Here is a 57,671-nt window from a genome sequence, read left to right as displayed (position 1 = left end):
AGAAAAAAAATAGGCTATTTTGATTTTTTTATTCGATAAGTGTCTGTGTCAAGTCGTTTTTTAGCAAATTTGTAATAATCAGGAACAATTTCAAACCCCAGAAATTTTCTATCAAAAGATTTACTCACTACTGCAACTTGCCCAGAACCTATGAATGGATCTAGTACAAGATCTTTTTTTTCACTTGAATATTTCAATAATTTTTCAATTAATTCAGATGGAAGTTTGGTTGGTGTTTTTTCATCCCCCGTCCAATATTCTCTTTTGATATCCCAGACATCTTCCTTGTCTCGGTAATGGAGACTTCTACCATCTTTAGTTTTTTCATCTTTTTTGAACCTAGAAAATGGAAAGAATTTTCGTTTCTTATCATCTTTACAAACATAAATACAGTGATAGTGAGAAGTAACAAATTTTCTTTTAGTAACCACTCCAAACTGGTATTTCCAAATAATGTGATTAACAGTTACAAATCCAACATCATCAAGTGCTTGCAAGATATCTTTAAGATTATTCCACCCAGAGAAAACATACATACTTCCAGAATCTTTTAGAATTCTGAAAGATTCGCTCATCCAGGCAAATGTGAAATCATAATAGTCCTCTGATTTGATTTCATTATATCCTGGCATTACCCTTGATGCAGTTCTATTATAATTTGCTTTTTTTGCCTTGAAATTAATGGCAAATGGTGGATCAGTAATAACTAGATCAATTATATTTTTAGGAATCTGACTCATTCCTTCAATACAGTTTTGATTGTAAATGTTGTTGATTTTGATTTTTTTCATTTTTAATTCAAGACTATTTCCTAGCTTAATAATGTCATGGATTAACAGTTAAGATTAAACAATAAATCACCAAGTATCTCTCATCAAGTAATCTTGAAACTCTCATGCCCTAAATGCAAATCAAGAATAGATATTCAAAGAACATTCAATAAAAAAATGCATGTCTCTTGCAGTAAATGTGGAATTGAAGATATTTTAGAATTTTCAAAAAATGTTGATGAAGTGTTCCTTGAATTTCTCTCAAGATATGATCAAGGACTAATTAATGAAAAAGGACTATCAGACGGTCTAAAAGACGAAGGGGTAATCAGAAGAGAAAACGAAATCATAGAAATGATTGGAAATAACAACCCAGACAAAATTACTAAAGAGATTCTATTTTCAAAGAAAGACTATATTGCACAATACAAGATTTTAAAGAATCCTGACCCTAAAATGGGCTGTAAAGTTAAAGATTTGGGGTTAGATGAATCAATTTCTGAACATCTTGAGGAATTAGAGATTGGACAGTTTTACAAATTTCAAGAAGAATCAATTCAAGAGATCATGTTTGGTGAAAATGTTGTCATTGAAGCCCCTACCGCATCTGGAAAAACAGAAGCATTTTTGATTCCAGTGATTCAAAGAATAAAAAAAGAAGCAAGCGAAGGAAATGTGTTTGCAATTTTTATATATCCCACAAAGGCATTATCACGAGATCAATATCCAAAAATACAAAAGTTTGCTGTAAAAAGTGGAATTAGTGTTAGAGTCTTCGACGGGGACACAAAACAAGGAGAGCGAAGTGAGGTAATTGAAAAACCCCCTCACATCATAATAACAAATTTTGATATATTGCATTATCACATGTGGCATCAAACGAAATTCTCATCACTATTATCATCTATAAGAATGGTCATAGTAGATGAAGCTCATGTATATTCAGGTATTTTTGGATCAAATGTACACTATATCATTAAAAGATTAAAGAGGATATGTAAAAACAGATTACAGTTTATTGCAGCATCAGCAACTTTAGAGAATGCAAAAGAATTCTGTCAGGAATTATTTAGTGAAAGGATGCAAAAAATTCAGGGTTCAGGAAAAAAAGGTCAGACAGACTTTGTAATGCTATTTCCATCACTTAGAACTCAGAGAAAGTTGATGGTAGAACTAACAAAGAAAATGACTGAGAAAAACCATAAAACAATGATTTTTAACAACTCACATCTTAACTCTGAATTATTAGCAATTCAAGCAAAAAAGCAAAAAATCAACATTAAGGTTCACAGAGCAGGATTAATGGCAAACTACAGAACTTTTGTAGAAAAACAGTTCAAAGATGACAAGTTATTAGCAATTTCATGCACCCCCACACTAGAATTAGGCATAGATGTAGGAAATCTGGATTGTGTTATTTCATCTACAATTCCAGTTAATAGACTGATTCAAAGAATAGGTAGAGCAGCAAGAAAAGGACAAAGAGGATATGCGTTTTTGACATTAGGAAATGATCCTATTTCTCAATATTACAAAAATCATCCTGACGATTATTTTGAGGATATAGAAAAAACATACATTGATCCAAAAAACCCATTTGTAGAAGAATTTCAGGTGTTATCTATGGCATGTGATAAACCAATTTCCAAACATGAGTTAAAGGAACATCAAGAAGTAATAGAACATCATATCATCAAAGAAAATCTTATTGTTTTCAACAATCGAATAATTCCAAATATGAATAAAATTAATTCGATCTTAAATGAATACAGCATAAGAGGTATTGGTAAGTCAATTGATATTTTCTTATCAAATGCAAAGGTAGGAGACAGAATACTACCAATTGCATTAGAGGAATTACACAAAGATGCAATCTATTTTTTGGCAGGTGTCCGATATAGAGTTAAAGAGTTTGATTATCCAAAGAAAAACTATGCTAAATTAGAAAGAATTCCTAGAGATTATCCATATTACACAAAATCTTTAACAGAAGAATGGCCAACAATTAAAACTGTTTTTGAAAAACGAAATGCAAGAGGTATTGAACTTGCTTTTTGCAAACTACACATACAAAAGAAAGTTTACGGTTATGTCAACATTGAGTTAGGACAGGAGATTACTCAAGGGGAAAAAGTGATGCTTGACACCCCATTAGTATATGATTTTGTTACAAAGGGAATTGTTTTTCATGCACCAAAACCTATCAAAATAATTGAGAGTTCTGAGGATGAAGATTATACTGAAGCAAGTGGATATCATGCAACAGAACATGTAGTAATTGAAGGCAGTAATATGATCACAGGAGGCGTCTCTCAAGACTTGGGAGGCATATCACTAGGTACATCAGGCTTGATTTTCATATATGATGGTGCAATAGGAGGAAGTGGTGCAAGTAAAGCACTCTATGAGAGGTTTGAAAAATCTCTTGAGAGGAGTATGTACATTGTCAAAGAGTGTCCATGCCAAAACGAAGCTGGATGTCCTCGATGTACGTTTTCATACAGATGTGGAAACAACAATGAATATCTACACAAGTATTCAGCATTAGAAATTCTAGAGAGAATCAATAATGGTGAGAAAACAGAATTAATTGATCCAACTGAGGGAGATAAACCTCTAGTATGATAAATCAAAATGGGATAAATATAACAAAAATACAGAGTAATTATGAATAAGGTTGCACTAGTTACAGGTAGTTCATCAGGGATAGGATTAGAAACTGCATTGGCTCTTGCAAGAGAGGGGTATGAAACATTTGCAAGTATGAGAGACATTAAAAGAGCAGGGGAATTAGAATATGCAGCAAAAAAAGAAAATATCAAAATCAACATAATCGAATTAGATGTAGACAAAGAAGAATCAATAATTTCAGCTATAAAAAACATAGTGACTGATAAAAAAAGAATAGACGTTTTAGTGAATAATGCAGGATATGGACAATTTGGATGTGTTGAAGATGTACCTATAAAAGAATTTAGAAAACAATTTGAAACTAATTTTTTCAGTATCGTTAGAATTATTCAAGAAATTACACCAATTATGAGAAATCAAAAATCAGGGATCATAGTAAATATTAGCTCAGTTGTAGGGAGATTTGGATTACCAGGATCTTCAGCATATATCAGTACAAAGTTTGCATTAGAAGGGTTAAGTGAATGTCTCAGATATGAATTGGGTCAGTTTGGAATTAAGACCACCTTAATTGAACCAGGTGTTATTAAGACAAATTTTTTTAATTCATTGAAAATTCCAGAATCAAAGACAGATCCTAAATACAAAGAATTAACAGATAACATTCTAGCAGGTCTAAAAATGATGGTAGAGATGGGAACGCCTCCAGTAGAAGTAGCCAAAGTAATTTTAAGAGTAATTCATGATGATGAAATTTTACCTCGATATATTATAGGAACTGATGCAGCTATGTTTATGGAGGCAAAAAAGATGAAAACAGACCTAGAATTTGAAAAATACATGAGCAAGGAACTGTTTACTAGATAACATTACACTTGTACGTTAAATTGATATACACATAGAATAGAGTTTTTGTCAAAGTCCGCAATTTTAATGTGAAAAAAATGAAATGGAAAACACTACAACACAATGGAATCTTATTTCCTCCAGCATATGAGGCTCGAGGAATCAAGATAAAGATCAGAGACGTAAGTATAGATCTTGATCTAAATCAAGAAGAAATGGTGTATCAGTGGGCAAAAAAGAAAGACACTCCATATGTACAAGACAAGGTTTTTCAGAAAAATTTTACGGGAGATTTTGCAAAAACGTTAGATCCTAAATTTAAAAAAATTTCATACGAAGACATTGATTTTTCAAATGCATACAAAATAATTGACAAAGAAAAAGATCTTAAGGAAATGATGACAAAAGAGGAAAAGAAAGATCTAGCTGCAAAAAGAAAAGAAGTACAAGCTAAATTAAAATCAAAATATGGAGTTGCAATTATGGATGGATGCAAAGTTGAAGTTGGAAATTATATGGCCGAACCTCCAGGAATATTCATTGGACGTGGCGAACATCCACTTAGAGGAAAATGGAAACCACGTATTACTGCAAAGGATGTTACATTAAACCTTGGAAAAGAAGCAAAAGTTCCAGAAGGTAATTGGGGCAAGATCATTCATGACAAAGATTCAATGTGGTTAGCCAGTTGGATGGATCTCCTTACACAAAAGAGAAAGTATGTTTGGCTTGCAGACACTGCTGGATTAAAACAAGAGAGAGACAAGGAAAAATATGAAAAAGCAGTAAAGTTAGCAAAAGAAATTAACAAAATAAAAGACGGAATCGTAAAAGATATGAAAAGCAGTGATCCAAAGATTAGCAGGATTGCAACGGCATGTTATTTGATTTATAGAACTGCTATGAGAGTAGGGGACGAAAAGGATCCAGACGAAGCAGACACTGTAGGTGCAACAACACTCAGAAAAGAACATATCAAAATCACATCAAATGCAATTGAGTTTGATTTTCTAGGCAAAGACAGTGTAAGATGGCAAGAAAAAGTAATAGCTGAAGGCCATGATAAACAATTCCAAGAGAACCTAAAGAAATTAGTTGAAAACAAGAAACCAAAAGACGAAATTTTTGACGGTATTACTTCAAGACATGTCAATGCGTATTATTCTAGTATTGTCAAAGGATTAACGGCCAAAGTATTCAGAACATATCTTGCAACTACAGTAGTTAAAGAATATCTTGTAAAACATGACAAGATCAAAAATAAGACCGCAAGCGAGAAATTATATCATGCAAAATTGGCAAACCTCGAAGCTGCTATGATGTGTAACCACAAGAGAACCATTCCAAAAACATTTGAGCAGGCATTGGAAAAGAAAAGAAATACTCTTAAAAAAATAGAGAAAGAAGAATCATGGAAAAAAACCCAAGAAACTCTGAAAAAGGCTGAAGCAATTCAAGCAAAGACCGATACTCAAAATAAGGCCAAAGCAAAAAAAATTAAAACATTAACTGACAAGATCAAAAAGCAAAAGCAAAAGCACAAGGAACGAGTTGAAAAATTAGAATTACAAATTGATCTATCAGAAAAAACTAAGGATTATAACATTGGAACATCATTAAGAAATTACATAGATCCTCGTGTTTTTAAGGCATGGACAGATGAAGTTGGTGCTGATTGGGAAAAATTGTACACATCTGCATTACAAAAGAAATTCCTTTGGGTCAAAAATGAAAGTGTGAATTGGAGTGATTTGAAATAAAATTAGAATCATTTAATTTCTCAAATTTTTATGTATTAACTATGCCGGGGTAGCTCAGCCTGGTTAGAGTGCCAGTTCAAGTGGTAAACTCTAACGGTTCTCCAACTAAGGCAATACTCATAATCTGGAGGTCGCGAGTTCGAAACTCGCCCCCGGCATACATAATTTAGTTTGAAGTACACTTCTCATTTCAGAGGCAAGAAAGTTTACTTGATTAATCATTAGTAAATGAATTTTTTATGCATCATTCTAGCATCATTAGTAAATTCTATCAATTCAAAATTATCAATATTGGCAGATATCTAATTTTAAAACATGATACGAAGATTAGAATTACACGTAAAGAAAAAATGACTTTAGATATAACTTTTTTATGAATCAAAAAAATAAAATTATTTTATTAATTGAAAAATTTCTTCAATGACGATGTTATGTTCAACTGTTGATTACATTCCAACTACAAATATTGTATAATTTTTTAGAGGAAGGTAATTCTTTTGACAGTTTCATATTTAGTAAGAGAATATTTGCTGGAGCCTAAAAATTGATATTAATAGTTCACGTGTTTTTTAACGCAATAAAGTATTGTGAATGGATTTTGTTTGCTCATCAGGATGCAAAAGGAGATTTCACTACATCACGCATTCCACCTGCAAATAATTTATCATTATTGTGATAAACAGAGACAGATCTTATCTGCAACTCTAATTCTAAAATTTGTGAATATAATTATGATACTTCATAGTTTGTTTTTATGGGAAATTTGCCCTACCTATACGCCATTTTTCTAACCGTTTCCAATCTTCATCATCAATAGATTTATCTGATGATTTATTTTCTTGTTCTTTTCTTTTCATTAATTAATAATACAAATCTAAAACAAAAATTAGACGGAATAAAATCTAAAAAAATATTTATTTTTCCTTAATTTTTAAAACAGAAAATGAATATTTGTTTAACTCATTTTAAAAACAGCACTAATGCAGCAAGGGCAGCTATTATCCCTACAAAAATCAGAGTGTTTCTAATACCATGATATCCTATTATTAACTCACTCATAATCACATATCATTACAATTGAATTTAAACCACAGTTAGTTTATTCTTTAAATTTGTTCAGTAAAAATATAAAAAACAAAAATAAGTTAAGTGACAAATTTTTGTTATTACAATTTATAAAATTTATTCATCAACAGTTCAATGAAAAATAACCAGACCACCAACCTAAAAATTATCAAATCATATGATCAATTAAAACAAAAAAACCACAAAAAGAAAAAAATACCAAGTTAGGTCAGAAACATAGCAATGTATAGAATAAAGGGATTTGATACCCATCCGGCCTTGTCATAATTTATTCTAAAACAAATGATGTCATGTATCTAGTTAATTTTCTTTAATTAATATTCAGCTTATAAAATATCGATCATTTAGATGAAAATATTGTTATCAAACTAGAATTGAATATAGACTTGCAATAATTCATATTTTAATTTATTCTAATCTCTGAATTTTGTGGAGAATTTATCTCTAAGAGAGATCAAAATTATACAAGAATCATGACATTTAGATTCCATTGTTTCATCACATTCTGTACAACCTCTCAAAAACACCTTTTTACAAACTATGCAAGTTGAAATTGGTATTAATGCCCCATTACAGCTTACACAAGCAAAAAAAACATGCTTTGAAAGTTCATTTCCATCAATAGAATTAACAAAGTCTATTTTGGAATCGCATGTGTAGGTAGGAGAGAGTAATTCCTTCAAGGAGTGAATGATAACAGAACTATGTTCTTCCAAATTACTCAACAACAATACTGAAATTTAGTATTTCATAATATCTTCTGGTTTGTGGCATGCCTATTTTACTATACAGCAACACTGATTTCAATATGGTTTTGTAATGATCGTAGTAGAATAATATTCTCTGATGATATGACAAGTGATATACAATCCATCACGATAAAATTTTCTTAGGATTAGTATTAGTATCAGGGCATAACGAGATAGAACTGCTAAAAAACACAACATGTATGATTGAGTGTAAATTGACATATCTACAGATAAGAGTTAGTCTCCAAATACAACATATCTCACTCAAATTCAATAATTTTGGATGCAGGGTATGCCTAAAATAGAAGGGTTTTTTTATTTTTCAAGATAAACTGATTTGGTTATAAGGTAATAGTTATCTCTCATTACGGGTTTGTCACAGATTAGAAGAAGTATTTTAAAGCAAAAGTTATAATCATTATCCAACAAAAGCAAACCATATTTTTTAAGCAGTTAGAAATGATTGTCACAGAATGTGTCTAAAATACTTTTCAAAGGCATACCACAAACGTTACGCTATTAACAAATAATTTTTTCACATTACAAGGATATGCAATTATTATTAAACAAAAGTGCAAGTCACTCTAAGGCAACAGAAAATCTGGTTAAAGGATTACCAGTAAAAGAAAGAGAAACTCCTTTACAAACTCAACCAATAACATCTAAAAAAATACAACTAATCAAACATGTTTTAGATAGTACTAGATTAGATCTGGAAATAGGGATGTATTGGGCATTAAGCAAGTATCAACAAACCATACACAAAAAGTATCAACATTAAACGAATGTAAAAAATAATATGTTTACGGCTATCATAAATATTTAGAATCATTCATTCATCATAGCATACCACATATCAATATCTTTAGTTAAATAGTATTTTTTTTTGCTGGTTTTTGGATATGATGGTTTGAAGCAACAAGGAGTGATTTTAGCAATATTATTAATTTCATCACTACTAGCACCAAATCTTTTTTCTGAAACATACGGAGATAAACTAAGTATAACTAAAATAATATGCAAAGCACATATTTCTAACTACATCAAGCTTGGTGAGTTATCGTATAAAGAAAGATACAAACACAATAGGGTTGTTGATAACTGTATTAAATTATTCAAAGATAAAACATCTGAACTTTACATAAATACTTCAAAATCAATTATTAGTGAAAATAAAAATACAACATTTAAAATAATATCCGATAAATCGATTGGGAAAAAATATCATTTGGTAAAATATCAAGTATGTAACAATGAAAAACAGTCACAGAAAACAATACTTTTCCAATCCATTTCCGAGAAATCCCTAATACATCTTCCCAAACCTCTTATGTCAAATCTATGCACCATGTTTTGGACTAAAATTGTATCGGAAAATGTAGATTCTGCGACAGTTTCGTGGGCTACAAATGATTTAAAACCACTGAAAATTAGAAAGATATTCTAGAAATCTACTCATAAAAGACATGCCACAACTCAATGAGTATCTTTAATATTTAATTACACATAATACGTACAGTGCGACATAAGCATAGCATGTCATAGTGATCCCCTCGAATCCAGACGGCATGGCTTTATGACGCACAAACTTTCTAATAATCATACATTATGTGAATTATAATTCTATGTATAAAATATCAAAAAATCAGGGTATTGTTACTGACGACTTTGACGCAATGTTTAATCCTTTGAATGGATTTAATGAAAATGGAAAAATCAGGCTTGGAAAATACAAAACTTGGATTGTTTTTAGCTGGAGTTTTATTGATAGCACTATTTTCTGTAACTGCATCAGGTGATGACCAAAAAAATCTATCTATAATTATGGATTATGAGCCTCCAAAACTTTTTACTCCCAAAAATATCTACATCGTATCCAAAGAACCTGTTCAAGTCGAGTTCAAAGTGAATGCAATAGATAATACCAATGGAAAAGTTCACGTTCAATGTGATAAAATCTCAGGTAGTATTTTCAAACTAGGGAAGACAACTGTTAGATGTGAAACAGAAGATTCTACGGGCAATAAAAGTAGGTCATCTTTTGTTGTAACTGTTGGATATAATATAGTCCAAATACCTTCATGGGTAAAACAGCCAACTAAATTCTGGATTGAAAACTCGATAGATGATAAAACATATGCAAAAACAATGAGTTTCCTAATCAAAGAACAACTAGTCGATATTCCTTTTGCAAAAAACCCAAATAATTCTGAATCTGAAATTCCAGTATGGATTAAGATCAATGCTAAAGCGTGGATCGATAATAAAATTAATGATGATGAATACTCTATTATATTACAATGGCTAATTAACCGAAACATTATTCAATTTTAAAAATAATGCTACTTGCTCAATTCCAAGAAGACACATATCTTTCCTTAATCCTTAAGTAGTATTTCCACATAATATGATGGATGGATTTTGAGAATCTTTTAAAAAGAATAATGGATTCAGATGTTAACATTAGACACAGTGTAATCACAGATATTGAAGGAAATATACTCACTACAAGTCATCGTGATGGAATAACAAATTATCTATCTCCTGAAGAGACTACAGATTCTCTAAAAAGAGCTGCAACTGCGTGGAAAGGAAGAAAAGCACTTAGTCCAAAAATAGGAAGAGGGTTGTATGCAGTGGCAGCATTTGAGAAAATTACTCGAATCACTTTCCCATTAGGGGACAACAATCTAATCTTTGTAAGCATGGGTTCAGACACTACAAGAATGGATTTTCATGAAGGGGGTCAAAAACAAATTGTACAAAATGTGTTGAATATATTAAGCCGTGATCCAACAAAAGCATAATGCAAACAACACAGTTCTAAATAGAATTAGATGTTCAATTATTGTCAGTGCATTTTTTATCAAAGTATTACAATCAGTTTAGGGTTTAGTAATAAGATAAACCAATACCACATCTTTTAAGATGATAGCAGTTCTTTTTAGTTTTTCATATTCATCTATTGCATACTTTTATTTTCCAATAAATCATAATACTTGTCACAAAGGTTCTATGCATACATGTAATTATGATGATTGTGAATTTATCTTGTTTAATGGAGTTACAGGAAGATAAATTTTTTTAATAAAAAATAATTTTCAAAAAATATTTTAACAAATTATCTATATACACTTTAAAGGAATTTTTATTACTTCATTAACCTTTTTCTTCCATATGCAATACTATTTCAAATTCTTTTCCTAACATATTGAATTTTATGTGCTTTTATTTCTCATCCATCTGGAGAATCTAATTAATTTTATTTCTTCTACAACAGTAATAATCTTATCATTAGTTTCAAATATTGTTTCAACAGTTTTTTTTAATTCTGAATGCATACTCTCACAAAACATTGTAGATTTGTTATTACTGCCTCAAGAAATTTTATGTTAAAATTTCTAAAACATATCCTTTTTTCCAACCTGATTTTTCAATACATTCATAGATCGTATATTTTAATTTCATTATTAAGAGATTGGTAAAAAAAATTAAGTTAATCCATTGTTCGTAACTGTCTTTCAGTATCTCTGATAAAATCCTCATATTTCATAATCTGAGTAGTTATACGAAATGCAATCATTTGATCTTCATTTTTTTTAGAACCTAATAGAGGCTTTCTTTGCTCCATCAATCTCTGTTGCAATTCTGTCACTGTAAGAATATCGTTTTTAAGATCTTCTCTTGTAGCCACATAATACATATGCAGATTTCAGATTTAAGATTTTTTAATTAAACTAAAATTTCTCTAACAACAATAATGATTATTTAAAAATGGCCTTGTAGAAACCATCAAATTTTGACTGTATTGTAGATCAGATGACATCATCTAGATCCATTTGACATGATTCATTTCTCATCTCATGAAACATTCCAGAATGATTCGTATTCTGCTTGATATAATTAGAAAGGCCAGAATACAACCATACCTACACAAATATTCCAACCACATGTACACGGTATGGCAGCACCTAGTCTTGCTTGTTCTGCGTCAATATGAGAACAAGAGTTACTGTAGGTTCCTAGATTTTCTACATGAATGTACTGGTATACAACGATACCTTGGACTGTCTAGATTACCTCACTACACAACACTGCAGAAAGCATCAGAAAGACTAGAATCTACAATACTGCACAAAATACTCTCAGAATTTGTACTATACATCAAGGTCAGACTGATACTAGTCGGAATTGACGCAACAGGATTTGGTTATAACCAGTCATCATACTATTACACCAAACGTGCCAGATTGAGAAGAAAGTTTGTCAAGATGTCAATTGCAGCAGACATGAAATACCAGGTAGTGTGTTGTATAAAGATACGACACCGTCAGAGACACGACAGTGTTGATTTTGTATCATTGCTGGAGAAGACAAATCAAATCATTCCTGTCAATACTGTTCTTGCAGACAAGGGATATGATTCTGAAAAGAACCATGTTGCAGCAGAGAAACTGGGAATTGTCAGCATCATTCCACCAATATATGCAGGTGTTCCAGTGTACAAGACTAAAGGACATCATAGAAAGATGCTCAAAAGATATGGATATGATAGAACAACATACCATCAGAGAAACAAGTGTGAAACAATATTCTCAGTAATTAAGAGAATGTTTGGTGACTGTGTCACATCAAGAAAGATAGTGACACAAAACAGGGAACTGACATACAGAATAATTGCATACAATTATCACAGAATCATACAGAATAACTTGTTGGTTGTGGTATGGTTTCTACACGGCCTTTAAAAATCAATTGGATAATATAGAAAAATTTCAAAAGTTAGAAGAACGTTAAATCATTTAATGTATGAATATCATTAAAAAGCAATGCAAAAAGATAGGTTGTCTGAATGGTTTGTACCAAAATTTGGTTCTAGGAATTTTCGATTATCCATAGGAATTTTGTTTCTACCTTACACGGGAATGGTGATATCGTTTACGATATGGGGTTCTCTTTCAGTAGATTTTGGTGTTGATAGGTTAGTAGCAGTTTGTTTACTATATTTTTTTGGAATAGGTATATCAGCACATTGTCTTGATGCATTAGGTAGCAAGAGAAAACCATGGGGAGACATATCACCATCAAAGCTTTGGCTTGCCTCAATAATTTCTTTAATCATATCTTTTTCTATTGGATTATACTATGTATTTTTAGATTCTTGGTTACTATTTCCAATAGGAATTATCGAAATATTTTTTCTTTTGTCATATAATCTAGAATTATTTCACAAAAAATTTCACAACAATGTGTCATTTGTTATATCGTGGGGTATTTTACCCGTTTTTGCAGGAGCTGTGATTCAATCAAATTCAATATCGGTTGAAACTATAATATTTTCTGCAATTGCAGGACTTGTAAGTTACATTTTCATAATCACATCTAGAAAATATAAAGAATTAAAATATCAAAATGTAAATTACAAACTATATTACAAAAAAGAAATAATTCTTAAGATAACAAGTGTTGTGGTAATATTTAGCACGGTTTGTTTTTTTATCCTAAGATATCTTTAATTTATTTAATCTAGAAAAGATTGTATGAATTCATATTCTGAAATGATGTTAAATAAAATATTAGATGCTCCTGTAGGTCAAGTAATTACTGTTCTTGGAGAGATTCTTAACTGTGATATTCAGTTACAAGTAGTAGAGCAAAACATGATTACGCCTAATCAATTTGTAAGAAAGGTTGTAATTACAGCACAAGAATTACCAGTCATAACAGCCATCGTGAAATTTGATGCTACTATATTGCCTAAATTTATTATCGATGAAATTTTATTGAAAAAACGAGGTATTGGAACTATTCTTAACATGAATAGTATTAATGTGACTAGAAAAATCCTATCTTTGAATAGACATTCAAATGAAAGTATAGCTTCAAGAGAGTATGAGCTCATTCATGATGGAGTAACATGGTTTACCATATTAGAAGAAATAAGACTAAGTGATTTTGATTCCAACAAGTATGGTTGAAGATCCCCATGTCAAATTTTGCTTGTAGGTTTTTAGTCCATACTTTTTCATAGTTTCTTCATATTCCTGTACCCAATTTGAAGTTCTTATTAAATGAGGCAAATCAAGAAAAACTTGTTTCCAGTTGGGGATAAAAAAGACGGTAAGATTTAGCAGTTTGAAATAAAAATCCCACATTTTACGCACTATTCTAATTTTTGGATATGTAAAATCATGTAAAATTATTTTTCCACATACATCAAGATGATCAAGACAATTTTTAATTAGAACATCAGGAGTGCAATATTTTGGCAAGTATGATGCAGTAATACAAGCGAACTTTTTTTCTAACTTAAGTTTTTCAGCATCCTGATGTATAAAAGAAATTTTTTCATGTGAAATTAATTTTTCCTTAGCTTTTTCAAGATATCCTTGAGTAATATCTACACCCAAAATTTCTGCATGTGGAAGCTTTTCTGCAATTTGTTTTGTGAGAATACCTGTACCACAAGCAAGATCTAATACAGTTTTTTCAGCTGATATATGCTCTAAAATTTTATGTTTCCAAAAACTATCTTTGCCAAAAGTAGTCCAATTAACGATTTGATCATATGAATTGGCAGTATTATTAAAAAATTTTGGGACTAGATTCTTTGGGCTTCCTTTAATCATATTAATTACTAAATTTTTTATTTAAAGTAGTTTGTGAGTTAATAATTTATTTTATGGATTCAACTCCTTAACTCTTTTTGGATAATGTTTGATATAGCATTAAATAATTTTTAGCAGTAGCATTAATTAATTTTAGAGATATTAGATCCCTTCTGCACTTCCATCTCGTCTGATCTCTGCAATCCCCTGAAATCCTTGACCTGTTTGACATTTCAATACAGCATGAATTGCTCCAAGAAAAAATGAATAGCGTTTTCTAATATCAATTTTATAACCAAGGTTTTCTAAGTATGGTGCAATTTTGTCATCAGCAAAACCTTCTTCAATACTAATAATACCATCCATTGAGCAATGAATTCTAGGTTTTAGCATAGCTTGATCAATTGAATTTTGTCCATCAATAATTCTTGAAAGAAACAGACTAACAGTCGAAAAAATTCTTGAGCTGCCAGGGCTTCCAAGTATCATTAAAGGTTTATCTTTATAATTAACTATAGTTGGACACACAGAGGTCCATGGTGAAGCATTGGGTCTAAGATAAAATGGATGGTTTGGATTGTTAAATTCATAACATTACATGTAATTATTATACAGAAATCCTAACCCATCGGCGGCAGCTTTAGAACCGTATGATAGTTCTATGGATTGAGTAATTCCAATGGCATTTCCTTCATCATCCATAACTGAAAGATGTGTTGTTTCATCAGGATCTTCAGAATATTCTTGTAGAGGAAGTTTAGGATCAACAATATTTCTAATGGAGCCCGCAAGTGTTTTTGCAAATTTTGTACTAAGATGTGTTGTATCTCGGGTTTGATGATATGTGTTTGGATCATAGGGTCTTTGGGATCTATGAGCTAGTGCTTTTCTAAAAGTCTCAGCAACAAAATGATACGATCTTGGATCTTTACTTCGAATAAATTCTGATGAAACATTATTTAGCATCATTAAAACCAAAAGTAGGGTTCTGCCCGCAGTAGGTGGAGGCATAGTGACAATTTGAATTCCACGGTATGATCTTTTAATTGGTTTTCTTTCTATGGGTTCAGGAATTAATGCAAGATCATCTGAATGTAAAAATCCTTCATTAATTCGCATATCATCATTAATTTTTTTAGCAATCATACCATGATAGAAGGTTTGATAACCATGTTCACTTATGTATTTTAGAAGTTCTGCTAAATCTTCTTGTACAAATAAATCTCCTACATCATATGGTACAAGACCATTTTTGAGAAAATATCTAGCTCCAGATTTAGATTTTACGCGGAAAAATTTTTGTAGGTTTTTAGTTTGAATATCATGCTGTAATTGCGTTATTCTATAACCCCTTTTTGCAATTCTAATTGCAGGTTCAATTATGGTTGCCCAATCTAGTTTCCCATAGTGTTTATTGAGATAGCCTATAATAGCTGGAGTACTTGGAACAGTAGTAGCTTTGTAACCTACGAATCTTGTAGAACGTTTTTCAAAAAAGGATGCATGTGCAAGAGATAGTGCACGACTTGAGCCATCCAAAGCAATTGTTTTTCCATTAATGTGTAACATTGCTAGTGATTGTCATCCTAGTCCAGATGATTGAGGTTCACATACACCAAGTGTAATGGCTGCTGCACAGGCAGCATCAATAGCATTACCCCCTCTTTTTAACATTTCAACTCCAGCTTTTGTAGCATCAGGAAATGCAGTTGAAACCATCCCATGTTTAGCTGCCGAGCATTTTTGATCATTAGTTACAGTAAACGATGATTCAATTCTTTCTAGATCCAAATAAAATCACTCCAGTTTTTGTTGATTGAGTAGAATATCACTGCATAGTGATATTCTTCTTGTTTGCATATCTTACATGTTGGGATTGTGATGTAGTTAGGATGTATCAATCCTGAAGAAACTTGTGGTAGTATAGGAGTATAAAGAAAATAGATATCTAGATTTACCAGACCAATATTGATATTAGAATCATTTTTGAATTTATCTTGAATTAATTTCAATATGTTGATTTCACCTCCCAGTAAGAATTTTTTTAATTTGTGACATCTATGTTGCATTAAAAATCAAAATTATTTCTCAGAGCATTTATACAGAACTGATGCCAATAATGCAGCCCGATCTAAAATACTATCATGAAGAATATACTCTTTAGTAGAACGATAGCGGTGTCCTAATGGTCCAAACCCATCCAAAGCTGGAAGGTTGGTTGGAACGTTACTAATATCTGATGATACAATTTGACAATGTTTTTTGATTTTCATATCGTGTTTTTTGGCAAGATCTTCTACCATGTTATAGAATTCAGTATCAGATGACTCTTCTAATACAGGAGGTCTTGATTGAATTTTATTTATTGCAACATCTAGTTTTTTTGAATCTTCTTCTCTTTTTTTCATAATAGTTTGAATTTTTGAATCAAGAGTTTGACCAAGATCTTCTGTTTGATAGCTACATGTCAAAGATAATGTAGCATAGTTTGGAGTGTTACCATGAGAACCTTTTGCTATAACAGAAGTGGTTCTCAATCTAAAATTTTCTTCATTTTTTGAAAGCCTATCAAGTACATGTAGTTTCTTTGCCAAAACTGGGATTATTCCATGGATATCAGAGTCTAAATCAGATTGACTATTGGTTGTAGTAAATCGAATTTGATAGTCACTTCTGCCATAACAAGTTGTAATAATTCCACCATCTTTACTTCCAGATTTTAATCCAATAATATACTTTGATTTTTTTGAATATTCATTAACTAATCTCCTACTATAGCGGCCTCCTAAACTATCATCCGTTGTCAACAGTACGGCGCATTTAATTTTTTTAAGTTTTTTTGCAAATCGTAGTGCATGTAATGCACCTAACATAACTACTAATCCCCCTTTACTTTCAGCTATACCTGAACCTAAAATTTGATCATCAACTTCATGATAAGTTATCAAATCATCTGGGCCATAATGTGTATCAAGGTGAGAAACTATCAATACATCATTTTGTGATTCTGTATGATTTTTAAAATAATGAAAATCACCCACATCAATTTCTCGATGAACCTGTTCATCAAATCCAAGATATTTTAATCGTTTAGAAAGTATAATTCCAAGCTGATTTACATGTTCTAAGTTATACACATGGGTATTAAGATTCACAAAATCTCTTAATGTTTCCTTTAGGTTTTGCAAGTGTCCTCTAAGATAAGATCTAGTAACAACACGCAATGGTTGAGTCAAATTAACATCTTGTTCAGGTTGCTGTATTGAAGAACCAAAGTATCTAATTGCAGCCACGTCCAGGATTTTATTAATCAAAGATTCGTAGGTGTATCCTGCAGTTTGTGCTGCATAAAACAAAGAACCACCAGCACCCAAACTTGCCATGGAGTTTAATTCAAGAATGTAAAGATGTTCATCTTTGTCCATTCTAAAGTCAACCCTAGTGTAATCGTTTAGTCCTAAAGAATTGAATGCCTTTATGCACATTTGACGCATTTCTTCTTTTTTTTCTTTTGATAATTTAGCAGGACATGTTTTATCAACTCCACCTTTTTTCTTTTTATCATCTATTGTTTGTATTTGATCTGGATCACCTAGATTAATTTCAACAATTGGAAGAACTTCGATGTTGGGATTATTACCTAATAGACCTACAGCAAATTCTCGCCCCGATATGAACTGTTCCACCAATATTTCTTGTTGGAACTTTTCAATCTGCACCCTTACTGCATTTCTCAGATCATCCCAGTTATTTACTACCTCCATTCCCATGGATGTGGATTCCAGTTTTGGCTTGACAATTACTGGGAAAATTAGATCATCATGAATATCCTCAGGCGTTCGAAATACCCAAAATCCAGGAGTTGGGATTTTATTTTTTTGTAAGACAATTTTTGTCATAACCTTATCTTGAACTATTGCGTGTCCTGCAGGTCCTGATCCAATGTATGGAATACCTAACATTTCCATCATTGCAGGAACATGGGTGTAACGATTCTGCCCCTGTATACCATACGCCATATTGAATACCATTCCAGGGGATTCTCCTGCAACCACTTTAGGCATAAATTCTTTTAGTTCATCTGCCAGATGAATATCACCCTCCACTATCTTGACTGTATGTCCCCCCTTTTCTAACGATTGAGCAACTTTTTCAACAGCCTTTTTACTATAATGCTCTTTTGTAGTCATTCCAAATATATTGATTACATCATTAGGATCGATCTTATTTTCATTGTAAATTAAAGCAACCTTCAAGATATTACGCTATATTGTTGTATGTTATATAGTTTAATGAATTAATTTTTCAATAAAATCAAATGGTTATAGAAATAATTTTAAAAAATTTATACAATTAGACAATAATTAAGTGGTATTAGTTTAGGATAAAAAACGGAGTGTATACATTCAAAAATATAACAAAAGCATAATTAAGAATTTTTAAAAAAGTTATTACCTCAAAAATTTTTCAATAACATAGAATTTCAAGCAGTTGAAAAAAATTTGACATTACTTGAGGCGTGTAAAAATGTAATTGCTGAATATAAAAGTTAAAAGAATTATTTTTCTTGCTGGAAAAAATCACATTTTGATGCAACGATAACTACTTTATTACATTACAACAAAGATGTTCTCAATGTACGTTCTTTCAAATAACAACAATTCTTTTATCATCTATTGAAATTATCACATAATTATTAAAATCACATATTTGTTATTTCTTTACCACAATGTGGACATTTACTATCTTGAGATCTTTTCCTTCTAAGCTCTTCAGTAAAAGCAGATGCCATAATACCTGTGGGAATGGCATATACTGCAATTCCAATAACTGCCACACCAGCAGCAATTAATTTTCCAGGTATTGTGACAGGATAGACATCACCATACCCAATTGTTGTAAGGGTTACTATCCCCCACCACATAGAAGCAGGTATACTAGAAAAGACATCGGGTTGAGCTTCATGTTCAGCATGATACATCAAACTAGACGCAAAAATTAACACTATAAAAAGAATAAAAAATGCAACTGCTAAATCACCTGCTTTTGATTTGAATACTATACCAAGAGTTTGCATTGGTTCAGAATATCTTGAAAGTTTGAATAATCTAAATAATCTCAAGAGACGAATTATTCTAATGAATCTAGTATCTGTAATTATAAATGGTAAGAAGAATGGCAATATTGCAGCTAAATCAACTAACATCATTGGTGAAACAAGTAACCTAACCAATCCATATTTTGAATTATTGTATTTTGGATTTAATTTGTAAACAACGATCCTTCCAATATATTCAGCAGTAAAAATAATAACAGAAAAGATTTCAAATGGGGTAAAAAGATAACCGTATTCATCTAAAACAGACTCTTCTGTTTCAATAATTACAACTAATACATTTACAGCAATCAGTGTAATTATGAATATTTGAAAACTTTTTGTGAATTTATCATTAGTAGTACCTTCAAGAACATCATATACTCGTTGTATTATTTTATTGGCCACAGCCTTATTAATTAGAAATATTATATAGTTTTAAACAGTTGTTATTTCATTCTTAGGTGACAATTTAGATTATTAAATTATATTTTAAATTTAATTTACCAGATAAAATCTGGAAGTAATGGCAATGATTAGTCTAGATTTAAAACTATTTCTTTTTTTAACCCATGTAATCATTATACCTGAATTACGGCCATTCCAATCAGCATAAATAAAATTGAGTGGTCATACCCACTACAATTTTGATAGAGTATTACAGAGAAAACTGATAGTGGTACGATTAATAATTACAACTAAAAATTTATTTAACTTATTTTAATAAAAAATAATTGGTCTAATAAAGAACAAGTTTTTGAATATTTTCAACGTAATACCTAAAGCAACGTTTTATATGATTATCACCACAATACAATTAGAAATTATTGAGAAGTTCTAATGGTCTTGTAAAATGATTTTAATTACTAGATCATTACGATGTGTATCAGACTTGTTTTGCTTTCTTTTCTAGCCATGCTTTTTCATTTATTTCATGACATTTGCAATCTGCAGATTTACCTTTACAATTTTTTTGATGAAGGGGTTTGTCACATTTGTTACAATCAGGATCTCTCCAACTAGCTTGATTCCCACAATTAGCACATCGCATAATTCAAAATTTCATTACAATTAATGATTTTTAAAGTTTTTTGATATCTTTTTTGTTTAGAGTTATTTTTGTTATTGATAATTACTAATTTTTATAATAATTTTATTTTTTATCGTTGAACTTATACAAAAATATACTCTTTTTTTGAATTAGGTATGATAGTCATAATTTCTTTCTTTATCACATGATTGCCAGAATAAATAACCAGAAAAACTGTGGTTTTCCAAATCCAAATTGGTGTAACTCATTTGCAGGTCTTGTGCTTAATTTTATACCCAATAACAATAGAATTTGGTTTACTGTATCGGATACAGAATGACATGTGATTCTGCCCACATAGAGGCACTTCCATTCATTGCAGCTGCAATAAACTTTGTAACTGCAATTCCTAGATTTCCAAAAAGCGCAGCATAAACTGCTTTAGTTGAACCAGTTGCCATGATTATTTTTCTATGTAATTCTTGTTTGAAATAGATTCTTCCATCTTTGTTAAAAATTATCCATCTAAATTAACAATCCAAGTATCTTTAACTCCTCCACCTGAAGAATTATTTGTTATTCTTCCATGCCTTGCAAATCTAGATAATCCACCAGGTGGAACATGTGGACCATCCTCTGCATAATATGAAAACACTCTAAGATCAACATATGAATCTCGTAAGATTAAAGGACTAAATGATTCTCTGGTAATGGTGGTGGAAAAATCCAATGTTTCTTGTAGAAGATAATTATCTGGGTTTTCAGTAATCTCTTGTTGTATTTTTTCAATCAGAGGTCCTCTTTTAGATTTTGGATGATCACGTGGTATTACAGTTCCCATTCCACCATATCCTCCCCTTTCTTTTACTACAAGATTTTCTATATTTTGAAGTGCACTTTCTAATTCTTCAGGAATGGTTGGATTGTAGGATTTTGGTTGCTCTAAAATTGGTTCTTCAGAAAGATAATGGCGTATTAATTCAGGAACATAAGAATACACTAGTTTGTCGTCTGCAACTCCAGTTCCAGGTGAGTTGACTAATGCAACTTTTCCATCAATGTATGCTTTTGTAAGTCCTGGTACAAACACATCCAAATCTTCAACTCTTCTATAAATGACATCAATTTGGATTTCGCCTTCACCAGGGATCTTTGCTACGATATGTCCAGAATCTGTTACATAGATATCACCAGCTTCTACTAGTGGGATTCCTATTAATTTTGAAAGATACATATGCTCAAAGTATGCAGCACCTCCAGTTCCATCTGTAAGTAATACCATGAAAGGATTTTTTGTCCATGATGCATCTTTCATAGCCTGGTATAGAAATGTCCATGGTTTGTATGGTTGAAGTTTATACCCTTTTTTCAAAACATTTAGATATCCATCGCTCATTTCACGAATTTTTGAAGGATAGGTAACTCCACTTGGAACTCGTAAATTATCCTCAATTACATAATACGTTTTTCCATTGTATAGAAGATCTGCTCCATAAACTTGAATGAAAATATCATTTTTTGGCAAATGCCCAATTAGATCAGGGTTAAAATATTCTGAACCTACAACTAATTCATCAGGAACAATTGTTTTTACCTCACTGTACACATCTTTTAGAAACATGTTTAACGTTTTTGCTCGTTGTTTGATTCCATCTTCAATTATTTGAAAATTATCGGAAGATATTATTCGAGGAACAAAATCCATTGGAACTGCATTATATTCATCTGATTTTACATTGTATGTGAATCCCTCCAAATACGCTGTAAGATCTGCAGACATGGCCTTTTCACGCAATCGAAATAATCGAGGATTTTGAATATTTTTAAAAAATTGTACGTATTCCTTTCGTATCAACAAATTATTATCTATTGCTTCGTTATAACTCTCAGTTTTTGAAAAATCAATTGATTGTGATGGAAGAGAGTCAATATGCATTATATTCACTGTTGTTGATGACGAGTTTGATTTTGCCTTTTTTCTTCAGAAATATGAGGAGGTGCAATTTCTTCATTAATTACTCTACCAATATTATTAATTGCTGCAATTACATCATTTGCATGTTTAATCACTTCATCTATCTTTTGTAAGTTTGGTCTTTCTTCTACTGCTATAACTAGAATGTTTGATTCTCGTACTATTCGTTCAACTCCCAGTCCTATTGCATTAGTTCTCATATTTCTCACGGAGTAAAGAATACTTGATGGTATATCTCCATGTAAGATTTCCTCAAGAAATTTTTCATGTTTGGTAAATTTTATTCCTAAACTATCTGCAAGAGACATTAAAGGTTCCTCACTTTGAAGATTCTTTAATGAATAAAGAGCACTAAGTAATGCTCTTGATACACTATCTACTCTTTCAACATAGCGTCCTAACCAATATGCTTTGTATAGTTTACTTGGAAGAATCAAATCCTTTTTGTTTATTTTATTATCCAGAATATCAACAGTAACTCATCTATACTATTAAACTAACATATTGTAAGAGTTATTATTTTTGAATAATTGTTGGAATTACATTTAACTGAGTAAGACTATGTGAGCTGTCAGATTCAAAATAACCTGTAATTGGTGCTACGTCGTTATAATCTCTCCCATGGCCATATTTTACATAGTGATATTCTAAATCAAAAGATCTATTATGTGTTGGATCTAATGGAATCCAACCAATATTTGGCCAATAAGCTTCTGTCCATGCATGTGTTGCTCCAGGAGTATCTACTAAAATTCCACTGACGTATCGTGCAGGAATTCCAATGGAGCGTAAGAATCCAATTAGAATATGTGCTTTATCTTGACATACACCCACACCTAAAGCCAAAGACTCTCTGGCTTTAGTTTCAATTGTAGTAGACAATGGAACATATTCAATATTGGTTGTGACCCATTCTGTTAAAATTATCAACGCATCTTTTAAAGTCTTGACATGATCTAAAACGTCAGGAGCTCTGTGTCTTATAAGTTCTGGATTGATAAGTGTTGAAGGATTTAGATAGATTCTAACATCAGATGGAAAAAGAGATTTATCCAGAGGTAGATCGAGATTGTCATTTACAGTAACATTGTATGGATTTGTCTCAACTGTAGATATTACTTTATAGCAACATGCATAGTGAGGTTCAGTTATCTTTATTCTTGCATTTTTATTTCCAAATCGATCCGTGTAGTAAATAGTTTTTCCATTTGGTTGTATAGATACTTGTTCATCAATTGGTTTTTGCCAAAATTCTGTTGAAGGGAATACTCGTAAGACATTATCATTTACAGTTACTAAATTATCATAAGAATAACTTACATCATACTCAACTGAAACCTTCAAGATGCACTTACTGTGTATACTGATATTTAAACTAAAATTTAAGGACATGTTATTAATTATTAAAAAATTAACAGTCGAATAGGTTTTACCGAATTTGATATAAAGAAGAAAAATTTCTTATCTAAACAATACAGTTTGGATTTAAAAGATGATAAATCACTATGGAATTTTATACAGTACTGAAATAAAATCAAACCTGTGAAAATGATCTTTAAAATATAGTACAAACACAACAACAAAATTTCAATAATTCAAATAATCTGCAGAATTTGAAGGATTGATCTAAAAACAGTGGTTTGATCTGTGTTTAAATGTTCGATGTGACATATGATTACGTGCTAGATAAAGTAACTAAAAAAAGAAAAGATATACACGATTATTTTTCAAAATCTGAAAATTCTCATGAAAAAGCAATGTATCAGTTTTTTAAAAAAGAGATAAGATCACATGACATAAAAATTTCACATAAAGACGTATCAATAATTGGAAATACCAGAAAAGAACGAGAGTATGTTTGTGCAATTTGGAAAGTACCTAATTTCCACAAAACAATTCCATGGTTACGTATTGGAATTCCACACAACGATATTTCACCTTCACTAGAAATTGTTCTTCCAGTGTTTCATGGAGATATGCCTAATCTTTGGTCAAAGGGGAAAAACTATTTCAGATTAGTAATAGAATACACAGTTGGGAAACATGGTGGAATGTTACAATTTTTTACCAACCCTATAGATTTGCAAGATACCGCGGAAATTCTTAATGTGATAAAGGAATTTAACAGAAAAATCAAAAGTTATGAGACGAGTAAATGATATTTTTTTAAATTCAACACAGCATATATTCCAGTGATCAGATACAAGTAAAGAGAATCAAAAAATGCCATTATTAATTGAACGTAGCCCTGAAGATATTGATGGTGGAGATATTTGTCCAATATGCAACAGATCTAAAAAATTACACACAATTGTAGAGATTCAAATATGTTCTAAAAAACTAAAAGATTTCCAAAAATCAGGCAAGTAGTTGTGTATTACATAATTTTATTAAATCTAAAAATAAGGAGCAAGCCTTGAAGGTTTCATTAGCCTATAATTAGATTGAACCAAATTATGTGATTAATATTTTTTGAATGACTATCAAATAATATTACAGTAAAAAAGATGTTAAAAAAAAATGCAAAAGGTATTTTGAACTAACCGTTTATTTCATGAGGAGAATTTGAGTTGGAGTGATTGAAAATTATCCAGGTATTATTGCTTTTCCAATAGTTGGGATTAATTTTCAATATCCCTCCTTTTTTTATTATATACTATTACAACGTCTTCTGCAAGTTTTTGATTTGGAATAATTATTCTACCTCCATCCTCAGTTAACGCAATAATTTTTGTCAGATGTAATTCTATTATTACACCATGAGTTTCTTTAATCAATATTGAATCGCCTATATTAATATCAGAACCAAAGTAGACCCCAATTCCTGCAGCAATATTCTTTAGTTGATGTTGTAATGCTATTCCAAGTATCACCATTCCAACTCCAATGGATGTAATTACTTCTATTGCAAATTCAAACAGTTTTAGAACAGTCCCCAAATAAATAATTTCAGAAATTATGATAAAGATTGAAACAATGCCTAATAATTTTTGAGTACCAGTTACATTATGCATTTTTTTACGGATAACATATCTTGCAATAAAAAATAACGTGATTGCAATAATAATTGATAATAATATATAGTAAAAATTTACTAATAGAATATCCATTATCAGTTTTGATTCGTTTTCGTATTATTAAGTACACTATTAACCAAATTGGTTGACGGCATAAACCAGTTTACTTGATTTTAATGTAAAACATTAAGAATATTTTATTCAAAATTGATTTCAATTAAAAGATGCGTTCAAAAAGAGACATTTCAAAAATCATAATTTCAAAAATAAAAAGAGATTTGGATTATTTGAGTTCTTTAATTTGATCTACTAAATTATTCATCTCAAACACCATTTTCTTTTGTGCAATCATATCTTTGGACTCTACAAATGCTTTTTGAAGTTCTGAAAGAGTATCCTGAAGACCGTTGATCTTTGTGATTGGTTTTTCGAAATTTTTGATCTGGACAGGTATTGATTGTTCTGAACTTGTTTGTATCTTTGAAATTTTTTCTGTACATCCATAGCAGGGAGCTTCAAAATCATTTTCATATCTTGGAAGCTTTCCATTAATGTCAAAATTTGACTGAATCTCTTCTTGTGCAAGATTATGTTTTGTGTTGAGATCTCTAATCACATTTATCATCTCAATTTTAGACATTTTTGCATAGTTAACATATTGTTTCATGGCATCAGCATAAGTTCCACCCTGTTCCAGAATAGAATTTCTTGCTTCTTTTGCTATTGTCAATTTAGCATCAAGATAGTCAAATTGGTCCCAAAAAATCCCAGGATTTGTTGAATTGAGGCTAGAAACGTATCTAGCATATGCATTTTTAGGAGTAGATTCTTCATATTTCTTTTCCATTCGTTTGAGTTCTTCATTCAATGATGTTTTTGCAAGTGTACGCTGTTCATCGATAAGTTTTTGATGTTCAGTTCTTTTTTGTTCATTTTCTTTGGTTTGTTCAAATTGTTTTCTAGCAATTTCAATTTTCTTTAAAATTTCTAGTGATATAGGATTGTTCTTAATATCGTCTCCTTGAATTTTTTCAAAATCAGTTTCTGCAAATGCATTAGTTGTTAGAACAGACGTCAAGAGAAACACAGTAGTCAATGATACATGTAGTAGGTATTTTGTCATTAAACAGAGAATGAGAAAATTCTTTAAGAAGAATACGAATAATTTCTCAGTCTCAATTATACTACTAGTTTTAATATTAGGTAAAGAAGTAATTTACAAAAGTTTGTAGATTACAGTATTGGGATGTAAAATCTAATTGAATGCTATTGTATTGCGGATGCAAATGCTTCTGGGGGAGCATTGACTGGATCTACAGTAATAACTACAGTGTCAAATGCCTCTCTACCATTATCATCATAAACTCGTAACTCAAAGGTTAGTACTTTGATTTCACCATTAGCTACAGTTGGACTGGTAAACGATGGAGTAACACTAGTTGTAGATGATAACATTACAGTTTCACCAGAGATCTGTGTCCACTGATATGAAATTCTTTGATTCTCAGGATCACTACTCTTGGTACCGTCTAGGTTTACCTTGACCTTTTCGTTTACCATTCTATCCATACCAGCATTAGCGATAATATCTAAACTTAGAGTATTTCTAACAGTGAGATTCATACTGTCTGCTGAGGCTAATTCGCCATCGCTAACGGTACAAGTCATTGTGAAAGTTTCATCAGATACAACACTTGGTGATTTAATTGAAACTTTAGCATTGCTATCAGATGGTACAATCACTAGTTTGGATGATTTTGATGTCCATTCATAACTAAGAATATTTGTATCAGGATCAGTTCCAGTACAAGTCAAATTAACAATTGTGTTTTCATCTACAGTCATGTCTGGACCTGCGTTAGCTTTAGGAGCACTATTTTCAGGAACAACAAATATGATAACTTGATCAGAACCGGTTTGTCCTACAGAGTCAGTTGCAGTAAGTTGTAAAGCTATACGTTTTGTAGTTGTTGGAGTTACTTCAGGAGCAGTAAATGAAAGGGTTGCCTTTGTTTTATCAAATGATAATGATTCTCCAGAAAGCTGCTTCCACTCAAGGCTAACAATATCACCATCAAGATCTACGGCAGATCCTGTAATTGTAACTTGGGTTCCACCAATAACTCTCTTGTCTGGACCTGCATTAACTCTTGGAGGGTAATTCACAGAACTAACATTAACAGACACGTCATCTGTGTCAGAGAGTCCATGAGAGTCAGTGACAGTTAATTCAAAAACTAATTCTTCAGATGCGGATTGGATAAAGGGAGATGTAAAGTATACAGAGTATGATGCACGCTCATAAAGATCTACAGTCTTTCCTGATTTTTGAGCCCACGAGTATTTTATTTTGTCACCATCAGGATCCATTCCTGTACCTTCAAGTTTTACAAGAACATTTTCAGCAACATTTCTATCATTACCTGCATTTGCAACAGGTGGGTTGTTAGATGGAAGTACTTTTACTAATGCCAGTGCGTTGGCCCAACCATTTCCAGCAGAATAGCCAGTTACTTGGAAGGACAAGAGTTTCTCAAAGTCACCTACTTCTGGAGCGGTAAATTCTACTTGTTGTCCATTAAATGAACTAAGAGTAACAGAGGGTCCAAGGAGTTGGATCCAAGAATATTGAATTGGTTTATTGTCTAATGTGCTACCAGTTGCACTTAGTGTGACTATATCTCCTTCAGTTACTGTTTGAATAGGACCGGCTGAGACTGAGATTCGCTTATTCTCAAGTCCACCAGGATAAGGATATACATTTACAGTGTCACTTGCAGTTCCACCAAAGCCGTCATTTACTGTGACTTCAAAAGTAAGAGGCTCAAATTGTGTATAATCTAGATAACTAGGAAGGAATGTAAGGTGTTTTTCAGTAGTAGTTGATAGTTCTACTGGTTGTCCAGATACTTGTTTCCATTTATATGTCAGTACATCGCCATCTGCATCCCAAGCACTTGGGAATATTGTCATTGCACTAATAGATGAAAAAGCAACTAAGTCTTGTCCAGCATCAATAGTTGGTGGATGATTTACAGGGTTTACAACGATTTCAACAAAAGCAGAACTAGATGCACCGTGTGGGTCAGTGACTAAAAGTTCAAAATCTAGAACTTTGATTTCACCATTTTTAACCTCAGGTGCCATAAAAGTAGGTTCAGCAACAGTATATGATGATAGTTTTACAGATTCGCCAGCAGTCTGAGTCCATTTGAATGTAAGATTTTCATCATCAGCATCAATTCCTTCTCCAAGTAATGTGACAATCTTGTTTTCAACTACGTTAACAGATTCAATTTCTGCAAACGAACTTGAGACACCACTGATTAACAATACAGAGAAAACTGATAAGAATAATAGACTATTCAACTATTTTCTAACTTAATGAGCATATTATAAACATTTGTACCTATAATTACAAATTTAGTAGATAAGAAAATAACAGGTTCATTTACCAATAAATTCGCCCCATTGACTTCCAAGTTTTTCGATCACTCTAAATGCCAAACGATCAATGTTAACATTTGACTCAGCCACAATCATAACAACTTTTTCATAGATCGGAAAACTCATTATCACAACATGCTCTCTTCTGGATGCAGAATATTTTACATGCCCTAATTCGGTATCAAATTTTTTTCTTTTTGCTACTCTGGATGCCAATTCCGTGCAAACAGAAGTAAATTGTTCAGGGGTTAGATTTACATTCATTCCGGATTTACTGCCTCCTGCCAAAACAGTTCCATCTTCATCTAATAGTCCTGCAAATCTAATTTCTACGTCATTAAGTATTTCCTGACATTTTTTCTCATATTCAGATACGTCAAATTTTTTTGGGTCCATTATATTATGAATTACTTTTTTTGTTAATAATGTCTTGATATTTTTTAGACATGTTAGAGTCTTAAAAAAAATTGATCAAGGCAATCTTCAAATTGTTTATTTAATTTATGAAGGTGTTTAGGATCAACAGAAAGCAAGTTCATATCAAACCAAGGCTCAGATAAATACAAATCTCTGTTCATTTCAATTTGAATCCAAGGAAATGGCTTATTTCCGTATGTTTTAGTGATATGTCCTCCATGAAATGGATTATTAAGTAAAATTTCATTTTTATCAATCTCAAAAGATTTAGAGATACAAGATGCAAGTAATTCAATCATCTCTTGGGAAGATGTTTGTCCATCATTATTTGACAGACAAAATTTTGGTCTTGGTTTTTTGTTTCCATCAGGAGAAATACTGGGTGCAATTGAAGCCATTGAATGACAGTCAAGACATAATTGTAGATCCAACTCTTCAATACTTTTTTGAATTGCATTATGATATGGAAGATAGTATAATTGAATTAATAAAGTTCTAAGAGAATCATCTGGTTCTCTACCTTTAGAATAGATAGGTTTGTCATAACAAGTAGCGCTTTTAATTAAACCGTCAGGATTCACAGGAGGAAGTTCTTGTAATGAACGATTAAGATCAACAAAGGCTCTAGCAATGTCAGTTTTAATTACACGTTGAACTTTATCTCCTAAATCATAAAGTTCCATAACAAATGGATCTGAATCATCAAACAAGTCTTTGTCTGAAATACACAGATGGCCATCAAGTTCCACAGGTTTTTTTATTCCACCATGAGGAATTGAGAGTAATACCGGAAGTGGACTCAATTCAATCCTTCCGCTGTTCCATCACGTCTTACTTCAGCTACACCGTGATAACCAGATTGAGTTTGCAATTTCATCACTGCATGAATTGCTCCATGATAAAATGAATATCTTTCTTTTACAGAAATTTTATATCCTATTTCTTTGAGAAAGTCAACTACTTCATTTCTGAATCCACCATCTTCGATACTAACAATGCCACCAATAGAACAATGGAATCTGGGTCTTTTGATTGCCTCACTCATTGGCAAGTCGCCATCAATTATTCTTGATAAGAATTGAGTGATTGTAGAAAATATCCTCTGACTACCAGGACTTCCAACCACCATCCAAAGTTTAGAATTATTAAAAATTAAAGCAGGTGAAACTGAAGTCCAAGGAATAGAATTCGGTCGTATATAGTATGGGTGATTAGGATTTGTGAATTCAAATGCAGACATGTAGTTATTGTAAAGAAAGCCTAGTCCATCTGCAGCAGTTTTTGAACCATATGCAAGCTCTATTGACTGAGTAATACCTACAGCATTTCCTTCATCATCAATTGTTGAAAGATGGGTGGTATCTTCACCTCCAAAGGCAGGATCAATCATAGGCAATGTAGTGTCCATAGAGTTATGAATGGAGTCAGCCATTTGTTTTGCAAATGATCTTTGAAGATGTAGTTTATCTTGAATTTGATCATATGTATGACGATTGAATGGTCTTTGCATTCTGTGCAAGAATGCCTTTCTAAATGTCTCTGCAACAAAATGAAATGAGCTAGGTTTTGCACTACGTAAAAACTTGGAAGGTAAATGATTTAACATCATCAGAGTAAGCAGTAAGGTTCTTCCAGCAGCTGGCGGAGGCAACGTTACCACAGTAACATGTCGATATTTTCTACTAATTGGTTTTCGAATAAGAGGCTCAGGAATATATGCTAAATCTTCTTCTTGAATCAACCCACGATTTTTTTTCATGTCTTGAGCAATTTTTTTGGCTATTTCTCCTTGATAGAAAACACGATATCCATAGTCAGAAATTGCAGTAAGTGTTTCAGATAGGTCCTCTTGAATGAATTTATCACCTACATCATATGGAACTAATCCATCTTTTAAGAAATATTTTGCACCAGATTTAGATTTTATGGATAGAAAGCTTTCAAGTTCTCTTTCTTGTAAACTGTGCTGAAGCTGAGTTATCTTGTATCCTTTTCTTGCAATACGTATTGATGGTGCAACTATATTTTGCCATTTTGTTCTACCATATCTTTCATGTAAGAATCCAATTAATGCCAAAGTACTAGGAATGGTAGTAGATCTATACCCAAGATGACGATTTTTCTTATTGGAATAAATTGACGAGTTGGCTAATGATGGTGAACGACTAGAACCATCAATTGCATATGATTTACCATCAACATGAATAATTGCCATAGATTGTCCTCCAAGTCCAGATGCTTGTGGTTCACATACTCCTAAGGCCAATGCAGTTGCACAAGCTGCATCTATAGCATTACCACCTTTTTTGAGTATTTCTACTCCTGCTTTAGTAGCATCAGGAAATGCAGATGCAACCATCCCTTTTTTTGCAACAGCGCATTTTTTATCCAAAGTTGGACGAAATGAACTTTCGATATTTTTAATATTCAATTTAGTTTACTCCTGAATAATTAGATGCAAGGTTGTTTATTACCAATATCAATAAAACTACATAACCAATCAAATGATCATTGAAAACATGCTCATCAGTAATGTAGGAATGAGAACCAACATGCATGATAGATGTTTTCACTATATTCTAAAATTGATTACACTATAAAACTGATCATAAATAAAAAATCTCAAACATACTAGGAATAATAGAGAAATATGAAAAAATAAAATAAGTTTCAAAAAATTATTTCTTTTTTGAAGCTTTTTTTGTTGTTGTTTTTTTAGTGGTTGGTTTTGCTGCTGCTTTTTTCTTTGCTGCCATAATTTTGATGATGTTTTACTTGAATTTCTATAGGTTAAATTAAAAAAAATACACAAAAGAAGTATATTATTTTAAACACATTTTTTCATAATTTTTTCAAAACATCATCAAAAATTATCATCATAAATTCATCAGAATAAAAAGAAGGGGGGAAAAGATTGTTTTAATGAGATGACAAGAGGATAAATTGGATTGAAGATGAAATGCTATTAAATTCTAGTATCATTTGTAAGATTATGAATAATATTCTTTGAATCCCTTATCAGTGGGATAAAGTTCAGTCTTTGAACCAAATAGTCCCTGTTTTTGTTCCACTTTTAGCATACCATTGTTTTCTAAATCTTGTAGTATTGCATCAAGTTCTTTATCATCCAATCCAGTATTTTTTTGAATATTCTCAAATGTTTTTGAACCTCTGTTTAGTGCACCCAAAACTAACATGTTTTTTGTTTGAGATTTCGATGATTCAATTTGAGGTTTTTGAGTAATTTCATTGGAATCTAGCTCAAATGGTTTTTTTTGGATTCTATTAGAGGTTTTAATTCCAATTCCTTTTTTAGCCAATAATCTAGGAATTATTCTTGATAATGGAATAGCTAAAAAAATGATCAGATATATCCATGAGAAATTTGGATCTGCCATTGATTTTTGTATGTCTGGATGTCATAAATTTGTTAAGAGATACAAATTATATTCCCCATGGTATTTTTCAATATGATTGATATAATAGTAGCTAATGCATACTAGTTGTAGTGTCTAAGTATCAATCTCCTAAAATTAATGTGAATATGAGTGCAGCAAAAGGAGTTGCAGTAGCAATTGTTGTTTTAATTTTAATAGGACTTGTAGCATCAGCTTCTGTAAAAATTGTTGAGTCAGGTCACAGAGGAGTACTCTTACACTGGAGTGCAGTTGATCTGACAAAACCACCACTAGACGAAGGAATTCATTTTGTGGTTCCATTCCAAGATGAAGTTGTAAATATCGAAGTTCGTACTCTAAAATATGCAAGTGATGCACGTAGTGCATCAAGAGACTTGCAAACAGTTGAAACAACTGTAACAGTAAACTATCATCCAGACAAAGAGGCAGTGCATAGATTATACAAGAATCTAGGTCTTGATTATGAGAATAGAGTGATTCAACCAGCCATTGAGGAAACAGTAAAACAAGTAACTGCAAATTATAATGCTGAGGAATTAATTACAAAAAGACCGCTAGTTAAACAAGACATTGAAGTAGCAATCCGCGAAAGATTAAATCAATTCGAAGTTATAACAGATGTAATTTCAATTACTGATTTTGAATTCTCACCACTATTTGCTCAAGCAATTGAATCCAAGGTAGAAGCAGAACAAAATGCACTCAGAGCAGAAAATGACTTGAGAAGAATAGAAGTTGAAGCAAGACAAACAGAGGCCAGTGCCATAGGTATAGCAAATGCAAACATTGCAGAAGCTAAAGGAGAAGCAGAAGCAATAGCCATAATTAACAAAGCATTAGCAGAGAATCCAAATTATTTGGATTGGTTAAAAACACAAGCTTGGGACGGTAAATTACCACTTGTAGTAGGAGAAGGCGGTACACCATTTATTCAGATTCCAGTCAAGCCATGAGTAAATTAGAAAACTTATTCTTGGTTTTGTGATTTATCTCTTATAGCATCATACATTACAAGGAATTGTTCAGGTTCATTTTGTCGATAATTTTTTTCCAAGTTGCGTATTTCTTTTTCAGATATCTGTTCCCCTTTAATATTATAATATTCTTTAATTATTTGAGAGGGTGTTTTTTTGATATTATATTTTTGAAGGGATTGAGTAACAGATCTTTTACACATCAAGTCAAAAACAAAGAATCGATAAACAAGATATCCAGATAATCCTATAATTGCAACAAAAAGTATAGGAATTATAACAACTGCTGCCATGATAATGTGTATATCATTTTGATATTTGACTGTTATCAACTGAAGTTTTTTCATAGCATTTCAAGTTTGAAAATATTACCTAGGTGAATTCATATATTCTGATAAAAGACAAAACAAGGTTACACAGGATAGATCAAAAATGTTTGTCCCCAGTAATGAGTCTCAAGTAATATGTAGAGATTTAATTTAAAAGATTATTTTTTGCCAATAACCAAATCTACTTTATAGTTTAGAGTACTACGCGTATTGAGTTTTAAATTCCAAGGAATAAAGGAAGGTTTACGGGTTTTTGGCATAAGTTTGAATCCTAAATTCTCCAAAGTAATCCGTAAAGTTGATTCATCAAGAGGGGTTTTTACAGAATTGACATCTCTGTCAAAATCATAGGGATCGGTGATTATAAAATATCCAGATGAAATTTGGCCAGATACTTGTTTAAGAAAAAGGATTGGTTCAATTAATTCTAAAACATTAAGTGCAAGTATTAAATCAAATTGTAATTTACCAAATACAGGAGATAATGAATCGGCTACAACATAATCAAGATTATCTTTATAAGTTTTTTTTGCGTGTGATATTGCACTGTATGATCTATCAATTCCAAATACCATTTGATTAGAATCAGCTAACCATGAGGTCATCATTCCAATTGAACATCCATATTCCAATACAAAATTTGAATAGATCATAGAATTAAGATTATTTTTCACATGTGAATAAAATTTTGAATCCTTACTATTCTGATATATTATTGACCAACGTTTTTCAAGAGATGTTCTATCATTATTGAATTTTTTAATTTTTGATAATGAAGATTTTACAAATTTTTTTAGTGTCTCAGAAATAACTGATTTGTATATAATACCACTTAAAACTTTACGATGAGATAGATATTCAGAGAAATCATTCCACAAAATGGGGATTTTTTCAATAATTGGAAATATTAAATTACATTTTTTGCATTTTAAAAATCCCTCTTCAATTTCCTTACCATATTTGAATACATCTAATTCTAATTTAGAACCACATCTAACACATCTAATAAATTCAATACTGGATTCTAACATTATCGTATAACAAATAAATTATTTCTAAGCTAATAATTTCTTTGATAAAAAAATCAAGATAATCTTAAATGTAGTATTTTTAGATCGTATACAAATTGGGTGAGTTTCAAGAATTTGCTGAGGCATTATTTGGTCAATTATCAATTGAAATTAATGAAGAAAAAGAGATTGCAGAGTTAGCAATCAAGGCTAAAGAAGACATTTCAGACAAAGTACAATTTAAAGAAATAGAAGATATTGCAAAAGAGATTTTACCTGAATTCAGAGAAAAAGTAGAAGATTTTCTAGGTCTAAAAGTTCCAGACAATATTTCATTAAAGTTTCCAGAATTAGAAGAACTAAAAAAATTGAAAGGAGATAAAGTTTTTGCAAATAAAGAATCAAAAGAATTCGTTATAGAGTTATTCAATGCAGTTGCAAAAGAGGATTTGAAAAAAATTACAGATTTGATGCAAAAAGATATGGTGAAATATTTAGTATACTCAACATATGCAATTCAATACATATCTAAAATCACAACCACATATGGGGATTATCTTGATTCAATAATTTACCTAAACAAATTCATTTTATCCAGATATCCACAAATAATTCTTCACAAACAAGGAGAACCATACGAATCTAGATTTGAAAATATCAATTCTGGATATCTTGGTGCAGTGAAGATGGCAGTATTAGAAGAATTAATTCATTCCACACAAGAAAACCTACAAGAAATTAACAAGAACGCTGCAATGAAAGTAAATAAAATCAACGAAGAGTTAGCAACTATAATTTTATCATTAGATAATGAAACAATCAACAAATTATCAGAGTATTGTCAATTACAAGCAGTACCAGATGATTTTCCATATGCAAAAAAAGCAAATTTATTTTTCTTTTTGAATCCAGATCATTTTTTGATAGAACAAATCGGACCAGATGTAATGACGTTTACACATGTTGAAATAGATCCAAAAATAGGCGAATTAATCCCAAAACTTTTGGAGATTTATAGAAAATGGCTGGTTCCAATTCAACAACATCATGCAGCATTTACAGTAATGGAAGGAATGGCAGCATTTGCAATAGAAAATATACTAAAAGATGATCAAGATTTTCAAAACTATCTTACTATGTTTATGGGTACGGATTTTTCATCATATCAAATACGAAAGAGTATGGGAAAGGATTTCACCAAAACAGTATATGAAAAATTAGGTAAGGATGTATTCAAAAAAATAATGATAAACCCTCCAAATACAAGAGAGATTAAGGAACCTGAATTATACCTCAAGAGACTGAGATCGTAACAATTGGAAGAAAAATTTGATCCGCTAGTTGCAGAATGGGTTTCATTTGTAAAAAATCCAAATTTCAATTTGGTTGAAAAATGTCTAAAATTTGCTCAGATTTTAGAATATCCAGATCTTAGTGTAGAAGATTATATAAAAAAGATCTGTAGAATTGGAAAGTCCTTAAAAGAATCAATTAGTGATGTGAAAAATCCAACATACTTGATTTCAATGCTAAATGAACATCTCTTTGAAAATTTAGGTTTTAGTGGAGATGATGATGATTACTATAATCCAAAAAATAATTTTCTAAATGAAGTAATTGATAAAAAAACAGGTCTTCCAATAACTATTTCGATTCTATATGTAGAAATCGCAAAATTTATCGGATTGGATCTCAAAATTGTTGGATTTCCAAGTCATATTCTAGTAAAATATAACGAAGAGATGATCTTAGATCCATTTTATGATGGGCGTCTACTTGATGTAGATGATTTACAAGATATTCTAGATGCTAATTTTGGAGGAGAAGTTAAATTCAAACCAGAGTTTCTAGATGAAGTAAAATATGAGCAGATACTAGTGAGATTAACTCGTAACTTGAAAAATTCCTACATACAATCATTCGTATATGATAAAGCATTACAATGTACTAACATGGTGTTAGCAATAGAACCTGAATCACCAGAAGATATCAGAGATAAAGGGATTCTAGAAGAAAGATTGTTAAATTCTGAAGTCGCATTAAAATATTTGAATAGATATTTAGAAATAAATCCAAACGCAGAAGATGTTGATTTTATTTTAGAATTAATTAGAAGTATAAAGGCAAAAAATTAATCAATAATGGAATCTACATCAGTTCCCTTTTTGATCATGGATATTTCATGACGGGCAATTTTATTTCTTAATGCTCGCTTGAGAATATCCACCTCACTTCTGAGTAATGCAATTTCATCTTCAAGTTTTGCAACTCTTTCATAAATGGTTTCAGCTTCTGAACTCATAATTATCTATCAAGATAAAATTTGTCTTAAAAAGTTATGGTTGAGCAAATTTATTCCCTTAAGAAAAAAAATACACCAAGGTTTCTGTACAAGTAACTCATTTTAGACAATTTTTGGCACATAATGATGAAAAATCACAAATGATTTAAATTATTAACTAAAGGGTTCAACGCTAAAAGGAAAATTTGAATATAATTATGGAGTATGTTTTTTTGTTCAAGTTGATTAATCAGAATTTAGTTGAATAGGATGACTGAGTAGCATTTAAAGGAACTGAAGGGAACTTGTTACCTATTTGAGTTTCTGCAACTGCTGCGGCCTCACTTAAAATAGCATCAGTTTCTTGTGAAGATCCAGAGTTTGCAAAGTAATAGTCATCACCTATAGAGCCAGGCATCATATCTCCAAGCATATTACCCATTGATTCTAGTTCCTGACTTGCCTGAGGTATGATTTTGTTCATTGCAGGACCAACTGCTTTCATCGTATTTACTGCTGGCTGCATTGATACAATAGCATCTCCCATAGTGCTTACAGTAGATAGTCTTAGTTGTGTTCTATCTACTGCAGTTCTCATATTTCCTATCATCTTGTTTGTCTTTCTGATTTGTGCCAACTCATTTGCCAGAATCTTGCTTGTGCGGATATCCTTGTTTTGTTGTGCCTGTATAATTCTCTGAAATAATTTATCATCCTTTTGATTTAGTTGATTTGAAGTATTGTCTAATTTTGATATTGGTTTGTTTAAGCCTCTTATTGCATTATCTATGCGTGGTTTTAGTGGTGCTTCTTGTTTGAACATGCCTGAAATTTTGTCTCCCAACCCATTGGATGGTGGTCTGTTCCATGATTGTCCAAAGTTAGCCATTATGATCAATATAAAAAAATTTGGACTTATCAGACCAAGTTAAATTTAATATACAAAATTGATCGTTTTGCCAAAAAACATCATCTTCCTATTAGTCATAGACTGCAGTTTTTGTATCTACTTGTATATCAGAAGGAACCTCCGGGAGTCGTTCATCGGTATCTTTTTCCAGTATAATATTTGCCTCTTTCAGTATAGAATCTACTTCAACACCAGACAATGTATTGATATTAAACTGATCTGTACTACTACCTTCGCCTAGTGTACTAGTCATCATTTCACCGAGCATGCCATTCATTGCATTTAGTTCAATGTCTGATTCAGGCATCATCTTCTCAAGAGATGGTTTTATTGAACTTACAACAGACATTGCAGGCTGCATTGCAATCATTGCCTCACCAAAGTCTTCTACAGTCGTCAGTCTTATCTTGATTTTCTCCAAAGCCAGTCTTGCATTTTCAATCATCTTTTCTTGTTTGCGCATTTCTGCAAGCTCAGTTGCAAGCATAGAAGCCTTTTCGATCTCGTTATTTTTTTGTGCATCTATTACTTTTTGAAATACTGTTTGATTTTGCTGATGTATTTTTTGATGCATTGAATCTAGCTTGAGTAATGGGATGTTTAGGCGTTTTATTGCCTCTGTAATTCTTGGTTTTAGTGGGGCTTCTTTGTGAACTATGTGGCGTAATTTATCGGTAGAACTTGAAGAAGAACGTTGCCAGTTCTTTTTAAAAAAATTCCCCATATTGTGCATCAATAATTATCCTTTAAGTTCCATAAGTAAAGCAAAATTGATTTAGTTGATCATTATGTTAGTTTTTGGGCATACAATAAAATATCCTAGTTTTGCTTTTCAATAGTAAGATCATCAACTCATCCTAAAACTAATCATTTAGTAAAATAATGACGATCATTTAGATCTATTTGTATTGACACAAAATTCATTTCATGCAATTTACAGAATTGACAGACAAGCAATGGAATATGATTTTAAAATATATTCCAAAACCAGCACATACTGGAAGGCCTAGATGTGATGATAGAAAGACTATCAATGGAATAATTTACGTTTTGATTGCAGGATGCAGATGGAGCGAGATACCAAAACAATATGGTTCAAAATCTACGGCACATCTCAGATTACAAGAATGGCAAGAGCAAGGAATCTGGAAAGATATTCTGTCTGCAGCAATCAAATCTGCACATAAATCTGGAAAGCTAAATCTACAAAAAATATCAGTTGATTCATCTACAATCCCTGCCAAAAAAAGGGAAACATAGTTGATTATGATGGATTCAAAAGAATTACAGGCACAAAGATACATGTTGCAGTTAATCAAAATGGATTGCCAATATCTATAATTATTGATTCTGCAAACAAGCATGATTCCACAAAACTAGTTGACGTGATGGAAAACATTTCTGATCATCTGGATAACAGTTCGATAGAGAAAATTAAATCAGTCTATGCAGACAAGGGTTATGATTCCAAAACCATTAGAGATTATTTGGAAGGCAGACACATTACACCATGCATTCCACATAGAAATTTTAAAACAAAAACAGTTCACCATGCAAATTACAACAAGACTCGTTACGTTGTAGAAAGATTCTTTACTTGGTTGAAGAATGGATTCCATAGAATTAGAATCAGATATGAAAGAATAGCCGAGAATTATCTTGCGTTTGTTAACATTGCGTCAATTATGATGTATTGGAGAGTTTTAGGATGAGTTGCATATATAGAGTTGTTTCCAACATTCAGATTTATCATTTAATAGTACATAGATTTACAAAGTTAACTTAGAACACTAATGAATAAATGATTCATAGAAGTTTTTGATTAAAACGATTGGGCTAAATTTTACTCAACGGATGAAAACTAGAACCGAACTAATATACTGAAAATTACTCTTTTTCAACAGGATGATATATGTATGTCATTTTTACTTAAAAGATACAGTAGAAATCATCACCATCATCTGCACCAAATTAAGTATTAAAATAGATACAGATATGTGTATATTTGAAACCGTTTTAGAAAATCTGACTCATGGGAACAAGAAGATGGTGATAATGCTGATCATTGTAGGAATAGGATAATTATTCAGATATTTATCTGTCCATATTTCCTTCATCTGAAATCAGTTTTGTAGATGAATAGTAATGTTATTTTTGAGATTCATAAGGTATTTGAATAACTTTGATAAGCTCATGGTTCCCAGTATTATTTTTGTTTGTAATGATTTTTTCTTTGGTGGTTAAAATGTCTTAAAATGTTATTACAGTCTTATCTTCATAGTAAATAACATACCAAAACTATCTACCTAATTCGGTAAGAAATGTGCCTGCTTTGATTAAGCCCGGAAATCACATCCCAATATTGAAATGCTTTCGTGCAGAAATAAGAAATCCAGTATTGGCATCAAGTATAGATTCCAAAGGATTTGTAATTGATCTAAATCATCCACCAATACATTTTTCAAACAAATTAAGGTTAATGTGAATAATGTTTTCTTTAGATAAAATCTTCATTATAGCATGTTAGAATATTGTTTAACCGTAATACATTTTGGTAAATTTTCAATATCCAAGGATAGTTAGTTAATGAAAGATAAAATGTATGCTCATTAACTTAACCTATAATTCAAACTCTTGGCGACATTTTTCACATTTTCCTCTTTCTTGCCCTGGTGGACCTAAGAGGAATACCTTACCAATTGTTTTACAAAGAGGGCACATTCCAGTAGTTGCATTTTTTGGACCTGTGCGAATAATTTTCTGAGTTTTTCTTCGTCCCATTACAAAAACTTTCCAAATCGGTCTATTAAGTTTTAATGACGCGGGGGAGTGCGTATAAGCATTTTGATGACCCACAATGAACAAAAACTCATGTAAATTTGAGAGATTTATGACTGTCTAAAGAAATTCAATTTGTGAAACTCATCATTTTTTGAGTTTTCATGTTAAATTATTCTCTGTTTTTCTTAATAGAATTATAGTTTTAAAAAAAATTCTAAATAAAGATGAATATTTCTAGTTCAAATTCCATCCGGTCCATACACTCCACTGTAGAGAACCCTCAAATTTTGGGTTCCAAGGTGGATGTTTTTTGTGTATGTTACAGGATGACTCATCACGATTATCATTTTTCTTCTAAAAGTATTTGGCCACATCTTTCTAAAATCTTTATCGAATCAAAACTCAAGACATCAGGGTTCGACATGAAATGTAAGCGGACCCGACCGTGTCACACACTGATCACTGTCGAATCCTAGACTAATAACGCAGAAAGCCATTGGAGTGCTTTCAAACTTCTACCAATTTTTTTCAAATGCTTGTCAGTATGACATCATTTGGCAGTTATTGAATTATTACATAAAATTTATACTTTTTTACCGGTTCAAATTTGACTGGAAGTACAACGTGTATGGGGTATAGTCAAACAGTATTATTTCGTACCCACGTGTAAGTTTTTTTGTGGAGAAAAGCCCATCGGAAATTTTTAGTTATTCCTTTAAACTAGTGATGTGAAATGTTATATCGACATCTTGACTAGTTGCTTCCTGTCTGTAGATATAGAATGTGGGAATTGTGGAAAAATAATACGAAACAAAATGCAGAAAATCAAATGCAACAATTTTTAGAATTGTGTTCTTATGCTATACGAAAACCTAATTTTAAAATCATAACACAAGATTGGGAAAAATTTTCAAAAAAATATGAATGAAGAACAACTTATGATATACGTACAAATCTACGAATAATCGAACGATATTGGAAGGATATACAAGATCGAAATATTGAATAATTGTTTAGAATATCAAGTAGAGTTAGAAAATATTCCATTTTTCTGAATTTGCTAAAAAAGAATTCATTGCAAGAGAATAAATGAGTGATTGTTGTACTTTTGAAACATTTTTACTTGAATCATCCTTATTTTTCATCCAATTCATCATTGCTACTAGTTAACGAGGATTATTTTTGATGACAAAGACACTTACATTTTGTCCAATCACAGGAATCATGTTTGGATTGAATACATTTGAAACCAAAATCACATAATGGTGTTTTTATCCATTTTAGTGATTGGTCAAGGAATTCATTGACTCCATTGTTGTTAGCATAGACAATATTTGATAATATTTCGTTTTTATTATCATATACCTCTTGTGAGTTTTGATGTTCCTCCATACGAATATTATTTTCGACATTAAGTGATCTTTTCAATTTATTTCTGCTTTACATACATCATACTCATTGAAAAGGAAATCCTGCCAAAAATGGAAATAGAAAACCAATAATTTCATTCATGAACGAAATTTTTTAAGACAGGTTTAATGTTCTCAGTATTGATAGATGAACCAAGCATTATCCCAGATAAATTGAAAAATCCAATAAATTTTAAAATTTTAATATTAATTGGACTGGTAGGAACAGGAATTCAGAGTTCTTACGCAGTAAAGTAAAGATATTTTTCAGTCAGTAAATTCAAGGATGAAATCCTTTAGATCTTAATGATGTTTAATATCAAAAGCAATGCCTTCACCTTTAGAAGAGGTAAAAATCACAGCGTTGTGGTTTTTAGTTAATCCTTTTACCCAATTTAATCTATTTTTTGATTCAATGTTTGCAGTGGGATACGTACACATCCAAGAGCCATTAAAACATTCAAAACTAGAATGGGATTTTTTTTCAGATTTCAAAAAAGCCTCCAGGCCTTCTTGTGTATTCATGTCAAAATTTAACATTCCAACAATTCTGCAGGGATTGGCAGGATCTGACGGCATTATTTTTCTTGACAAATTATCAAAAGGATCTCTATGTGAGTGTGGGTCTTTGCTTTGAGTCATACTTGTCTCCTGAATAGAGAGTGGGGGGAATCAAGCATGACATAATCATGACGTTTCAATAATGTCTTGAGGATTTCATCGTCTGGAATTTCGTTTATGTCGTATCCACAAATGCAGGAGATATTCTCCTTTTCAAAATAACTGTCAATTTGTTTTTCAAGTGCCAAAAATTCTTGAGACAATCCATGTTTGAACCATTATGTACAATCTATACCTGCAAGACGGGTAGCCAACATCGTCTGGTTTTTCTGATGAATTTGAGAAATCATTTGAAGTTCTTGTTGAGTAGCAACATCTTTGTTTGATAAAAGATCAGAATACAGCACATTTTCTACTGCGGGTAATTTTATCCTCTCTGAGGATATTAGACACTGAGGCACATCAGGTTGAACAAAGAACTTTTTCATTATTTTATTTCTGAGATCTTTATCATTCCATAGAAATAACACATGTTCATGTCCTGATAGAGTCTCCAAATATGTGGCAAGGCCTCTTCTTTGAATTTCATCAAGTATTTCTTCAATGTTGCCATAAACATCAAAATCAATTCGTCCAAGCATTTCTTTTCTCATCATACCAACAATCATTCCATATGTGCTCATCCTTAATTGTACTAGGAATATTTGGATGTCTAAAATATTCCATTTTTTTTGGAATACTCTATTGCCTTTGTAAGTTCTATAATACTTAATTTTGCCTTTGTAAGTTCTATAATACTTAATTTTGCCTTTGTAAGTTCTATAATACTTAATTTTGCCTTTGATATTTTTTCTATTACTTGTAGTCTTTCTAATTGCTTTCCTGTGGTTTCATCAAAATTATTTTCTAGTTGTTCTATTGTCTTTTGATTCTCTTTTAGCATTTTTTCCAGAAACGGAACCTGAACTCCCTCACGATATTTCTGATTATTTGGTGAAAGCATCAATTAGAATAACCTCTATTTGCATAAAAAGACTTTAGGCTTTCTATTGCTTGCTTCATGCATATACTAGGGGCCTATGATATATAACTACTAGGGGCCTAGTTTATATGGCATTGACAAATACCAACAACAATTGATTCAAAAGAGAAAAACAAAACTCCAGAGTACGATAAATAGGACCATTGATGGAGTCACATATTACAAAAATCGAGTGAACATACCTTCAGATCTTTTAGATGAACTGCAATGGGTAAAGGGTGATGAGTTGCAGATCTCAATTAGAAATCACAAGTTGATAATTGAAAAAGTGTAATTTTTTCTATTTATGTTTCTGAATCATTTAATTGTGTTTGATATGCACCATTTTTGAAGTGGTTTGTAAGGGGCTATGCATCAGATACAAGGCAAAAAAGCCCTTTGGAGTTCATGGCAGGTATGAAAACGGTCAAAAAAGGTGCTCAATTTGTGCTATTTTCATAAACTGGGACGGTAAACACTGTCCTTGCTGTGGTAATATTTTGAGAACAAAGCCCAAAGGTACGCAAACAAGGCAAAAATTAATGATATTGCAACAAGTAAAAAGAATCTAAAAAATAATTTTCTCTTTAGATATCTCCTAGTTTGTTTTCACTCATACAAATAGTGCTTTAATGCATTTCAATATCATATCATATGAGTCAAACAAGAATTATGAATCTCGAGAAACAAATTAATGAAAATTGTAAAAAAATTCAAAAAGAACTACAAGCAATAAAGAAAATATTTGGAAACGAAAGATAGAGTGTAAATTCAAAAATTTGAGAACAAGTGTAGAACAAAATAGCATTTTTTATGATATGATTTTTGTTTTCTCATCTACTAGTTTGGAAATGAATTTTTGCTGTTCTAAAAACAAGTGTTTCAGATTCTTGATTTTCTTTGAGATCTTGTCTTCAAAGTCTGGAGTTCTTGTTTTTCGGCTCATCTCACGTTTACTCTCTTTGAGTTTTACCAGTTCTTTTGAAAGTTCTTTACCACAGTTTATGCAATGATATTTGTCTCTACTGTTTGAAACATGACAGTTTGGACAAGATTTTGAGAACAAAATAGATTCTTGTGTATTGTCATTCTTGAGACCATGTAGTTTTAGAACTGCATCTTCCTGATCAGAGTTTGCAAGGTGTTCATAGACTGCTAACATGTTAGAGCCTCTAAACCAATTACCATAGATTTTGGCAACGTTTCCGAGTTTTTTGCTGTATTCAGTAACATCACTGTATGGATGTTCTGCAAGTCATTCTTTGATGGGTCCAAAGCTTGCAACAAGTGTTAATGATTTTGGTCCTGTTTTTCCCGTTGTGTGAATTCTAACAAAATCTTTTTCAAACTCCACCCCACTTAATTGAATACCAAGAAGTTCACCTGGACGGTATGCACCTTCAAGTAAAACAAAAATAATTGCAATGTTTCTTTTGAGGTATTTACCACCTATTTTTTTTGTAGATTGAATAAGTTGGAGTATTTCATCATCATTAAGAAGATCCTTTGGTTGTATCTTTTGATATTTATCATGAAATGATCCAGGTGTTATCCATGCTACTATTTCATCATAGTTTTTCCCTTTTGAATTATCAGCTATTTCGTCATGAAGGGCATAGTGAATGATTCTCTTTAATGCAGTAAGTGTGTCTTTTTTAACAGAATTTTCATAATCAGAATCAGCAATTGTTTTGTGTATAAATTCAATTTCTTCTCTAGTCCATTCGTTGATTTTTTTGTCATCTTTAATTTTTAAAATTCTACTAATACAATCAGCATAATTTGCAATTCTGCCATATGACTTGTTATCTAGTCTTAATCTGTCCAAAAATCTGCAAGATATTTTTGCATTACTTTCAGATAATTTTTTCTGAAAGTTTATCTTGGCCAGATCAGTTCTTCGTCTTGAGTTATGAATATCAATTTGAGTCATCAGATTATAATCTCAGATTTGATTTAAACAACAAATTTTGTTTATTGTGGGTAATCATTAGTGATCTAAGCGCGGGGAGAGGGATTTGAACCCACGAGTCATTGCTGACATGGGATTAGCAATCCCACGCCCTACCAAGCTAGGCGATCCCCGCATAAGGATGCCTAGAATTAATCTGTAAATAAGTCAAACTTTTTGATAGATCTGACATTCTTCTGGAAATATATCAAATGCTTCTTCCATTTTTAAACAATACCCGGTATTAAAAATAGATCCATTTTAACTGGTATTACTTTTCTTTCAGGTTTCTATCAGATTCTCTGTAATAACAATACAAAATCCTTCAATTGTAAGTGTATTAGACGACATAGATTCAACCCATTATTATTACAAAGAATTTTTGCACTACAAAGAATATCTTTTATTTTCTGTAAACATAACTTTGTTCCTTTTTTTGATTTAATCTTATGAAAGATAATAATACTATTTTTTCATATTTAATTTCATTTTATTTTAGGTAATCTCAACAAACTAAATCAACATAATAGAAGGTATAATCATTAAGAAACACAGAAAGTTTCTTAATGTATATCTAGTTGATTTTTTATAATTGAAATCGTAACAGTAGGATTAAATAATAAACTCTTCAAATTCTTACAGTTTTGAGTAAAAAAGCAGCAGTGATGAAAGGAGATGGTATAGGACCTGAAGTTGTAGATTCGATGCTTAAAGTTTTGAAAGAATGTAATATTCAATCAGAAATAATTCTATGTGAAGCAGGTTCAGAACAATGGGATAAAAATGGAAGAAAAGATAAATCATACATTCCAGATGTAACAATGAAGATTTTAGAAGAGTCTGATGCTTGTTTTAAAGGTCCAACAACTACAATACCAGTTCCAGATTCCCCTAGAAGTGTAGCAGTTACTCTTCGTCAAAAATTTGAATTATACTCTAACATCAGACCAACTAAAACTTATGACAGATTAACACCAAATAGAAAACTTGATTGTGTTTGTTTCAGAGAAGCCACAGAAGGATTGTACACAGGAATTGAAGCTCAGATAACAGAGGATTCTGCAATTGCAATAAGGAAAATTACAAGACAGGGTTGTGATAGATTTCTAAATTCAGCAATGAAATGGGCAAAAGAATACAATATGAAAAAAATGGTTGCAATTACAAAAAGAAATATCCTAAAACAAACAGATGGTATTTTTTGGAGATCGGCTCAAAAAGCAGTTGAGGGAACCAATGTGACACTATCAGAAATCTACATTGATAATATGGCACAACAAATGGTTGTAGCACCAGAGCAATTCAATGGAACAATTCTAGTCAGTACCAATTTATTTATGGATATTATTTCAGAGTTAGCTTCTGGATTAGTAGGATCTATTGGGTTAATTTATTCAGCAAATATGGGAGATAATTTTGCAATGTTTGAAGCGGCACACGGAAGTGCACCTCAATTTGCGGGACAAAATAAAGTTAACCCTACAGCTGCAGTTCTATCAGGTGCTTGGATGGCACAATATCTAGGTGAAGCTGAAATTAGAGATGCAATATTTTCTGCAACAGATCAGGTAATCAACGAAGGAAAAACAGTGACATGGGATATTGGTGGTAATGCATCAACAACTCAAATGACTGATGCCATAATCACTTATGCTAAAGAAAAACTACGAAAATAATTAATTAACAGCTTCAATCAAAATTAATTCTTCAAAAAAAAGTTTCTTTTTTGCAATAATTTTAGTTTTCAAACCTAATTTTTGAGCATAATCAATTAATTTTTGATAGTTGGATAATGACGAAGTTATAAAAACAAACTTGCCCTTTTTTTCTAGATTGTGTATTAGTGAATCAAATATTTTTTTAGGTATTACAAATCCTTCAGCACCACCATCTGTTGCAATATCCAAAATTTCATCAGTAGCAAGATAGGGTAAATTACAAACAATAAAATCAAATTTGATTTTTAATGCATCTGATCCATTACAGCAAACAAGATTTTTTGTTTTATAAGTTTGATTTTTTAACACTTCAAAATTTATGTCAGTTCCAACTACGAAAGAAAAAGTCTCAGAAAGTAATTTGGTCAGATATCCAGATCCACTTCCAATATCTAAAGCAAAATTTCCTTTTTCTTGTTTTATGTTATCTACAATGAAAAAAGTATCCTCAGATGGAGGATATTCATCATTTTTCCAGGATTTGGTTTGCAATGGTAATTATTTCATCCCCAGATAGATCATCTATTCGTTTATCTATTACAGTTTCCATATTGAATTGTTTTAGGATATTTTTGACAGTTTTTCTTCTATATGAAAAAATTTTATGAATTGTAAGAATTATATCTTTTTTTAGATTATTTTTTTTCACAATTTTTAAAAGTACAGAGTCAACTTTTGGGGGTGGTGAAAAATTATTTTTACCTACCTTAGATAACATAGTAATTTCAAATGCATGAGTTGCAATGATGCTTATTGCTTTTCTGTTCTTGGAAGACTTTGCTAGTAATTTATCTGCAAATTCTTTTTGAACCATAATCACACCATGTGAAAAAGAAGTCTGTGCAAGCCATTCTACGGCATCTTTGCTCTTAGAATAAGGCAAATTAGATATAAAAATTGTGAATGTATCTATGTTCTTAAATCCATCTCCAGATTTTAAGATAAGATTTTCAATATTAGAGAACTTGATTTTTGCATTTCTGACAAGATTTTCATCTAGATCAATGGAGATTACTTTCTGGGCTTTCTCACAAAGTAAAGGAGTTAATATTCCTAATCCAGTTCCTACCTCATAAACAATATCATTTTTTGAAATTTCAGCGTCGGAAATTATGGATTTGGCTATAGTACTTGAGTTAAGGAAGTGTTGTCCAAGTTGTTTTCGTTTTATCATCTCTTGACAAAGAGGTTCATTCTACTTTCACCAGTAATTTCATCCATAATTCGTTCCGAAATGTGTTTTACTGGATCTTTGAATCCAACTCTATCTTGTAGATCCTGATAGCTTTCAAATTTTTTCTTTTCTCTTTCTTCCAACATTGTTTTCATGTATGTTTTTCCAATTCCCGGAATCAACTCAAGTGCGTGTATTCTTGGAGTTAAAGGTCTTGCATTATTAATATATTCGACGAATTTTGATTCATTGGCAGTTACAATAGTTTGCACTACTATTGGCAATTCACTTTGTGCAGACGATGAAATTTTATCATATTCCATTTTGCCCAAAACAGATAAAACTTTAGTGCGTCCATCTTTTCCAATATAGATTTTCTCATCTATTTCAAATACAGAGTTTGGTATTCCAAGAATCTCTAAAAGAGTAAGATGATCTTCTCCAATTGCAGTTACAATAATTCCTTCTCTTCCACGTACAGTAGAAGACTTTCCTCTAGGATTAAAATCCAAAACGTATGCATATTCCTCATACTTTCGAGGTGGGGATTGTGCCCTATACAAAATAAAATACTCCTAAAAATTTACGAATACTCCTTAATTATCTTGAGCATTTTTTCTAGAGTTTCAGCAAGAATTAATTTTTTCCATCCAAATGTGAAAGAACGTAATTCAGCTAAACTTGTTGGTCTAATGTTAACAATCTCAACAGCCTCGTCTTCGGTTAATTCACATTCTTTGATGAGGTGTTTTTTCATTTCTTTTGCATCTTTAGAATCAATTGACGCAAATTTTGAAACATAATCATATGTCCAACGTTGGATTTGATCCATCTCTTCAGGATCAACTTTTCCTAAAATTTCTTTAACTTCCGAAAGAGAAATAGCTTGTTTCTTTTTTACTTCTTCCATATTATACACCGAATGGTTTTATGTGATCCAATCTAGTGATTAAGGTTTTCGATTTATCACCTAATTTCACATCTAATGTAATAGCACGTCTACCAACGCTTGTAATGACACCTACTTTTCCGTGGTATCTTCTGTGAGGTAATCCTTTGTGCTGTCGAGGATCAATGATGACAAGGGCTTGCTGACCTTCTTGGTATTCACGTAACAGAAATGAGACTCCTCTTGGAGACTGTTTTCTCATCACAGATCGGGATTTATGCTTAAATCCATGTGAACGACCATGAGATTTCTTAGTTGCCATGTAGAGTGAAATCTTTGAAAGCCCTATTTTAAGACTTAGAACAGGATTTAAGAAAATTAGCCGATGATATCAGTTCTAAGCTGTCCACAAGCAGCAGAGATCTCTGTTCCTTTTTCGACACGAACTGTACAATTTATGCCAGCACTGGATAAAATTTGTTCAAATTCAAGAATACTCTTTTCTGTTGGGCGTTTAAAATCACCGGCAGTGGGATTGATAGGAATCAAATTTACATGAGAGCCATTACCTTTCAAAAGCCTAACCAATTCTTTTGCAATTTCTGGGGAATCGTTGATACCAGCCATGAGGGCATATTCGAATGTCACGCGTCGACCAGTTTTTTTGAAATAATATCTTCCAGATTCAATAATATCTTGAACAGAATTAGAAAGTGCTGTAGGAACTAGTTTTTTACGTAATTCATTATTTGGAGCATGAAGTGATATTGCAAGACCAATCTGCAGATTTTCATCAGCTAATTTTTCTATTCCAGATCTAATTCCAATGGTAGATATAGTGATGTGCCGTTGACCTAATCCAAAACCTCGATCATGAGTTAAAATTCTTACAGCACGAATCATTTCATCATAATTTGCCATTGGTTCACCCATTCCCATGAAAACCAAGTTTGTCACATGCTCTCCTCGTTTTTGTAAAAGTTCTGCAAAATGAATGACTTGAGATACAATGTGTTCAGATTTAAGATTTGTTTCAAATCCCATTTGTCCTGTTGCACAAAATACACATCCCATTGCACATCCAATTTGAGTTGAAACACAAATTGTAGATCTTGGATGACCGCCAATCTTGGATGACTCATATTGCATTAGAACAGTTTCTACATAACTATCGTTTGTGAGTTTAAGCAATAGTTTTGTAGTATCTCCATCATCACTTACAACTTGATGAATTTGCTTTGCTGAACCAATAGTGTAATCAGCTGCAATTAGTTCTTCTCTCATTTTTTTTGGAAGTTGTTTAATCTCAGAGATATCTTTTGGAAATTTATAATATAACGGTAATAGAATTTGATCTGCTCTATATCTGGGATAGCCCATATCTATTACTAATTGCTCCATTTCTTCTGGGAGCAGACGATAAAGATCTGTCATGATATAGTATATCTCAAATCATATTATAATTTAATCAATAGTATAGAAAATAAAAAAAGTGTAAAAAGAAAAAGGTGAAAGAGAAGATATTATTCTTCTATTGGTTCAAAATCATCTAATTCAACATCTATTGTAGATACTGTAGTATCTACTTCAGGTGTTTTCACTGTAGTATCTACTTCAGGTGTTTTCACTGTAGTATCTACTTCAGATTCTTTAGTTTTTTTGGCAATTACCTTTTTTGTAGTCTTTTTTGTCTTTTTCTCTGCATCTTCAGGATCGATCACACCTGCTTCACCCAAAGCAAAGATAACTTCCTCTTCAGGATGATGAGGGCTATCTACCATTCTGGCAATTCGTTTTTTGCCTGATTTTTTAAAGTATATTCTGTAGGTACTTGTATGTGCGACTACATTTCCACCTATAGGACGAGTTGGATCTCCAAAGAAGACATCAGGGGATGCCATAACTTGATTTGTTGCAAGTGCGGCACAGTTGTATGTTTCTGCAATTCTTGAGAGCAGATGGACAAAATGATTTAGTTTTTGTTGTCTAACAGATAATGTACCTCTTCCAAGATATTCAGAACGGAACAATCCCACTGCAGAGTCTGCAATAATTAGCTTTACATTATTCTCTTCAATTATTTGACCTGCTTCTTCTAGAATCAATGTTTGGTGTGCACTATTATATGCACGAGCTACTATAATACGATCTAGAACTTTCTCAGGATCCATTTCATGTGCTTGAGCAATGGACACAATTCTTTCAGGTCTGAAAGTATTTTCTGTATCAATATACAAAACGCCACCATCAAGACCACCTTCTGCTTTTGGTTTTTGAACCATTACAGATAGTGTATGAGCAAATTGTGTTTTACCACAACCAAATTCTCCATAGACTTCGGTTAATGCTTGAGTTTCAATACCACCATCAAATAATGTATCAAGACAATTTGTACCAGTTGTAATTTTGCCAATACTTTGTCTGTGTTTGTAAATTTCACTTGCACTTACAAAGTCTTTAGCAATTAATCCTCCTTCAACCAAATGTTGTCTGGCTTTATTGACTATTTTTTCAGCTGTGTCCTTTTCCATTCCAGTGATTTCTGCAATCTCTACAGGACCTCTGACGATGAGATCCATGACGTTGTGGATACCTGCATCGGATAATTTTCTTGTAGTTACAGGACCTACGCCCTCTAAACTATCTAATCTTAAATCTTCAACCATACGGTATAGTACGGTACCAGTACTTTATAAGGGTATTGTTTTAAAAAAGGATCGTAGCATAACAAAATTTTAACAAAATCGACTAACGTCTCTTTCTTCTTTGTCCAGGTTTATTCTGACCGGGGAATCTACCCAGTACAAATCGCTTATTGAAGTTACTTTTATTCCTAAGACTAGAACTAGTACCTACAATTTTCCTTCCTTCAACTTTTGGAGTTTGTCCTCTTACTTTTCCTGCTTTAGTAAGGGAACCGTGTGTTGCCATAACTTTGGATAGTAATTAATGAATTTATATTTTTGTATGGCTACCAGTATTTTGCCTTTACTGTCTCAATAACTTTTTCGTGTTCCTTACTTTTTTTACGTGCATATTTCTCCATTGCACCTAAAGGTACACCTCCAAGGGATCTAGCTATAGCATTAAAAAAGTATCTTTGTGGGCCCTTTGATCCGGTTTTGGTCATGAATTTTTGAATACCATATTTGAAATTGTGTTGCCATGTTTTGTATAGAACACCTAGTTGTGCAGGAGTCATTTCATTTCCAATATGGAAGAAGTCAGATTTTTCTAGTAAACCAATTGGAACAAAGGTCAAAGCTGTAGCAGTAAACATAGAATCAGGTTGTTCGTGTTCTAATTCGCTGATTAATCTAATAGTATCCCATGAATCTTCAGGTTGTTCATCATTATCAAGACCCATAATCAAAGTGAATGCTGGAATCCAGTAATCTTGATTCAAAGTTTTAACACCTTCTTTTACAACCCAATGCCATTCATCTGGAGAATACGGTGCAAGTTTTCTATCTGCATATTTACCAATTAATCGAAGACTGCCAGTTTCAAATCCAGCTTGAATACCAATCATGTTATCAGGACTTGATTTCATAATTTTGGAGAGGTTCGGAATTAATTTTTCATCAGCAATTGCACCAGCTAATGTTCCATGAGTTGGGTTTGTATGTTCAACTCCAGTAGACATGATTGCAGTAAATAGTTCTTCTAATGCTTCTCTATTGGGTTCCATACCTTTTGCAGTTCTAGGATCCATTCCATAAACGAATATATCATCACTGTGAATCCATGCAGATTTAGAACCACCTTTCTTAATGTTAATCTCAATTTCTCTTTTGACTTTTTCTGGAGGATAGTATCTTAATGATCTTAATGTAACATCACAGAATTTACAACCTCTACCACAACCACGCATTACTTCAACCATCCCATGCATACTAGGTTCTACAATATCAGGAATTTCTTCTAATTCAGGCCTATCCCAGAAATTAACAAATCTTCCATGAATTTTTTTACCGTTTCTTTCAAATTCTTTAATGTTAACTTTAAAGTCACTTTTCTTTCTAAAAGGATCCATATTTTCAAAGTCGCCATTGATCAAATAGTTGAAAAATCGTCCAGCATGTCCATCAATTTCTGGTGCGATTCCACCAAGTTCACCCTCAAGAATTGCATAGATTCCAAATTCTTCAATTTTTTCTGGATCATAGTTGTATTGCCAAGTTCCAGATGCTCCAGAAATCACTTTAGCTTTACTTCCAGTTTTTGCTTTAGCAGCTTTTATTCTGTGATGTAATTCAGTATTGTAAAATTCATCATACGATGTTTGTTTTCGACCATAAGTAAATGTCATAGTAACTGGACCCATTCCAAGAGGATCCATCTCATATGTTCCAACAACTTGCGTATCTGGTCCGATGAATTGTTCTATATGATCAGGATGAGCAACTACAACATCTTGTCTGCTAAATCCATCACGGAGTAAACCAGCTTCCAATTTTCTTAATCCATATGGTGCATAATTTGCAATGCCATTTGTATGAGGGATATAATTACAAATAAAATCAAATAGAATTTTTGGGGTCACTTGGTTTCCAAGAATTTTATACCAAAAACTGTTTTTATCTCTATGAGGATCAATTGCTGGCGCACATCCAAAAAATGTTGCCAAAGACAATCCCCTATATGGAGACATCAAAGTTCTATCAGCTGTTAAAACGATTTTTGGATTACCCATGTCCTTTATGAAAAGGATTTTATGATTTATTTTAAACCTTGCTAGTAGGATTCAATAATGTTCTAAAATTCCAGCCTTATTTCTATGAAAAAAGCCAAATTCCTTATTTTTGGACAGATGTAATCCATCAAAAATAGTTCCATCCCTACAAACTAGATCTGTGCCAACACAGCAGCTACCACAAATTCCTACACCGCATTTCATCATTCGTTCAAGGCTAGCTTGAACAAAAAGATGTCTAGAATTGGCAGATTGAACAGTTTTATACATCATAATTTCAGGACCGCATGTATACACCCCGTCAAATTTGGTTTTACTCAAAAGTTTTTCAACCATATCAGTAACAAATCCTTTTTCTCCATAACTGCCATCATCAGTTGAAACAATTACATTATGAAGATGTTCCTCCAAAAGACTTTTTGCCAAATCTTCAAAGAAGACTTCATCTTTTGTTTTTGCACCAATTAGAACAGTAACATCATCATGAGGCATTATAAAAGTAAGCAATCTCATCATAGGAACAAGACCAGTTCCACCACCAACAAGCAAAAGTTTTCCTTCTTTTAGATCAAAAGAATTTCCATATGGACCTCTAATTCCAATTTGTTCACCTACTTTTACATTAAACAAACCAGTAGAGGCAGATCCATGTTTTCTTACAGTAAACGCAGCCTTTCCAGGTTCGTTTGAAATCATTATACTCATTGGTAACTCATTAACTCCAGGAATCCAAACCATTGCAAATTGCCCAGGAAGGGCTTCAGACATTACTTCATCTGAGAAGATTAGAGTTCTAACACTGGGTGTTTCATCAATTACTTTTTCAATTGTAACAATTGTAGGATGATTATGATCTCTTTGCAAGTCCCACCATTTCCTTGATAGTTGAATAATTTTTTCTCTTCATATATTGTAAGATACCTTTGTTAATTTCATGAAATACACCTATCCAATTCTCACCTATTGCACTACCAAGTTGAATTGCAGATGCTCCTGCCAAGAAAAATTCAATTGCATCCTCCCATGTAGATATGCCACCGCAACCAATGATGGGAATATCATATTTTGAGGATATTTCATACACACATCTTATTGCAATTGGTTTTATGGGAGTACCAGATAATCCACCATATCTATTACTAAGAATTGGACGTTGTGTTTCAACATCTATTCCCATAGCACGAACAGTGTTAATGGCAGTAATTGCATCTATTCCAGAATCTATTGCAGCACCAACAGTATTAAGATAATTAGAAGTTCCAAGACCTACTTTAGCAATTACAGGAGTACTAGTAGAATTTTTTACTGTAGAAACAATTGTCTTAACCAATTCAATGTCATCTCCAACTTCAAGACCAACTTTAGCAACATGTGGGCACGATAAATTTAATTCATAAGCTGTTACTTGACAATGCTCAAATTGTTTAATCATCATTTCAAAATCTTCAGGAATCGATCCAACCAAACTCACAATAATTGGAACATCTTTGTTAGATTCAATTATTTTTGCAAAATTTGGTGCGCCTGGATTTGAGAGACCTACTGCATTAATCCATCCACCTCCTTTAACACTAAAAATAGTAGGGTTTGGATATCCTTCCCATGGTTCTATACTTAGAGATTTAGTTACAACAGCACCAGCGCCCGACAGATATAGCCGTTTAAACACATCTAATGAAATTCCTAAAATTCCTGACGCTAACATTACAGGTCGATCAAGCTGTATTTGACCTATGGAAGTTTCAAGGCTGGATTCCACTTTGATTAATCATCCAAGTTTAGAATATAATAGTTGATTGATAGTTCTGGTACCTTTTTTAAAGGTGATTTAAAATTAACTATTCATGTATTCTGTAATTTTAACAGAACTAGGGATATCAGTATTCAATGATAAAAAGATGGAAAAGGCATTTCCATTCTCAAATCCAGTTAAAGAATATCTTTTAGTGAAAAATAAAGAATCAAAATTAAACGAGCTTGTTAACTATCTGGCTTCAACTCAAAGAGGAGTTTCAGTCAGCGATGAATCATTACTTGCAATTCTAAAAAAATATTCTATTGATTGCTATCTTATGGATGAATTAGAATTGGAAAACACACAAGCAACAAAACCACAAATTATTGTTGATTCAGGCTTTGCATCTAATCTTCAAGACACGCTTGGAAAACTTAGAGAGTTTGCACTAGGGTTATCATCTTCAAAAGTCACAGAAGTATCAGAAAGTCCGGATCTGCATATTATTCAAGCAATTAATTCACTAGACGAAATTGATAAAATTGCAAATGGACTTAGTTCAAGACTAAGAGAATGGTATGGATTACATTTTCCAGAATTAGACAATATCATAGACAGTATCAACGGATATGCACAAATAGTTCTTGCAGGAAAACGTGAATCATTAACAAAGCAAGTTTTTGACGAAGCAGGCTTTCCAGAATCGAAAGTAGAAATGTTATCATTAATTTCATCAAAGAGTAGAGGTGGCGATATCTCAGATGTTAATTTATCAATTGTTCAATCAATTGCAAAACAAATTCTTGACTTTCATGATTTACGTAAAAAACTTGAAGATCATGTAGAGTCTGAAATGCAAGAAATTGCACCTAATCTTTCAGCAATACTTGGAAGTGCAGTAGGTGCAAGAATTTTAGGAAGAGCTGGAAGTCTTAAGAGATTAGCATCACTTCCTGCCAGTACAATTCAAGTACTAGGTGCAGAAAAAGCATTGTTTAGATCACTGAAGACAGGTTCTCAACCACCAAAACATGGATTGTTATTCCAACATGCAATGGTTCATGCAGCCCCAAGATGGCAAAGAGGAAAGATTGCACGAGCAGTTGCTGCAAAAGCAGTCATTGCAGCAAGAGTTGATGTTTATGGTGAGGGACTAAATCAAACTTTACTTGAAAAACTCAACATACGAGTTGATGAGATAGGTAAAAAATATGAAAATCCAACTGAGAATTATACGAGGCCACCTCAAATGTTCAGAAGAGAAGGTGGAAGATTTGACAGTCCAAGAAGAGAAGGTGGCGAAAGAAGAAGAGAAGGTGGAAGATTTGACAGTCCAAGAAGAGAAGGTGGCGAAAGAAGAAGAGAAGGTGGAAGATTTGACA

General features: G+C 32.0%; 63 protein-coding genes, 2 tRNA genes and 1 pseudogene (1 of these 66 running past the window's edge). 21 read left to right on the top strand and 45 right to left on the bottom strand.

Going from position 1 to position 57,671, the window contains the following annotated elements:
• Nucleotides 1–13, top strand: the 3' end of a protein-coding gene (locus OEM44_06555; protein ID MDH3516457.1) for a twin-arginine translocase TatA/TatE family subunit. It extends 332 nt beyond the left edge of the window; only the last 13 of its 345 coding nucleotides appear in the window; its start codon lies off the left edge, out of view; the stop codon is at nt 11–13.
• 1 nt (nt 14) lies between these two features.
• Here OEM44_06555 and OEM44_06550 read toward each other — a convergent pair whose 3' ends face one another.
• Nucleotides 15–791, bottom strand: a complete 777-nt coding sequence (locus OEM44_06550; GenBank protein ID MDH3516456.1) for a site-specific DNA-methyltransferase — start codon at nt 789–791, stop codon at nt 15–17.
• A gap of 93 nt (nt 792–884) precedes the next feature.
• On the opposite strand from OEM44_06550, the gene OEM44_06545 reads away from it, so the two are divergent.
• From OEM44_06545 to OEM44_06510, 8 genes are all read left to right on the top strand, one after another.
• Nucleotides 885–3,395: a DEAD/DEAH box helicase gene (locus OEM44_06545; GenBank protein ID MDH3516455.1), complete on the top strand. Its 2,511-nt coding sequence runs from the start codon at nt 885–887 to the stop codon at nt 3,393–3,395.
• A 42-nt stretch (nt 3,396–3,437) separates the two neighbouring features.
• Nucleotides 3,438–4,268, top strand: coding sequence for an SDR family oxidoreductase (locus OEM44_06540; GenBank protein MDH3516454.1), 831 nt, complete (start codon nt 3,438–3,440; stop codon nt 4,266–4,268).
• Nucleotides 4,269–4,345: 77 nt separating this feature from the next.
• Complete coding sequence (locus OEM44_06535) at nt 4,346–6,007, top strand: DNA topoisomerase I (protein ID MDH3516453.1); 1,662 nt, start codon at nt 4,346–4,348, stop codon at nt 6,005–6,007.
• A 43-nt stretch (nt 6,008–6,050) separates the two neighbouring features.
• Nucleotides 6,051–6,165, top strand: a tRNA-Met gene (locus OEM44_06530).
• A 2,227-nt stretch (nt 6,166–8,392) separates the two neighbouring features.
• A complete protein-coding gene (locus OEM44_06525) occupies nt 8,393–8,623 on the top strand; it encodes a hypothetical protein (GenBank protein ID MDH3516452.1) in 231 nt (76 codons plus the stop codon).
• Between the two features lie 129 nt (nt 8,624–8,752).
• Complete coding sequence (locus OEM44_06520; GenBank protein MDH3516451.1) at nt 8,753–9,289, top strand: hypothetical protein; 537 nt, start codon at nt 8,753–8,755, stop codon at nt 9,287–9,289.
• A gap of 254 nt (nt 9,290–9,543) precedes the next feature.
• Complete coding sequence (locus tag OEM44_06515; GenBank protein ID MDH3516450.1) at nt 9,544–10,176, top strand: HYR domain-containing protein; 633 nt, start codon at nt 9,544–9,546, stop codon at nt 10,174–10,176.
• Between the two features lie 80 nt (nt 10,177–10,256).
• Nucleotides 10,257–10,649, top strand: coding sequence for a hypothetical protein (locus tag OEM44_06510; protein ID MDH3516449.1), 393 nt, complete (start codon nt 10,257–10,259; stop codon nt 10,647–10,649).
• Between the two features lie 689 nt (nt 10,650–11,338).
• Here the strand turns inward: OEM44_06510 and OEM44_06505 are convergent.
• Nucleotides 11,339–11,536, bottom strand: a complete 198-nt coding sequence (locus OEM44_06505; protein MDH3516448.1) for a hypothetical protein — start codon at nt 11,534–11,536, stop codon at nt 11,339–11,341.
• A 184-nt stretch (nt 11,537–11,720) separates the two neighbouring features.
• Between OEM44_06505 and OEM44_06500 the strand changes: the two genes are divergently transcribed.
• The 3 genes from OEM44_06500 to OEM44_06490 all read left to right on the top strand — a co-directional run bounded on the left by OEM44_06500 (nt 11,721) and on the right by OEM44_06490 (nt 13,820).
• The gene (locus OEM44_06500) at nt 11,721–12,590 is read left to right on the top strand and encodes an IS5 family transposase (GenBank protein MDH3516447.1); all 870 of its coding nucleotides are present in this window, start codon (nt 11,721–11,723) and stop codon (nt 12,588–12,590) included.
• A gap of 81 nt (nt 12,591–12,671) precedes the next feature.
• Nucleotides 12,672–13,358 carry a hypothetical protein gene (locus tag OEM44_06495; GenBank protein MDH3516446.1) on the top strand — a complete coding sequence of 229 codons (687 nt, stop codon included), beginning with the start codon at nt 12,672–12,674 and terminating at the stop codon, nt 13,356–13,358.
• Nucleotides 13,359–13,382: 24 nt separating this feature from the next.
• Nucleotides 13,383–13,820: a hypothetical protein gene (locus OEM44_06490; GenBank protein MDH3516445.1), complete on the top strand. Its 438-nt coding sequence runs from the start codon at nt 13,383–13,385 to the stop codon at nt 13,818–13,820.
• Here the strand turns inward: OEM44_06490 and OEM44_06485 are convergent.
• The 11 genes and pseudogenes from OEM44_06485 to OEM44_06435 all read right to left on the bottom strand — a co-directional run bounded on the left by OEM44_06485 (nt 13,788) and on the right by OEM44_06435 (nt 23,894).
• Entirely contained in the window at nt 13,788–14,471 is a 684-nt protein-coding gene (locus OEM44_06485) for a class I SAM-dependent methyltransferase (protein ID MDH3516444.1), read from the bottom strand. The two genes, OEM44_06490 and OEM44_06485, sit on opposite strands and share 33 nt — an antisense overlap.
• 141 nt (nt 14,472–14,612) lie before the next feature.
• A pseudogene (locus OEM44_06480) lies at nt 14,613–16,124 on the bottom strand (gamma-glutamyltransferase).
• Nucleotides 16,125–16,231: 107 nt separating this feature from the next.
• The gene (locus OEM44_06475) at nt 16,232–16,462 is read right to left on the bottom strand and encodes a hypothetical protein (GenBank protein MDH3516443.1); all 231 of its coding nucleotides are present in this window, start codon (nt 16,460–16,462) and stop codon (nt 16,232–16,234) included.
• Between the two features lie 69 nt (nt 16,463–16,531).
• Nucleotides 16,532–18,706 (bottom strand): M20/M25/M40 family metallo-hydrolase, encoded by a 2,175-nt coding sequence (locus tag OEM44_06470; GenBank protein MDH3516442.1) that lies wholly within the window; start codon nt 18,704–18,706, stop codon nt 16,532–16,534.
• A gap of 446 nt (nt 18,707–19,152) precedes the next feature.
• Nucleotides 19,153–19,953: an ion transporter gene (locus tag OEM44_06465; GenBank protein ID MDH3516441.1), complete on the bottom strand. Its 801-nt coding sequence runs from the start codon at nt 19,951–19,953 to the stop codon at nt 19,153–19,155.
• A 478-nt stretch (nt 19,954–20,431) separates the two neighbouring features.
• Complete coding sequence (locus OEM44_06460; protein ID MDH3516440.1) at nt 20,432–20,596, bottom strand: hypothetical protein; 165 nt, start codon at nt 20,594–20,596, stop codon at nt 20,432–20,434.
• A gap of 180 nt (nt 20,597–20,776) precedes the next feature.
• Nucleotides 20,777–20,932, bottom strand: a complete 156-nt coding sequence (locus OEM44_06455; GenBank protein ID MDH3516439.1) for a cation transporter — start codon at nt 20,930–20,932, stop codon at nt 20,777–20,779.
• On the bottom strand, nt 20,893–21,036 hold the full coding sequence (locus OEM44_06450) for a hypothetical protein (protein MDH3516438.1): 144 nt from the start codon (nt 21,034–21,036) through the stop codon (nt 20,893–20,895). Before OEM44_06450 ends, OEM44_06455 begins: the two co-directional genes overlap by 40 nt.
• Nucleotides 21,037–21,092: 56 nt before the next feature.
• The gene (locus tag OEM44_06445) at nt 21,093–22,511 is read right to left on the bottom strand and encodes a circularly permuted type 2 ATP-grasp protein (protein ID MDH3516437.1); all 1,419 of its coding nucleotides are present in this window, start codon (nt 22,509–22,511) and stop codon (nt 21,093–21,095) included.
• Nucleotides 22,512–22,516: 5 nt separating this feature from the next.
• On the bottom strand, nt 22,517–22,987 hold the full coding sequence (locus OEM44_06440; protein ID MDH3516436.1) for an alpha-E domain-containing protein: 471 nt from the start codon (nt 22,985–22,987) through the stop codon (nt 22,517–22,519).
• 79 nt (nt 22,988–23,066) lie between these two features.
• Nucleotides 23,067–23,894 carry a transglutaminase family protein gene (locus OEM44_06435; GenBank protein MDH3516435.1) on the bottom strand — a complete coding sequence of 276 codons (828 nt, stop codon included), beginning with the start codon at nt 23,892–23,894 and terminating at the stop codon, nt 23,067–23,069.
• A gap of 335 nt (nt 23,895–24,229) precedes the next feature.
• On the opposite strand from OEM44_06435, the gene OEM44_06430 reads away from it, so the two are divergent.
• Together OEM44_06430 and OEM44_06425 are read left to right on the top strand one after the other, a co-directional pair.
• Complete coding sequence (locus OEM44_06430; protein MDH3516434.1) at nt 24,230–24,709, top strand: hypothetical protein; 480 nt, start codon at nt 24,230–24,232, stop codon at nt 24,707–24,709.
• 64 nt (nt 24,710–24,773) lie between these two features.
• On the top strand, nt 24,774–24,920 hold the full coding sequence (locus tag OEM44_06425) for a hypothetical protein (protein MDH3516433.1): 147 nt from the start codon (nt 24,774–24,776) through the stop codon (nt 24,918–24,920).
• Between the two features lie 251 nt (nt 24,921–25,171).
• Here the strand turns inward: OEM44_06425 and OEM44_06420 are convergent, their stop codons facing one another.
• The 7 genes from OEM44_06420 to OEM44_06390 form a co-directional block, all read right to left on the bottom strand.
• Entirely contained in the window at nt 25,172–25,660 is a 489-nt protein-coding gene (locus OEM44_06420) for a mechanosensitive ion channel family protein (protein ID MDH3516432.1), read from the bottom strand.
• Between the two features lie 190 nt (nt 25,661–25,850).
• Entirely contained in the window at nt 25,851–26,654 is an 804-nt protein-coding gene (locus OEM44_06415; GenBank protein MDH3516431.1) for a hypothetical protein, read from the bottom strand.
• A gap of 179 nt (nt 26,655–26,833) precedes the next feature.
• On the bottom strand, nt 26,834–28,936 hold the full coding sequence (locus tag OEM44_06410; GenBank protein ID MDH3516430.1) for an Ig-like domain-containing protein: 2,103 nt from the start codon (nt 28,934–28,936) through the stop codon (nt 26,834–26,836).
• A gap of 78 nt (nt 28,937–29,014) precedes the next feature.
• Nucleotides 29,015–29,410 (bottom strand): hypothetical protein, encoded by a 396-nt coding sequence (locus OEM44_06405; protein ID MDH3516429.1) that lies wholly within the window; start codon nt 29,408–29,410, stop codon nt 29,015–29,017.
• Nucleotides 29,411–29,463: 53 nt separating this feature from the next.
• Complete coding sequence (locus OEM44_06400) at nt 29,464–30,234, bottom strand: N-formylglutamate amidohydrolase (GenBank protein ID MDH3516428.1); 771 nt, start codon at nt 30,232–30,234, stop codon at nt 29,464–29,466.
• Nucleotides 30,231–31,862 carry a gamma-glutamyltransferase gene (gene ggt / locus OEM44_06395; protein ID MDH3516427.1) on the bottom strand — a complete coding sequence of 544 codons (1,632 nt, stop codon included), beginning with the start codon at nt 31,860–31,862 and terminating at the stop codon, nt 30,231–30,233. The genes OEM44_06400 and ggt overlap by 4 nt, the downstream gene beginning before the upstream one ends.
• A gap of 559 nt (nt 31,863–32,421) precedes the next feature.
• Nucleotides 32,422–32,829, bottom strand: coding sequence for a hypothetical protein (locus OEM44_06390; GenBank protein ID MDH3516426.1), 408 nt, complete (start codon nt 32,827–32,829; stop codon nt 32,422–32,424).
• Between the two features lie 110 nt (nt 32,830–32,939).
• Between OEM44_06390 and OEM44_06385 the strand changes: the two genes are divergently transcribed.
• Nucleotides 32,940–33,803, top strand: a complete 864-nt coding sequence (locus OEM44_06385; protein ID MDH3516425.1) for a prohibitin family protein — start codon at nt 32,940–32,942, stop codon at nt 33,801–33,803.
• Between the two features lie 14 nt (nt 33,804–33,817).
• Here the strand turns inward: OEM44_06385 and OEM44_06380 are convergent, their stop codons facing one another.
• Together OEM44_06380 and OEM44_06375 are read right to left on the bottom strand one after the other, a co-directional pair.
• On the bottom strand, nt 33,818–34,117 hold the full coding sequence (locus OEM44_06380) for a hypothetical protein (protein MDH3516424.1): 300 nt from the start codon (nt 34,115–34,117) through the stop codon (nt 33,818–33,820).
• 194 nt (nt 34,118–34,311) lie between these two features.
• The gene (locus OEM44_06375) at nt 34,312–35,184 is read right to left on the bottom strand and encodes a methyltransferase domain-containing protein (protein MDH3516423.1); all 873 of its coding nucleotides are present in this window, start codon (nt 35,182–35,184) and stop codon (nt 34,312–34,314) included.
• 95 nt (nt 35,185–35,279) lie between these two features.
• Here OEM44_06375 and OEM44_06370 point away from each other — a divergent pair, with 95 nt between their 5' ends.
• Entirely contained in the window at nt 35,280–36,476 is a 1,197-nt protein-coding gene (locus OEM44_06370; protein ID MDH3516422.1) for a hypothetical protein, read from the top strand.
• A gap of 3 nt (nt 36,477–36,479) precedes the next feature.
• Nucleotides 36,480–37,298, top strand: a complete 819-nt coding sequence (locus OEM44_06365) for a transglutaminase-like domain-containing protein (GenBank protein MDH3516421.1) — start codon at nt 36,480–36,482, stop codon at nt 37,296–37,298.
• On the opposite strand, the gene OEM44_06360 is transcribed toward OEM44_06365, so the two are convergent.
• The 3 genes from OEM44_06360 to OEM44_06350 form a co-directional block, all read right to left on the bottom strand.
• Nucleotides 37,295–37,465: a hypothetical protein gene (locus OEM44_06360; protein ID MDH3516420.1), complete on the bottom strand. Its 171-nt coding sequence runs from the start codon at nt 37,463–37,465 to the stop codon at nt 37,295–37,297. The genes OEM44_06365 and OEM44_06360 overlap by 4 nt on opposite strands.
• A gap of 229 nt (nt 37,466–37,694) precedes the next feature.
• Complete coding sequence (locus OEM44_06355) at nt 37,695–38,333, bottom strand: Snf7 family protein (GenBank protein ID MDH3516419.1); 639 nt, start codon at nt 38,331–38,333, stop codon at nt 37,695–37,697.
• 91 nt (nt 38,334–38,424) lie between these two features.
• Nucleotides 38,425–39,078 carry a hypothetical protein gene (locus OEM44_06350; GenBank protein MDH3516418.1) on the bottom strand — a complete coding sequence of 218 codons (654 nt, stop codon included), beginning with the start codon at nt 39,076–39,078 and terminating at the stop codon, nt 38,425–38,427.
• Between the two features lie 203 nt (nt 39,079–39,281).
• On the opposite strand from OEM44_06350, the gene OEM44_06345 reads away from it, so the two are divergent.
• Both OEM44_06345 and OEM44_06340 read left to right on the top strand, forming a co-directional pair.
• Nucleotides 39,282–39,614 (top strand): transposase, encoded by a 333-nt coding sequence (locus OEM44_06345; protein MDH3516417.1) that lies wholly within the window; start codon nt 39,282–39,284, stop codon nt 39,612–39,614.
• Complete coding sequence (locus OEM44_06340) at nt 39,611–40,066, top strand: IS5 family transposase (protein MDH3516416.1); 456 nt, start codon at nt 39,611–39,613, stop codon at nt 40,064–40,066. Before OEM44_06345 ends, OEM44_06340 begins: the two co-directional genes overlap by 4 nt.
• Nucleotides 40,067–40,973: 907 nt before the next feature.
• Here OEM44_06340 and OEM44_06335 read toward each other — a convergent pair.
• The 9 genes from OEM44_06335 to OEM44_06295 form a co-directional block, all read right to left on the bottom strand.
• Nucleotides 40,974–41,135: a hypothetical protein gene (locus OEM44_06335; protein MDH3516415.1), complete on the bottom strand. Its 162-nt coding sequence runs from the start codon at nt 41,133–41,135 to the stop codon at nt 40,974–40,976.
• Between the two features lie 1,176 nt (nt 41,136–42,311).
• Nucleotides 42,312–42,563: a hypothetical protein gene (locus OEM44_06330; protein MDH3516414.1), complete on the bottom strand. Its 252-nt coding sequence runs from the start codon at nt 42,561–42,563 to the stop codon at nt 42,312–42,314.
• 284 nt (nt 42,564–42,847) lie between these two features.
• Nucleotides 42,848–43,186, bottom strand: coding sequence for a hypothetical protein (locus OEM44_06325; protein ID MDH3516413.1), 339 nt, complete (start codon nt 43,184–43,186; stop codon nt 42,848–42,850).
• Entirely contained in the window at nt 43,183–43,368 is a 186-nt protein-coding gene (locus OEM44_06320) for an MEDS domain-containing protein (protein ID MDH3516412.1), read from the bottom strand. The genes OEM44_06325 and OEM44_06320 overlap by 4 nt, the downstream gene beginning before the upstream one ends.
• A 15-nt stretch (nt 43,369–43,383) precedes the next feature.
• A complete protein-coding gene (locus OEM44_06315; GenBank protein MDH3516411.1) occupies nt 43,384–43,788 on the bottom strand; it encodes a hypothetical protein in 405 nt (134 codons plus the stop codon).
• 29 nt (nt 43,789–43,817) lie between these two features.
• A complete protein-coding gene (locus OEM44_06310) occupies nt 43,818–44,108 on the bottom strand; it encodes a hypothetical protein (protein ID MDH3516410.1) in 291 nt (96 codons plus the stop codon).
• Between the two features lie 829 nt (nt 44,109–44,937).
• On the bottom strand, nt 44,938–45,288 hold the full coding sequence (locus OEM44_06305; GenBank protein ID MDH3516409.1) for a hypothetical protein: 351 nt from the start codon (nt 45,286–45,288) through the stop codon (nt 44,938–44,940).
• A 93-nt stretch (nt 45,289–45,381) separates the two neighbouring features.
• Nucleotides 45,382–46,059, bottom strand: a complete 678-nt coding sequence (locus OEM44_06300) for a hypothetical protein (protein ID MDH3516408.1) — start codon at nt 46,057–46,059, stop codon at nt 45,382–45,384.
• 70 nt (nt 46,060–46,129) lie between these two features.
• A tRNA-Ser gene (locus OEM44_06295) sits at nt 46,130–46,213 on the bottom strand.
• 508 nt (nt 46,214–46,721) lie between these two features.
• Between OEM44_06295 and OEM44_06290 the strand changes: the two genes are divergently transcribed.
• A complete protein-coding gene (locus tag OEM44_06290; protein MDH3516407.1) occupies nt 46,722–47,753 on the top strand; it encodes an isocitrate/isopropylmalate family dehydrogenase in 1,032 nt (343 codons plus the stop codon).
• Here OEM44_06290 and OEM44_06285 read toward each other — a convergent pair whose 3' ends face one another.
• From OEM44_06285 to OEM44_06235, 11 genes are all read right to left on the bottom strand, one after another.
• Complete coding sequence (locus OEM44_06285) at nt 47,754–48,287, bottom strand: methyltransferase domain-containing protein (GenBank protein ID MDH3516406.1); 534 nt, start codon at nt 48,285–48,287, stop codon at nt 47,754–47,756.
• Nucleotides 48,262–48,969, bottom strand: coding sequence for a ribose ABC transporter permease (locus OEM44_06280; protein ID MDH3516405.1), 708 nt, complete (start codon nt 48,967–48,969; stop codon nt 48,262–48,264). Before OEM44_06280 ends, OEM44_06285 begins: the two co-directional genes overlap by 26 nt.
• The gene (locus tag OEM44_06275; protein MDH3516404.1) at nt 48,966–49,532 is read right to left on the bottom strand and encodes a DUF655 domain-containing protein; all 567 of its coding nucleotides are present in this window, start codon (nt 49,530–49,532) and stop codon (nt 48,966–48,968) included. Before OEM44_06275 ends, OEM44_06280 begins: the two co-directional genes overlap by 4 nt.
• A 20-nt stretch (nt 49,533–49,552) precedes the next feature.
• Nucleotides 49,553–49,879 carry an RNA polymerase Rpb4 gene (locus OEM44_06270; protein ID MDH3516403.1) on the bottom strand — a complete coding sequence of 109 codons (327 nt, stop codon included), beginning with the start codon at nt 49,877–49,879 and terminating at the stop codon, nt 49,553–49,555.
• 1 nt (nt 49,880) lies between these two features.
• Nucleotides 49,881–50,180, bottom strand: a complete 300-nt coding sequence (locus OEM44_06265) for a 50S ribosomal protein L21 (protein MDH3516402.1) — start codon at nt 50,178–50,180, stop codon at nt 49,881–49,883.
• Between the two features lie 56 nt (nt 50,181–50,236).
• Nucleotides 50,237–51,292 carry a 23S rRNA (adenine(2503)-C(2))-methyltransferase RlmN gene (gene rlmN / locus OEM44_06260; protein MDH3516401.1) on the bottom strand — a complete coding sequence of 352 codons (1,056 nt, stop codon included), beginning with the start codon at nt 51,290–51,292 and terminating at the stop codon, nt 50,237–50,239.
• An 89-nt stretch (nt 51,293–51,381) separates the two neighbouring features.
• Nucleotides 51,382–52,524: a DNA repair and recombination protein RadA gene (gene radA / locus OEM44_06255; protein MDH3516400.1), complete on the bottom strand. Its 1,143-nt coding sequence runs from the start codon at nt 52,522–52,524 to the stop codon at nt 51,382–51,384.
• Nucleotides 52,525–52,606: 82 nt separating this feature from the next.
• On the bottom strand, nt 52,607–52,789 hold the full coding sequence (locus OEM44_06250; GenBank protein ID MDH3516399.1) for a 30S ribosomal protein S30e: 183 nt from the start codon (nt 52,787–52,789) through the stop codon (nt 52,607–52,609).
• A gap of 40 nt (nt 52,790–52,829) precedes the next feature.
• Complete coding sequence (locus OEM44_06245) at nt 52,830–54,554, bottom strand: B12-binding domain-containing radical SAM protein (protein MDH3516398.1); 1,725 nt, start codon at nt 54,552–54,554, stop codon at nt 52,830–52,832.
• 51 nt (nt 54,555–54,605) lie between these two features.
• On the bottom strand, nt 54,606–55,418 hold the full coding sequence (locus OEM44_06240) for a dihydroorotate dehydrogenase electron transfer subunit (GenBank protein ID MDH3516397.1): 813 nt from the start codon (nt 55,416–55,418) through the stop codon (nt 54,606–54,608).
• The gene (locus OEM44_06235; GenBank protein MDH3516396.1) at nt 55,402–56,313 is read right to left on the bottom strand and encodes a dihydroorotate dehydrogenase; all 912 of its coding nucleotides are present in this window, start codon (nt 56,311–56,313) and stop codon (nt 55,402–55,404) included. Before OEM44_06235 ends, OEM44_06240 begins: the two co-directional genes overlap by 17 nt.
• A gap of 85 nt (nt 56,314–56,398) precedes the next feature.
• Here OEM44_06235 and OEM44_06230 point away from each other — a divergent pair.
• The coding region (locus OEM44_06230) for a ribonucleotide-diphosphate reductase subunit beta (protein MDH3516395.1) at nt 56,399–57,671 on the top strand (1,273 nt) is incomplete at its 3' end.

The organism is Nitrosopumilus sp. (assembly GCA_029862745.1).
GTDB lineage: Archaea > Thermoproteota > Nitrososphaeria > Nitrososphaerales > Nitrosopumilaceae > Nitrosopumilus.
The sequence above is the reverse complement of the archived record's forward strand: the minus strand, read 5'-3'. Positions and strand labels throughout refer to the sequence as shown.

What these genes read in the sequence shown, in the direction of transcription:
- OEM44_06550 (MDH3516456.1), bottom strand. Translation starts at nt 791, where the DNA reads ATGAAAAAAATCAAAATCAACAACATTTACAATCAAAACTGTATTGAA.
- OEM44_06540 (MDH3516454.1), top strand. Translation starts at nt 3,438, where the DNA reads ATGAATAAGGTTGCACTAGTTACAGGTAGTTCATCAGGGATAGGATTA.
- OEM44_06535 (MDH3516453.1), top strand. Translation starts at nt 4,346, where the DNA reads ATGAAATGGAAAACACTACAACACAATGGAATCTTATTTCCTCCAGCA.
- OEM44_06525 (MDH3516452.1), top strand. Translation starts at nt 8,393, where the DNA reads ATGCAATTATTATTAAACAAAAGTGCAAGTCACTCTAAGGCAACAGAA.
- OEM44_06515 (MDH3516450.1), top strand. Translation starts at nt 9,544, where the DNA reads ATGAAAATGGAAAAATCAGGCTTGGAAAATACAAAACTTGGATTGTTT.
- OEM44_06510 (MDH3516449.1), top strand. Translation starts at nt 10,257, where the DNA reads ATGGATTTTGAGAATCTTTTAAAAAGAATAATGGATTCAGATGTTAAC.
- OEM44_06500 (MDH3516447.1), top strand. Translation starts at nt 11,721, where the DNA reads ATGATTCGTATTCTGCTTGATATAATTAGAAAGGCCAGAATACAACCA.
- OEM44_06495 (MDH3516446.1), top strand. Translation starts at nt 12,672, where the DNA reads ATGCAAAAAGATAGGTTGTCTGAATGGTTTGTACCAAAATTTGGTTCT.
- OEM44_06490 (MDH3516445.1), top strand. Translation starts at nt 13,383, where the DNA reads ATGAATTCATATTCTGAAATGATGTTAAATAAAATATTAGATGCTCCT.
- OEM44_06485 (MDH3516444.1), bottom strand. Translation starts at nt 14,471, where the DNA reads ATGATTAAAGGAAGCCCAAAGAATCTAGTCCCAAAATTTTTTAATAAT.
- OEM44_06460 (MDH3516440.1), bottom strand. Translation starts at nt 20,596, where the DNA reads ATGCGATGTGCTAATTGTGGGAATCAAGCTAGTTGGAGAGATCCTGAT.
- OEM44_06450 (MDH3516438.1), bottom strand. Translation starts at nt 21,036, where the DNA reads ATGGCAACTGGTTCAACTAAAGCAGTTTATGCTGCGCTTTTTGGAAAT.
- OEM44_06445 (MDH3516437.1), bottom strand. Translation starts at nt 22,511, where the DNA reads ATGCATATTGACTCTCTTCCATCACAATCAATTGATTTTTCAAAAACT.
- OEM44_06425 (MDH3516433.1), top strand. Translation starts at nt 24,774, where the DNA reads ATGCCATTATTAATTGAACGTAGCCCTGAAGATATTGATGGTGGAGAT.
- OEM44_06420 (MDH3516432.1), bottom strand. Translation starts at nt 25,660, where the DNA reads ATGGATATTCTATTAGTAAATTTTTACTATATATTATTATCAATTATT.
- OEM44_06405 (MDH3516429.1), bottom strand. Translation starts at nt 29,410, where the DNA reads ATGGACCCAAAAAAATTTGACGTATCTGAATATGAGAAAAAATGTCAG.
- OEM44_06390 (MDH3516426.1), bottom strand. Translation starts at nt 32,829, where the DNA reads ATGGCAGATCCAAATTTCTCATGGATATATCTGATCATTTTTTTAGCT.
- OEM44_06380 (MDH3516424.1), bottom strand. Translation starts at nt 34,117, where the DNA reads ATGGCAGCAGTTGTTATAATTCCTATACTTTTTGTTGCAATTATAGGA.
- OEM44_06375 (MDH3516423.1), bottom strand. Translation starts at nt 35,184, where the DNA reads ATGTTAGAATCCAGTATTGAATTTATTAGATGTGTTAGATGTGGTTCT.
- OEM44_06360 (MDH3516420.1), bottom strand. Translation starts at nt 37,465, where the DNA reads ATGAGTTCAGAAGCTGAAACCATTTATGAAAGAGTTGCAAAACTTGAA.
- OEM44_06355 (MDH3516419.1), bottom strand. Translation starts at nt 38,333, where the DNA reads ATGGCTAACTTTGGACAATCATGGAACAGACCACCATCCAATGGGTTG.
- OEM44_06350 (MDH3516418.1), bottom strand. Translation starts at nt 39,078, where the DNA reads ATGGGGAATTTTTTTAAAAAGAACTGGCAACGTTCTTCTTCAAGTTCT.
- OEM44_06345 (MDH3516417.1), top strand. Translation starts at nt 39,282, where the DNA reads ATGCAATTTACAGAATTGACAGACAAGCAATGGAATATGATTTTAAAA.
- OEM44_06335 (MDH3516415.1), bottom strand. Translation starts at nt 41,135, where the DNA reads ATGGGACGAAGAAAAACTCAGAAAATTATTCGCACAGGTCCAAAAAAT.
- OEM44_06325 (MDH3516413.1), bottom strand. Translation starts at nt 43,186, where the DNA reads ATGACTCAAAGCAAAGACCCACACTCACATAGAGATCCTTTTGATAAT.
- OEM44_06315 (MDH3516411.1), bottom strand. Translation starts at nt 43,788, where the DNA reads ATGAGCACATATGGAATGATTGTTGGTATGATGAGAAAAGAAATGCTT.
- OEM44_06310 (MDH3516410.1), bottom strand. Translation starts at nt 44,108, where the DNA reads ATGCTTTCACCAAATAATCAGAAATATCGTGAGGGAGTTCAGGTTCCG.
- OEM44_06305 (MDH3516409.1), bottom strand. Translation starts at nt 45,288, where the DNA reads ATGTTAGCAGTCTATGAACACCTTGCAAACTCTGATCAGGAAGATGCA.
- OEM44_06300 (MDH3516408.1), bottom strand. Translation starts at nt 46,059, where the DNA reads ATGACTCAAATTGATATTCATAACTCAAGACGAAGAACTGATCTGGCC.
- OEM44_06280 (MDH3516405.1), bottom strand. Translation starts at nt 48,969, where the DNA reads ATGATAAAACGAAAACAACTTGGACAACACTTCCTTAACTCAAGTACT.
- OEM44_06270 (MDH3516403.1), bottom strand. Translation starts at nt 49,879, where the DNA reads ATGGAAGAAGTAAAAAAGAAACAAGCTATTTCTCTTTCGGAAGTTAAA.
- OEM44_06265 (MDH3516402.1), bottom strand. Translation starts at nt 50,180, where the DNA reads ATGGCAACTAAGAAATCTCATGGTCGTTCACATGGATTTAAGCATAAA.
- rlmN (MDH3516401.1), bottom strand. Translation starts at nt 51,292, where the DNA reads ATGACAGATCTTTATCGTCTGCTCCCAGAAGAAATGGAGCAATTAGTA.
- radA (MDH3516400.1), bottom strand. Translation starts at nt 52,524, where the DNA reads ATGGTTGAAGATTTAAGATTAGATAGTTTAGAGGGCGTAGGTCCTGTA.
- OEM44_06250 (MDH3516399.1), bottom strand. Translation starts at nt 52,789, where the DNA reads ATGGCAACACACGGTTCCCTTACTAAAGCAGGAAAAGTAAGAGGACAA.
- OEM44_06245 (MDH3516398.1), bottom strand. Translation starts at nt 54,554, where the DNA reads ATGGGTAATCCAAAAATCGTTTTAACAGCTGATAGAACTTTGATGTCT.